This window comes from Seleniivibrio woodruffii (genome assembly GCF_029267515.1).
Classification (GTDB): Bacteria; Chrysiogenota; Deferribacteres; order Deferribacterales; family Geovibrionaceae; genus Seleniivibrio; species Seleniivibrio woodruffii_A.
Map to the genome: position 1 here is coordinate 114886 of NZ_JAJUIS010000006.1, position 56981 is coordinate 171866.

General features: G+C 46.0%; 59 protein-coding genes and 2 tRNA genes (1 of these 61 running past the window's edge). 27 read left to right on the top strand and 34 right to left on the bottom strand.

The features are described from left to right. Window positions 1–143, top strand: partial view of a metallophosphoesterase gene (locus Q7P67_RS08195; RefSeq protein WP_303851479.1) — the final stretch only. It extends 1159 nt beyond the left edge of the window; 143 of the gene's 1302 nt are visible here — the last part of the coding sequence; its start codon lies off the left edge, out of view; it ends in the stop codon at window positions 141–143. Between the two features lie 50 nt (window positions 144–193). Here Q7P67_RS08195 and Q7P67_RS08200 read toward each other — a convergent pair whose 3' ends face one another. From Q7P67_RS08200 to Q7P67_RS08215, 4 genes are all read right to left on the bottom strand, one after another. Continuing rightward, window positions 194–646: a MarR family winged helix-turn-helix transcriptional regulator gene (locus tag Q7P67_RS08200; RefSeq protein WP_303851480.1), complete on the bottom strand. Its 453-nt coding sequence runs from the start codon at window positions 644–646 to the stop codon at window positions 194–196. A 117-nt stretch (window positions 647–763) separates the two neighbouring features. Next, the gene (locus tag Q7P67_RS08205; RefSeq protein ID WP_303851481.1) at window positions 764–1174 is read right to left on the bottom strand and encodes a Fur family transcriptional regulator; all 411 of its coding nucleotides are present in this window, start codon (window positions 1172–1174) and stop codon (window positions 764–766) included. A 51-nt stretch (window positions 1175–1225) separates the two neighbouring features. Beyond that, window positions 1226–2170 (bottom strand): TAXI family TRAP transporter solute-binding subunit, encoded by a 945-nt coding sequence (locus Q7P67_RS08210; protein WP_303851482.1) that lies wholly within the window; start codon window positions 2168–2170, stop codon window positions 1226–1228. 46 nt (window positions 2171–2216) lie between these two features. Further along, window positions 2217–2960, bottom strand: coding sequence for an RNA pseudouridine synthase (locus Q7P67_RS08215; protein ID WP_303851483.1), 744 nt, complete (start codon window positions 2958–2960; stop codon window positions 2217–2219). A gap of 55 nt (window positions 2961–3015) precedes the next feature. Between Q7P67_RS08215 and Q7P67_RS08220 the strand changes: the two genes are divergently transcribed. From Q7P67_RS08220 to Q7P67_RS08235, 4 genes are read left to right on the top strand one after another with little or no spacing between them, the layout of a single operon-like run. Further along, entirely contained in the window at window positions 3016–3795 is a 780-nt protein-coding gene (locus Q7P67_RS08220) for a 50S ribosomal protein L11 methyltransferase (protein ID WP_303851484.1), read from the top strand. After that, window positions 3777–4547 carry a metallophosphoesterase family protein gene (locus tag Q7P67_RS08225; RefSeq protein WP_303851485.1) on the top strand — a complete coding sequence of 257 codons (771 nt, stop codon included), beginning with the start codon at window positions 3777–3779 and terminating at the stop codon, window positions 4545–4547. The genes Q7P67_RS08220 and Q7P67_RS08225 overlap by 19 nt, the downstream gene beginning before the upstream one ends. After that, complete coding sequence (locus tag Q7P67_RS08230) at window positions 4544–5230, top strand: 16S rRNA (uracil(1498)-N(3))-methyltransferase (protein WP_303851486.1); 687 nt, start codon at window positions 4544–4546, stop codon at window positions 5228–5230. The genes Q7P67_RS08225 and Q7P67_RS08230 overlap by 4 nt, the downstream gene beginning before the upstream one ends. Then, on the top strand, window positions 5227–5694 hold the full coding sequence (locus tag Q7P67_RS08235) for a nucleoside deaminase (RefSeq protein ID WP_303851487.1): 468 nt from the start codon (window positions 5227–5229) through the stop codon (window positions 5692–5694). Before Q7P67_RS08230 ends, Q7P67_RS08235 begins: the two co-directional genes overlap by 4 nt. On the opposite strand, the gene Q7P67_RS08240 is transcribed toward Q7P67_RS08235, so the two are convergent. The 9 genes from Q7P67_RS08240 to Q7P67_RS08280 form a co-directional block, all read right to left on the bottom strand. Further along, window positions 5678–6043, bottom strand: a complete 366-nt coding sequence (locus Q7P67_RS08240; protein ID WP_303851488.1) for a PAS domain S-box protein — start codon at window positions 6041–6043, stop codon at window positions 5678–5680. The two genes, Q7P67_RS08235 and Q7P67_RS08240, sit on opposite strands and share 17 nt — an antisense overlap. A gap of 70 nt (window positions 6044–6113) precedes the next feature. Next, window positions 6114–8060, bottom strand: a complete 1947-nt coding sequence (priA, locus tag Q7P67_RS08245; protein ID WP_303851489.1) for a primosomal protein N' — start codon at window positions 8058–8060, stop codon at window positions 6114–6116. Then, on the bottom strand, window positions 8057–9592 hold the full coding sequence (locus Q7P67_RS08250) for a long-chain-fatty-acid--CoA ligase (protein ID WP_303851490.1): 1536 nt from the start codon (window positions 9590–9592) through the stop codon (window positions 8057–8059). Before Q7P67_RS08250 ends, priA begins: the two co-directional genes overlap by 4 nt. Further along, complete coding sequence (locus Q7P67_RS08255; RefSeq protein ID WP_303851491.1) at window positions 9582–10175, bottom strand: nucleoside triphosphate pyrophosphatase; 594 nt, start codon at window positions 10173–10175, stop codon at window positions 9582–9584. The genes Q7P67_RS08250 and Q7P67_RS08255 overlap by 11 nt, the downstream gene beginning before the upstream one ends. Further along, the gene (locus Q7P67_RS08260) at window positions 10160–10696 is read right to left on the bottom strand and encodes a Gx transporter family protein (RefSeq protein WP_303851492.1); all 537 of its coding nucleotides are present in this window, start codon (window positions 10694–10696) and stop codon (window positions 10160–10162) included. The genes Q7P67_RS08255 and Q7P67_RS08260 overlap by 16 nt, the downstream gene beginning before the upstream one ends. Beyond that, the gene (locus tag Q7P67_RS08265) at window positions 10677–11021 is read right to left on the bottom strand and encodes a NusG domain II-containing protein (RefSeq protein ID WP_303851493.1); all 345 of its coding nucleotides are present in this window, start codon (window positions 11019–11021) and stop codon (window positions 10677–10679) included. The genes Q7P67_RS08260 and Q7P67_RS08265 overlap by 20 nt, the downstream gene beginning before the upstream one ends. Beyond that, window positions 11008–11916, bottom strand: coding sequence for an FAD:protein FMN transferase (locus Q7P67_RS08270; RefSeq protein WP_303851494.1), 909 nt, complete (start codon window positions 11914–11916; stop codon window positions 11008–11010). The genes Q7P67_RS08265 and Q7P67_RS08270 overlap by 14 nt, the downstream gene beginning before the upstream one ends. After that, window positions 11877–12854 carry an AmmeMemoRadiSam system radical SAM enzyme gene (gene amrS / locus Q7P67_RS08275; RefSeq protein WP_303851495.1) on the bottom strand — a complete coding sequence of 326 codons (978 nt, stop codon included), beginning with the start codon at window positions 12852–12854 and terminating at the stop codon, window positions 11877–11879. Before amrS ends, Q7P67_RS08270 begins: the two co-directional genes overlap by 40 nt. 2 nt (window positions 12855–12856) lie before the next feature. Continuing rightward, window positions 12857–13831 carry a polyprenyl synthetase family protein gene (locus Q7P67_RS08280; protein ID WP_303851496.1) on the bottom strand — a complete coding sequence of 325 codons (975 nt, stop codon included), beginning with the start codon at window positions 13829–13831 and terminating at the stop codon, window positions 12857–12859. Window positions 13832–13952: 121 nt separating this feature from the next. Between Q7P67_RS08280 and Q7P67_RS08285 the strand changes: the two genes are divergently transcribed. From Q7P67_RS08285 to Q7P67_RS08295, 3 genes are read left to right on the top strand one after another with little or no spacing between them, the layout of a single operon-like run. After that, complete coding sequence (locus Q7P67_RS08285) at window positions 13953–14627, top strand: hypothetical protein (protein ID WP_303851497.1); 675 nt, start codon at window positions 13953–13955, stop codon at window positions 14625–14627. Continuing rightward, entirely contained in the window at window positions 14624–15001 is a 378-nt protein-coding gene (locus Q7P67_RS08290; RefSeq protein ID WP_303851498.1) for a RidA family protein, read from the top strand. Before Q7P67_RS08285 ends, Q7P67_RS08290 begins: the two co-directional genes overlap by 4 nt. Before the next feature lie 54 nt (window positions 15002–15055). Beyond that, the gene (locus Q7P67_RS08295) at window positions 15056–15997 is read left to right on the top strand and encodes an AEC family transporter (RefSeq protein WP_303851499.1); all 942 of its coding nucleotides are present in this window, start codon (window positions 15056–15058) and stop codon (window positions 15995–15997) included. Here the strand turns inward: Q7P67_RS08295 and Q7P67_RS08300 are convergent. Next, window positions 15994–16761 carry an NlpC/P60 family protein gene (locus Q7P67_RS08300; RefSeq protein ID WP_303851500.1) on the bottom strand — a complete coding sequence of 256 codons (768 nt, stop codon included), beginning with the start codon at window positions 16759–16761 and terminating at the stop codon, window positions 15994–15996. The two genes, Q7P67_RS08295 and Q7P67_RS08300, sit on opposite strands and share 4 nt — an antisense overlap. Before the next feature lie 115 nt (window positions 16762–16876). Here Q7P67_RS08300 and Q7P67_RS08305 point away from each other — a divergent pair, with 115 nt between their 5' ends. Together Q7P67_RS08305 and Q7P67_RS08310 are read left to right on the top strand one after the other, a co-directional pair. Then, window positions 16877–17551: a DUF2231 domain-containing protein gene (locus Q7P67_RS08305; RefSeq protein ID WP_303851501.1), complete on the top strand. Its 675-nt coding sequence runs from the start codon at window positions 16877–16879 to the stop codon at window positions 17549–17551. 49 nt (window positions 17552–17600) lie between these two features. Continuing rightward, window positions 17601–17672, top strand: a tRNA-Val gene (locus Q7P67_RS08310). A gap of 43 nt (window positions 17673–17715) precedes the next feature. On the opposite strand, the gene argS is transcribed toward Q7P67_RS08310, so the two are convergent. The 3 genes from argS to Q7P67_RS08325 form a co-directional block, all read right to left on the bottom strand. After that, window positions 17716–19473 carry an arginine--tRNA ligase gene (argS, locus tag Q7P67_RS08315; RefSeq protein ID WP_303851502.1) on the bottom strand — a complete coding sequence of 586 codons (1758 nt, stop codon included), beginning with the start codon at window positions 19471–19473 and terminating at the stop codon, window positions 17716–17718. A 123-nt stretch (window positions 19474–19596) separates the two neighbouring features. Next, on the bottom strand, window positions 19597–20445 hold the full coding sequence (locus Q7P67_RS08320) for a hypothetical protein (protein ID WP_303851503.1): 849 nt from the start codon (window positions 20443–20445) through the stop codon (window positions 19597–19599). Window positions 20446–20487: 42 nt separating this feature from the next. After that, window positions 20488–20910 carry a MarR family winged helix-turn-helix transcriptional regulator gene (locus tag Q7P67_RS08325; protein WP_303851504.1) on the bottom strand — a complete coding sequence of 141 codons (423 nt, stop codon included), beginning with the start codon at window positions 20908–20910 and terminating at the stop codon, window positions 20488–20490. Window positions 20911–21012: 102 nt separating this feature from the next. Here Q7P67_RS08325 and Q7P67_RS08330 point away from each other — a divergent pair, with 102 nt between their 5' ends. Continuing rightward, window positions 21013–23007, top strand: coding sequence for an acyltransferase family protein (locus Q7P67_RS08330; RefSeq protein ID WP_303851505.1), 1995 nt, complete (start codon window positions 21013–21015; stop codon window positions 23005–23007). 29 nt (window positions 23008–23036) lie between these two features. Here Q7P67_RS08330 and Q7P67_RS08335 read toward each other — a convergent pair whose 3' ends face one another. From Q7P67_RS08335 to Q7P67_RS08390, 12 genes are all read right to left on the bottom strand, one after another. Further along, window positions 23037–23498, bottom strand: coding sequence for a hypothetical protein (locus tag Q7P67_RS08335; protein WP_303851506.1), 462 nt, complete (start codon window positions 23496–23498; stop codon window positions 23037–23039). 40 nt (window positions 23499–23538) lie between these two features. Next, on the bottom strand, window positions 23539–24864 hold the full coding sequence (locus Q7P67_RS08340; protein WP_303851507.1) for a hypothetical protein: 1326 nt from the start codon (window positions 24862–24864) through the stop codon (window positions 23539–23541). Next, a complete protein-coding gene (locus Q7P67_RS08345; RefSeq protein ID WP_303851508.1) occupies window positions 24864–26114 on the bottom strand; it encodes an acetyl-CoA carboxylase biotin carboxylase subunit family protein in 1251 nt (416 codons plus the stop codon). Before Q7P67_RS08345 ends, Q7P67_RS08340 begins: the two co-directional genes overlap by 1 nt. Beyond that, window positions 26083–27024, bottom strand: coding sequence for a GNAT family N-acetyltransferase (locus tag Q7P67_RS08350; RefSeq protein ID WP_303851509.1), 942 nt, complete (start codon window positions 27022–27024; stop codon window positions 26083–26085). The genes Q7P67_RS08345 and Q7P67_RS08350 overlap by 32 nt, the downstream gene beginning before the upstream one ends. After that, window positions 27025–27447 carry an S-adenosylmethionine decarboxylase gene (speD, locus tag Q7P67_RS08355; protein ID WP_303851510.1) on the bottom strand — a complete coding sequence of 141 codons (423 nt, stop codon included), beginning with the start codon at window positions 27445–27447 and terminating at the stop codon, window positions 27025–27027. Window positions 27448–27785: 338 nt separating this feature from the next. Beyond that, the gene (locus Q7P67_RS08360; protein WP_303851511.1) at window positions 27786–29360 is read right to left on the bottom strand and encodes a diguanylate cyclase domain-containing protein; all 1575 of its coding nucleotides are present in this window, start codon (window positions 29358–29360) and stop codon (window positions 27786–27788) included. Window positions 29361–29399: 39 nt separating this feature from the next. Then, window positions 29400–30287, bottom strand: a complete 888-nt coding sequence (locus tag Q7P67_RS08365; protein WP_303851512.1) for a DMT family transporter — start codon at window positions 30285–30287, stop codon at window positions 29400–29402. Window positions 30288–30336: 49 nt separating this feature from the next. Next, window positions 30337–32325: a methyl-accepting chemotaxis protein gene (locus Q7P67_RS08370; RefSeq protein ID WP_303851513.1), complete on the bottom strand. Its 1989-nt coding sequence runs from the start codon at window positions 32323–32325 to the stop codon at window positions 30337–30339. A 200-nt stretch (window positions 32326–32525) separates the two neighbouring features. Then, a complete protein-coding gene (pstB, locus tag Q7P67_RS08375) occupies window positions 32526–33290 on the bottom strand; it encodes a phosphate ABC transporter ATP-binding protein PstB (RefSeq protein WP_303851514.1) in 765 nt (254 codons plus the stop codon). 34 nt (window positions 33291–33324) lie between these two features. Then, on the bottom strand, window positions 33325–34488 hold the full coding sequence (gene pstA, locus Q7P67_RS08380; protein ID WP_303851515.1) for a phosphate ABC transporter permease PstA: 1164 nt from the start codon (window positions 34486–34488) through the stop codon (window positions 33325–33327). A 12-nt stretch (window positions 34489–34500) separates the two neighbouring features. Continuing rightward, window positions 34501–35742: a phosphate ABC transporter permease subunit PstC gene (gene pstC, locus Q7P67_RS08385; protein WP_303851516.1), complete on the bottom strand. Its 1242-nt coding sequence runs from the start codon at window positions 35740–35742 to the stop codon at window positions 34501–34503. Window positions 35743–35817: 75 nt separating this feature from the next. Then, on the bottom strand, window positions 35818–36831 hold the full coding sequence (locus Q7P67_RS08390) for a PstS family phosphate ABC transporter substrate-binding protein (protein WP_303851517.1): 1014 nt from the start codon (window positions 36829–36831) through the stop codon (window positions 35818–35820). 291 nt (window positions 36832–37122) lie between these two features. On the opposite strand from Q7P67_RS08390, the gene Q7P67_RS08395 reads away from it, so the two are divergent. From Q7P67_RS08395 to fabF, 3 genes are all read left to right on the top strand, one after another. Beyond that, window positions 37123–37196, top strand: a tRNA-Pro gene (locus Q7P67_RS08395). Between the two features lie 212 nt (window positions 37197–37408). Next, window positions 37409–37834 (top strand): MarR family winged helix-turn-helix transcriptional regulator, encoded by a 426-nt coding sequence (locus Q7P67_RS08400; protein ID WP_303851518.1) that lies wholly within the window; start codon window positions 37409–37411, stop codon window positions 37832–37834. Between the two features lies 1 nt (window position 37835). Then, window positions 37836–39107 (top strand): beta-ketoacyl-ACP synthase II, encoded by a 1272-nt coding sequence (gene fabF / locus Q7P67_RS08405; RefSeq protein ID WP_303851519.1) that lies wholly within the window; start codon window positions 37836–37838, stop codon window positions 39105–39107. A gap of 78 nt (window positions 39108–39185) precedes the next feature. Here the strand turns inward: fabF and Q7P67_RS08410 are convergent, their stop codons facing one another. Beyond that, on the bottom strand, window positions 39186–40400 hold the full coding sequence (locus tag Q7P67_RS08410) for a DUF1566 domain-containing protein (protein WP_303851520.1): 1215 nt from the start codon (window positions 40398–40400) through the stop codon (window positions 39186–39188). A 172-nt stretch (window positions 40401–40572) separates the two neighbouring features. On the opposite strand from Q7P67_RS08410, the gene Q7P67_RS08415 reads away from it, so the two are divergent. From Q7P67_RS08415 to Q7P67_RS08445, 7 genes are all read left to right on the top strand, one after another. Beyond that, on the top strand, window positions 40573–41565 hold the full coding sequence (locus Q7P67_RS08415; protein ID WP_303851521.1) for a hypothetical protein: 993 nt from the start codon (window positions 40573–40575) through the stop codon (window positions 41563–41565). A gap of 10 nt (window positions 41566–41575) precedes the next feature. Next, window positions 41576–41863 carry a DUF1330 domain-containing protein gene (locus Q7P67_RS08420; RefSeq protein WP_303851522.1) on the top strand — a complete coding sequence of 96 codons (288 nt, stop codon included), beginning with the start codon at window positions 41576–41578 and terminating at the stop codon, window positions 41861–41863. A gap of 118 nt (window positions 41864–41981) precedes the next feature. After that, window positions 41982–43427 (top strand): diguanylate cyclase, encoded by a 1446-nt coding sequence (locus tag Q7P67_RS08425; RefSeq protein WP_303851523.1) that lies wholly within the window; start codon window positions 41982–41984, stop codon window positions 43425–43427. Between the two features lie 87 nt (window positions 43428–43514). Next, window positions 43515–44111, top strand: coding sequence for a TetR/AcrR family transcriptional regulator (locus Q7P67_RS08430; protein WP_303851524.1), 597 nt, complete (start codon window positions 43515–43517; stop codon window positions 44109–44111). Window positions 44112–44115: 4 nt separating this feature from the next. After that, on the top strand, window positions 44116–45258 hold the full coding sequence (locus tag Q7P67_RS08435; protein WP_303851525.1) for an efflux RND transporter periplasmic adaptor subunit: 1143 nt from the start codon (window positions 44116–44118) through the stop codon (window positions 45256–45258). Window positions 45259–45267: 9 nt separating this feature from the next. After that, on the top strand, window positions 45268–48366 hold the full coding sequence (locus Q7P67_RS08440) for an efflux RND transporter permease subunit (protein WP_303851526.1): 3099 nt from the start codon (window positions 45268–45270) through the stop codon (window positions 48364–48366). Next, complete coding sequence (locus tag Q7P67_RS08445; RefSeq protein ID WP_303851527.1) at window positions 48363–49646, top strand: TolC family protein; 1284 nt, start codon at window positions 48363–48365, stop codon at window positions 49644–49646. Before Q7P67_RS08440 ends, Q7P67_RS08445 begins: the two co-directional genes overlap by 4 nt. A 26-nt stretch (window positions 49647–49672) precedes the next feature. On the opposite strand, the gene Q7P67_RS08450 is transcribed toward Q7P67_RS08445, so the two are convergent. Together Q7P67_RS08450 and Q7P67_RS08455 are read right to left on the bottom strand one after the other, a co-directional pair. Further along, a complete protein-coding gene (locus Q7P67_RS08450; RefSeq protein ID WP_303851528.1) occupies window positions 49673–50209 on the bottom strand; it encodes a cysteine hydrolase family protein in 537 nt (178 codons plus the stop codon). Then, window positions 50184–52049, bottom strand: a complete 1866-nt coding sequence (locus Q7P67_RS08455) for an ATP-binding protein (RefSeq protein WP_303851529.1) — start codon at window positions 52047–52049, stop codon at window positions 50184–50186. Before Q7P67_RS08455 ends, Q7P67_RS08450 begins: the two co-directional genes overlap by 26 nt. A 216-nt stretch (window positions 52050–52265) precedes the next feature. On the opposite strand from Q7P67_RS08455, the gene Q7P67_RS08460 reads away from it, so the two are divergent. Further along, a complete protein-coding gene (locus Q7P67_RS08460; protein WP_303851530.1) occupies window positions 52266–52649 on the top strand; it encodes a hypothetical protein in 384 nt (127 codons plus the stop codon). 31 nt (window positions 52650–52680) lie between these two features. Here Q7P67_RS08460 and Q7P67_RS08465 read toward each other — a convergent pair whose 3' ends face one another. After that, the gene (locus Q7P67_RS08465; RefSeq protein ID WP_303851531.1) at window positions 52681–53376 is read right to left on the bottom strand and encodes a FecR domain-containing protein; all 696 of its coding nucleotides are present in this window, start codon (window positions 53374–53376) and stop codon (window positions 52681–52683) included. Between the two features lie 163 nt (window positions 53377–53539). Between Q7P67_RS08465 and Q7P67_RS08470 the strand changes: the two genes are divergently transcribed. The 5 genes from Q7P67_RS08470 to Q7P67_RS08490 all read left to right on the top strand — a co-directional run bounded on the left by Q7P67_RS08470 (window position 53540) and on the right by Q7P67_RS08490 (window position 56825). After that, entirely contained in the window at window positions 53540–54109 is a 570-nt protein-coding gene (locus Q7P67_RS08470) for an LPP20 family lipoprotein (RefSeq protein WP_303851532.1), read from the top strand. A 63-nt stretch (window positions 54110–54172) separates the two neighbouring features. Beyond that, window positions 54173–54589, top strand: coding sequence for a hypothetical protein (locus tag Q7P67_RS08475; RefSeq protein ID WP_303851533.1), 417 nt, complete (start codon window positions 54173–54175; stop codon window positions 54587–54589). Next, window positions 54586–55773, top strand: coding sequence for a murein transglycosylase domain-containing protein (locus Q7P67_RS08480; RefSeq protein WP_303851534.1), 1188 nt, complete (start codon window positions 54586–54588; stop codon window positions 55771–55773). The genes Q7P67_RS08475 and Q7P67_RS08480 overlap by 4 nt, the downstream gene beginning before the upstream one ends. A 4-nt stretch (window positions 55774–55777) precedes the next feature. Continuing rightward, window positions 55778–56407: an LPP20 family lipoprotein gene (locus Q7P67_RS08485; protein WP_303851535.1), complete on the top strand. Its 630-nt coding sequence runs from the start codon at window positions 55778–55780 to the stop codon at window positions 56405–56407. 100 nt (window positions 56408–56507) lie between these two features. Then, window positions 56508–56825 (top strand): STAS domain-containing protein, encoded by a 318-nt coding sequence (locus tag Q7P67_RS08490; protein WP_295224891.1) that lies wholly within the window; start codon window positions 56508–56510, stop codon window positions 56823–56825. 57 nt (window positions 56826–56882) lie between these two features. Here the strand turns inward: Q7P67_RS08490 and Q7P67_RS08495 are convergent. Next, the coding region (locus Q7P67_RS08495; RefSeq protein ID WP_303851536.1) for an IS3 family transposase at window positions 56883–56981 on the bottom strand (99 nt) is incomplete at its 5' end.

Here is a 56981-nt window from a genome sequence, read left to right on the forward strand (position 1 = left end):
CATCTCTTTCCACCCAGTCGCAGACTGTGGTTCAGGCTATGGTATCAAGTACGGATGCCGCAACACAGCAGCTTGGCGGTGCGATGTATGATTTTGCGCAGGACAGCACTCCCACAGACAACAACCTTACAATCACTCTTTGATATACAAGCCTCTTAATAAAAAAAGGTCATCCGTGGATGACCTTTTTTTGTTATTCCAGCTCGATCTTTTTAATGTCCGGATCCAGAGAATTGATGATTATATCCAGTGTGTTCAGGATATTCTGGAGATCCGGTGGGGTCAGCTTATTCTTGTCAAAAAAACAATCGTCTTCCATTTGTTTCATGAGCTGACCGGTGTAACTAATACCTTCTTCTGTCGCTTCCAGATAAATAGTTCTTCTGTCTGCGTCTTTTTTAACGCGTTTTACGAAGCCTTTGCTCTCCAGCCTATCAACGATACCGGTGAGAGCGCTGTTGTTGAGATTAACTGATTTTGTCAGCTCTGTCAGATTCATAGAGCTTTTGCTGGTAATCTCGTATAGGCACAGCATCTGAGGAAGCGTAACATGATACTCTTTGTCGAGGTGCTTGGAATATTTGTCCAGAAAGCGTGAAAGTTTCCTTATCTGGACGATGGTTTGCATGCAGGTATTCTTGCTCATATTACCCACCATAAATAATGCAGAATCATAGACGAAAACAAATTATAAATCAATGGTCAGTATTTAAAATAATGAGAATAAGATATAAAAACGGATAAAAAAGGCTTCAAAAAGAAATCACTTGCAGTCAGGGCATTTACCATAAACCGTTATTTTGCATCCGGCGATCTCTCTTCCTGTGAGAGATGCTATTTTGTCTCTGAGTTCGTCGGTTTCAACGTGCAGATCTTCAATCTTCCCGCATTTTTCGCAGATATGGTGAATGTGTGGTTGCAGCTTCAGCTCATAGAGTGTTTTTTTGCCTTCGACACCGAGTTCGGAAACAATTCCGGCTTCCATGAGGGCATGGATATTTTTATATACTGTTGCAAGCGAAAGCGAGACTATCTTTTTTTTCAGGCGCGCATAGAGATTGTCTATGTCTATGTGACCTGCGTCGAGTATCTCTCCGCAGATAAGAAGTCTTTGAGCAGTCGCCCTTAAACCGTTGTTTCTGAGTATATCTTCGACATTATACATTTTTTCCATAGATTAATAATATATAATGAGACCAAAATTGTCAACTATGTCATTGAAAAATTATTTGGTAATTCGTTTTTCACGCCAGAATCGTATTGCTCCCGGATGCGGCGGCACCATCATTTTTTCCATATCCGGATCCATGTGAATTTCCACAGCAGCGGGGTGCTGTGTGCTCATATAGCGTATTGAAGAAGGGTTGTAGATGATATCCATCATTCTGCTTACGTCTTTTTCGGATGTATAAACGTTTGTCAGAAGTACAGCGTCCGCCTCAATAGTGTCTATGCTGTAACTGTTGCCGTAGGTTCCTTTGGGTATTTTTACCGCTCTGTAGTTAGGGCTGACAGCGAGAACTGTCTGCATATCTTTTTGCAGGCTGAGCAGTGCTGCCTTATTATCTGTTAGCATTTCTGATACAGAGTTGTTGGGGATTCCGGCGAAAATCCACACGGCATCCACCATTCCTGATTTAAAAGCACTCTCTGCTTTGCGGTAACCGATGTAATAACGGGAGATGTTCTGCCATACCCCCATGTGCGAAAGTATCTTTTCCGCGCTGGACGCGGCTCCTGTTCCGGCTTCACCCACGGCAACTTTTTTCCCGCGGAGGTCTTTTATGCTTTTAATGCCTGAGTCTTTCTTGATGAGTATGTGTATCTTTCCGGTATAGAGCACGCCTGCACCGAAAATTTTATCGTATTTGGTTGAATCGCCCTTTAAAAGTCCCTTTCTTGCAAGGTCTATATCCGATGCGTATGCGATTGCGAAATTAGCCTGATTGTTTTGAAGAAGCCGTATATTATCAACAGAACCTTTTGTGGGAAAGGCTGTGATTTTCATTCCATATTTTTCGGCAAGTTTCGATATACCGTTGGCAAAATACATAAAAGTACCGCCGGATGGTCCGCCGCCGAAACCGAATTCTTTTGACACTGCCTGAGATGGCAGGCAGAAATAGAACAACGACAGAAGAAAAACGCATAATAAATAATGTTTTTTCATAAATTTAGGCTATCATCAAATTGTCGAAAAGACAATTTGAAAATGTTCACTTAGAAATAAAATCAGAAAAGTTAACGGTTAGACGCGATTCAGCAGTGAAGCCGTTAACGGTGGTCGATTTGCAATGGAGCATTATGCGGGTGTGTTCCGTGCCGCCGTATAGGGTGTCTCCGAGGATGGGGAATCCTATGTGGGAAAGATAGGCTCGCAACTGGTGTCTTGTGGCTTTTTCCATATCAGCCTGCACAAGCGTCAGACCGTTTGAATATATTATGGGAATGAAAATTGTCCTGTTGCCTCCGTGCTCATCACTGACTCTGACCTTTCGGCGTTTGTCAGCGTCTATTATATTGTCAATCGTGATGCTTTCACTCATTTCACCGCATACTACAGCAAGATAAGTCTTGCTTTGCAATATAACTTTTAAGTCTTTGTGCACGGCTGTTATCACACCGTCGGTCATATAGTCCAGACGGGAGATAAGGGTCAGGTCTGCATCGTAATTTTCTGCAATATCCTGAATGGTCGGTTCGTCATCCAATCTGTGACGTTCTGAGTGCATAAAAGCGGGTTTATCGAAAAACACAATGCCGCCGAAATCCGCCAAAAGATACGGTTTCGGGTCAATTTTTAGTTTTTCAGGCAGTTTAAGCAGAAAATTTTCCTCAGGGGTGTCCGTGTCTTTGCGGACGACGGCACCATTGAGAGTTACAAGACCCTCGTGGATATAGTCTTTGGCGCTTCTGACTGAAATTCCGTATTTTACCGACAGTTTTTTTGAAATTTTCATATAAATTTAATCTCACAGGCTTTAACTTTTTTCAAGATATGATATAAGGTTTTCTATGTACGAATACAGATTTAAAAAATTATCGGATGAATCCGTTACAACACTGGAAGATATGGGTATATATCCCATAGAGGAAGACTTCAAAGGACAGGACATCTGCTTTGTGGTCTACTACGGCGAAGGGCTTGAAAACATCATTAAAGACGAGTGGTATCAGAAGGTTGAGATTGACGAAACCGGATGGGATACCAAGTGGAAAGAGTTTATTAAGCCCGGAAACCTCACAGACAGTCTTAGATATATTTTCGACACGGACGCGGAACCGGACAGCGAAACTATCATTATCAATCCGGCGATGGCGTTCGGCACCGGTACTCACCCCACGACACGCTGTGCGGCGAGACTGCTTGAGGATGTTGTGAGCGGAAAAACCGTTGCGGATGCTGGCTGCGGAAGCGGTATACTTGCAATCGCAGCATCTAAAAAAGGCGCGAAAGCCGTTTATGCTTTCGATATCGACCCCGACGCACTCGGCAATACACTTGAGAATATAGAGCTGAACAGAGCAGACAACGTTCAGGCATGGACAGGCGGAATAGAAAGCCTCGGCGTTAAGACCGATGTTGTTGTTGCTAACATAATCACCAGCGTTCTGAAAATGATACATCCCGCCGTTCTCGAAATTAAGCCCGAATACATCGTCTATTCCGGTATACTGGCGGAAGAGTACGAAGAGTTCATGAAAGAAATAGATTTAACAGAATACGAAACAGTCCGGACCGCCAACGAGGCGGAATGGTGCGGGGTTCAGCTTAGATGCCGTACACAGCGGTAATCGGCGATATACACGGCTGCATACGCACTCTCGACAGGCTTATCGACCGCATTGAGGCGCGATATTCGGATGTGAATTATATTTCGTTGGGCGACATTGTGGACAGAGGCGAATACAGCCTTGAGGTTACGCTCATGTTCATGGAGCTGCAAAGGCAGGGACGTTTTCGTATGCTCATGGGCAACCATGAGGATATGATGCTGGATTATGCAGGTTTCTCCGCCATCTATGCCCCTAACGCATGGTTCGGCACAGGCGGCAAGCTGACAATCTCTTCTTTCAGCAAAAGGGCGCTGGACACGAAACTTACCCTCGGAACCATAAAAAATATCGATTTTATGCCTTATCTTGAGCCTTACAGAGATTTTTTCCTTGGCGCTGAGATGTATTTCGGCTACGACTATCCGCGTAACAACTTCATGTTTTCCCATGCCGGGCTGGGACCGTCGAACGGAAAAGCGGGCAGGGTTACAGAGTACAGCAACCGGAAAGATTACCTTTACATCTGGTCGCGGGACACCGACAAAAGCACACAGAAGCATTTCGGATATACGATGGTTCACGGGCACACCCCCGTTAAAAAGATAGACCCTCAGCATAACCCCAGAATGCCTTATGTGAACAGGAACAAGTCAGGGGAACTGGTCTCAGTTAATCTTGATACAGGCTGCGTGTACGGTTATGCACTCAGCGCTATGGTCATTGACGATGCGGGGGATTTTGAGTTTGTCAGCGAGAGGTGCATGGATTGAAACGGATATTTTACGAAGGGCGCATTAACGGCACATTCACCCTTGATGGGGACGTTTTCCATTACCTGAAAAACGTCGTTCGTGCGAAAGAGGGCGATGCGCTGGGTGTTCTCACGCCTTCGCAGTATGCGAAGTGTACCATCGCGGAGATGGGCAAACGTTCTGCGTCCGTGCGTGCGGATATGGTGAGGGATGCGAAGCGCCACGATTACAGGCTAAAAGTTTACCAGTGCCTTCTGAAACGGGAATATATGGATTTTGCCCTTGAGAAATACAGCGAACTTGGAGCGACTGAGATTATTCCGGTGGTGAGCAGCAGAAGCCTTAACGAGCTGAAAGACAAGACCCGTGAAAGGTTCACCGATATAGCTGTAAAGGCGGTTTTACAGTCGGAGAATGAGCAGCTTCCGATCATCGGCGACAGTGTTGATATCTCTGATATAACTCCTGACGGAACAGAGAACGTCGTTTTTTACGAGCGGGCGGAGACTGTCGGTATGCCTGCGGTTTCAAAAGATATGTGCATTGTAATAGGACCGGAGGGCGGGTTCACCGCCGAAGAGGTGGCTATGCTTGCATTGAAGGGATTTAATGTTGTGAAGCCCATTGAGCAGATTCTGAAAGCGGAGACGGCATCCGTGGTGTTTACCGGATACGTCCGCATGATGCAGGATAATATATGACTTTCACTGCTGACGATGAAAAATTTATGCGGCTTGCCATAGAGCAGGCGAGGCTGGCAGAGGCTGAAGGGGAAGTGCCTATCGGCGCGGTTGTCGTATGCAGCGGTGAGGTGATAGGGCGCGGATACAACCGCAAAAATTCCGGTAAATCAGCGCTGAAACACGCGGAAATAGTAGCTATTGAGGACGCATCGAAAGTCATAGGCGATTGGCGTCTGGACGAGTGTTCACTGTACGTCACCCTTGAACCGTGTCTCATGTGTGCGGGAGCCATTATCCATGCCCGTGTGCGCAACGTATTTTTCGGGACGACAGAGCCTAAGTTCGGCGGTGTTGTTTCATTGGCGCACACTTTTGACATAGAGAAGCTGAACCACAAAGTAAACTATGCCGGCGGACTTTTTGCCGAAGAGATATCCGCCATGATGAAAGCCTTTTTCAGAAATATCAGGAACGGGGTGTAACGTCCCTGACAATAGCTGTGAATCCGGCGTTTCTGCCGCCTTCTTCTATAATCTGTATGGAAAATTCAATTATCAGCTTTTCACCGTTCTTTTTGATAGCAGGGACCTTCAGCATTTTGCCGTGGTAGGATGTTTCTCCGGTGTCGAGCACCCTTTCCCATCCTTTCCAGTGTCTTTCCCTGTGTTTTTCGGGAATGATGATATTCAGACTGCCACCCAGCGCTTCGAAATGAGAGAATCCGAAAATACGCCCGCAGCCGTCGTTCCAGTAACGTATTATACCGTTTTCATCAACATACATTATGCCGTCGTCCGCCTTTTCTGCCATTTGTCTGAGAAAATCAGTCATATATCACCTCACATCAATACGATAGTGAGATGCGGTGTAAATTGCAAATTAAGTTTGTTAAGAGAATACTTTACATGAAAAACTGGGGGTCGCGGTCAAACTTGATGCGAAGGGTGGACTTCATGTTCTCCTTTAAGGATTTTGAGGCGATGTTAATGAGTCTGGACATTTCCGTATTTGTCTTTGTTTTTATAACCATTCCATAGCGGTAGCGGTTGGATATTTTGTATACAGGAGCCTGTGCGGGATAAAATATCTCCGCGTCATTTGCGGCACTTTTAAGGATGCCGTAAACGTGCATTGCCGCTTCCTTAACCGTTTCTTCTTTTGCATGTGAAAGGGTTACGCGGCACATCTTTGCGAAAGGGGGATAGCTGAATAGTTTCCGGCGTATAAGTTCCTGTTCGTAAAATCCTGAATCTGAGCAGTTAAGGTGAGTGAACACTTCTGTTTCCGGCGCATAGGTCTGGATTATCACCTTACCCTTTTTTGCCGCGCGTCCGGCACGACCTGCAACCTGAACAAGAAGCTGGTATGCACGCTCCTTAGCCCTGAAGTCCGGCAGACCGAACATGTTGTCTATGTTTATGACACCGGCAAGTGTGACGTTGCCGAAATCAAGCCCTTTTGCCACAAGCTGCGTGCCCGCCATAATGGAGTATACACCCGTTTCAAAATCTTTCAGCATCTTCGAGAGCTGTTTATATGTGGCGGCGTTCTCTGTGTCCAGCCGCAGTATTTTTTTGTCGAACAGATTTTCCAGAGCTTCCGCAACCTTTTCCGTACCAGCTCCATATTCTTTTATGTCGTCACTTCCGCATTTGGAGCATTTCGGTCTGCGTACCTCCTGCGAACAGTAGTTGCACTTGCAAAGCCCCTTGGATTTATAATATGTCAATGCCACGGAGCAGTTTGAGCACATGAGCATTTCGCCGCACGACTGGCAGTAGAGCGTATGTGAATAGCCTTTGCGGTTTATGAGAAGTATCGCCTGCTCGCCCCTTTCAACAGTTTTGTATAGCTCGCTGTAAAGCCTTTCGGAAAGGATTCCGGCGATGGGTTCCACCTTTTTCATGTCGACAATTTCAATGTCGGGCATCTCGGCTTCAGGTCTGCATGGGATGGTATGAAGTTTATATCTGCCGCTTGCGGCGTTCTGCCAGCTTTCGACGGAAGGTGTTGCACTGGAGAGAATTATCGGTATATCAAGTATCTTGGCATAAAGCACAGCCATATCCCGCAGCTGATATGGAGGCATCTCCTCCTGCTTATAGCTGGATTCATGCTCTTCGTCCACTATGATAAGCCCTATATCGTCCGAGGGAAGGAAGAGTGCGCTTCTTGCGCCCAGAAGCATTTGCAGTTCGCCTTTTGCGAACGCCCAGAAAGTGTCCGTGCGTTTTTTAGGAGTCTTTTTGCTGTGATAAGACATAACGTCGAAGCCGATACGCCTTGAGAGCCGCTCCTCCATCTGTGGGGTGAGGGATATTTCAGGCACCAGATACATCACTTTTTTACCCTGCGCAATCACCTCTTTGGCAAGCTCTATGAATATCTCTGTCTTGCCGCTGCCGGTTACGCCGTGGACTAGATGAACTGAAAAGCCTTTGTCCAACTCCGGCAGGATTGATTCATATACGGGTATCTGGTGCTGATTAAGGGTGATGTCTTTGCGGTCGTAAGTTTTGATTTCGGGATTAACCTGAGGGGATTCCAGAACCGCACCGGATATGATTCCGCCAAGCACCGCGCCCGGTTCAGTGCAGTAATACTCTCCTATCATACGCAGAAACCGGAGATATTTTTCACCGAAAAGGGGGGAATCATCAGGGATAGACGTTATGTTTCTGTAGTTTATATCGGGCAGTGGTGTGATGTTCTCACCTGTGACAATCCCGTAAAGCTCTCTTTTTCCCAGCGGGACCTTAACCCTTTGTCCAGCCGGAATTTCAGCTTCACTGGTATAGGTGTATATGCCCCCCGTCGGAACGGGGAGCAGAACATCATAATATTTCATACTCCGAGAACTCTTCTTTTCAGCTCCCTTTTAAGAACTTTGCCTGTGGCTGTCATGGGCATATCGTGGCACTCCTGCACCTGTTTTGGTATTTTGAAATGTGCAAGAAACTGGCGCAGATACGCTTTTATCTCTTTTTCGTTTATGTTCATGCCTGCTTTCGGTTTTATGTATGCAACAGGTATCTCGCCGCTGTTTCTGTCGGGTAGACCGATTACGGCAGCCGCGTCCACACTGGGGTGTTTGTGCAGATGTTCTTCTATTTCGCGGGGATACACGTTTATTCCTTTGACGATTATAAGGTCTTTCTTACGGTCAACTATATAGATGAAACCGTCCTCGTCTATCTTTGCAAGGTCTCCTGTGAAAAGCCAGCCGTTGCGGAGGGTCATATCAGTGAGACCGGGCATGTTCCAATATCCTTTCATAACGTTGGGACCTTTGACGATAAGCTCGCCGACCTCTCCTGCGGGCAGTTCCAGTTCGTTTTCGTTAACTACCTTCACCTCAACTCCGTCCAGAGCGGGACCAACGGACATGGGTTTCTGATAATCCAGCTTGTTCACGCTGACCACCGGTGATGCCTCGGAAAGTCCGTAGCCCTCTATGATGGGGTGCCTGAATTTTTCTCTGAATCTGACCAGAGTATCTTCGGGCAGTGGGGCGCCTCCGCTCACATGGAGCTTTACAGGGTAGAAGAATTTTATGAACCAGCCGGGCATCTTCGCTCTGAGAAGCGCAGTGTATACCTGCGGAACTCCGAGGAAGAAAGTCGGGCGCTGGAACAGCAGTATGTTGCGGAACGATTTCTTTTTAAGGTCGTTCACGCTGCCGAGAATTATTATGGATGAACCCACATATGTGGGGAGAAGTACGCATGTCATGAGTGCATATGAGTGAAAAGAAGGAAGAAAAAGAAGAAAAACGTCGTTGTATGTAACGTGGAAACGCATGAGGCAGGCATAGGCATTCGCCGTCATATTCGCATGGGTGAGCATCGCTCCCTTCGGGTGTCCCGTTGTGCCTGACGAGTATACGAAGACCGCGAGATCTTCATGTGAGATGCTTATTCCACGTTTGGAGTCGGTCATTTTTGTAATGAGCTTAAAGATATTTTCCGACATAAACTTTGTGTCTTCGTATGCCATAACTGTTTTAAGTGTGGGGCACTTTTCTGTTATGCCGTCGGCAACTTCGGCAAAGTCTGCAGAGGTTATGAAAAGTTTCGCTTCGGAATCGTTTATGATGTATGCCACTTCTTCGCGGATGAAAAAGGTGTTTATGGGTATGCAGATGCAGCCCGCTTTCAATATTCCGAAAAAGCTGATGAAAAACTCAGGGCTGTTTTCAAGCATGAGACAGATTCTGTCGCCCTTGTTAAACCCCCTCGTGGTGAGGAGGTTTGCAAATTTCTGTGCCTTTGAATTTATTTCCCTGTAGCTGAATTTCTCTTTGCCGTAAATAAGATATTTCTTTCCGCCCCGTTCGGCGGCTTGTGTTTCAAGGGTTTCGTGTACCAGATTAATAGGCATTCAGTCCTCCGGGTCTGACGCCGAATTTGATAAGCCTTTCGAAAAGCTCGGAAACGGGCAGCCCCACAACATTATCGTAACAGCCGTCAATCTTTTCAACCATGAGGCATCCCTTGCCCTGAACAGCGTATGAACCCGCTTTGTCCAGCGGCTCTTCTGTTGCGATGTACCATTTGATAAAGCTGTCGCTGTAATTTTTGAAATAAACGTCGGTGGTGCGGTGAAATCTTTCACAGACTCCCGCACGCTTGTTTATGATGGCAACTCCGGTTGTCACCTGATGTTTTTTGCCTCTGAGAAAACGCAGAGCGTCGTATATGTCCTCTTCGCTTTTGGGCTTGCCGAAGATGCGTCCTTCGCAGGAAACTATTGTGTCCGCGGCAATGATGAACGCTTCATCGTATATGTTTGCCACATCGTATCCCTTCATGGCTGCGTTTTTAATAGTGAGGTCACCCGCAGGTATTTCGGGGTTCATATCCTCTTTCGCTGTGGATGTAACATATTGGAAGTTGATGCCGAGTCTTGTCATAAGTTCCCTGCGTCTGGGGGAACCGCTTGCGAGTATTACTTTCTGAAACATGAGATGCACCTTTCGTCCTCTCTTATATTGTTTATTATGACCCGCGTGATGTATCCGGTGAGCACACCTGTCAGCACGGAGAAAAAGCAAAAATAGGGTAATAGGTTATAAATCGCATCGGCCTTGATGTAAAGATTTTTTACCACGAAGAACTGTGTACATATATGCGCAACCGCTCCCAGAGCGCCTATGGAGAGTGGTGTTGTGAACCTGCGCATAAGAAAAAATGAAAGCCCCATAACCACTGTCGCCGCCAGTGTTGAGGGCAGGGCGATGGACATTTTTACGATGAGGTTCCCTGTCAGAAGCGGCACAAGGATGGCTTTTGTAACAGCCACATACATCGCCGCAGGAAAGTCTATCAGATAGAGACAGAGCATTATTCCGACGTTTGAAAGCCCGATGCGCACACCAGGCACAGGAAGTGCGATAAACGATTCCAAAACGCCAAGTGCGACTGTAAGAGCCGCAAAAAGCCCCGTCATGGCAAGTCTGTTGTGATTATTGGGAGATGGCGTCATAGTCCTGTTCTTTGCACTCCATCACAATGGCGAGGTGTTTTGGAACGCAAACGGCAGTGTCGCCGCAGTTTTTCACCCAACCCTGTTTGATACATATCCTGTTTGGGCAGTCCGATTCCAGAAACCGTGCGCCCTCTGTGGTAACCTGAATAACGACGTGTCCGTTGTCAAGGATTATGTCCCTGTCTTCCAGTTTGACTTCTGTTTTCGTATCTTTGTCGATAAGGTAAAGGCGCTTTTCTCCCGATGAGACGTTAAGCATGAAAAAGACCGACGCTGCGGTCAGCGCTGCGATTATGAGTATATCGAATTTACTTTTTCTCAAATTTTTCCCATCCGCAGAGTTTCATAATGCTGCCGTTCACAGTGTAAAGGAGCACAGGTGTTTTCAGCTTTTTGCATTTCGCCCGCACCTCTGCCGGATTTATTAGGAAAAATGCTGTGGACAGCCCGTCCGCTTCTTCCGCTGTGGATGCAATAACGCTTACGCTATGATAATATTCAGGGTTTTGTCCTGTGGTTGCGTCGAATATGTGAAAAATGGTTCTTCCGTCCTGCGCTTTGAAAAACCTTTCATAGTCGCCGCTGGTGGCAACCGCCATGTTCTCAAGGTTTACAATGGATATATAGTCCCTGTTGTTTTTCGGATCCTGAATGGCGATGCGCCAGTCCCTGTCGGGACGTTTGCCAAGTGCATAAAGGTCGCCGCCGGCGTTAACCATGGCTGTTTTTACACCTGAAGCCTTGATTTCGGCTATAGCCTCGTCAACGATCCACCCTTTCGCATATGCGCCAAGGTCGAGGCTGACGTTTGTTCCGCGGCTGATGTTGTCAAGTGCAGTGTCTATCTCGCTCTGATCCGGTACTCTGTATGCGCCTTCAGGAAACCCGTACAGCTTTGACACAGTTGCCGAGTATATGCTGAATCTGCCGTCGGTGATAAGCTCGTATGCCTTGCCGCGGCTTATCAGCTCGCTTATGGCGAGTCTTGGTTTGTATCTTGGGTTTTTGTTGAATTTCTCAGTGTCTTCTTTAACAGCCGCTTCAAGGGAAGTGATTCTGCTGCGGGTATTTACGATAATATCCGAGTTTTTTTCCGGAACCGTAACTGAAACGAAAGTGCCCATGGCGTAAAACTGCTCGGTTTTATAGGATTCCTTGCATCCGTACAGCGTGACTATCAGAAAACAGCATAAAATCCTTGCGAACAGTTTGGGCATGTGTTTTTTTCCGTGAGACAACGGGTTTTGAAGCCGCTGCGCTCGATGAGTACCTGCCCGCATTCGGGACATAGAGTATTCGTGAATCCGCATCCGGCTCTGTTGCCTATATATATGTGGTTAAGATAATTTTTAGCCTTTTTTGCGAAATCGGTCAATGTATTGTTTGGCGTTGGCGGAAAGTCGTATTTATACTGCGGAAAATAGCCTGATATGTGGAGAGGGATATCGGGACTCATGTCCGCTATAAATCTGCACATTCTTTCAAAATCCTGCTCGTTTCCGTTTTTTTCAGGGATCAGAAGGTTTGTAAGCTCGATGTGTACTCCGGCTCTGAAAAGCGTTTCTATGGTGTGTTTAACGGTGTTCAGCAGCCCGCCGTGCTCTTTATAATATTCCTCTGTGAAACCTTTCAGGTCTATGTTCGCCGCGTCAAGATATGGTATTATTTCTTTCAGCGGTTCCGGGTTTATCATTCCGTTCGATACAATGACGTTTTTTAAACCGGACTCCCGAAATTCTTTCGCGCAGTCCATGACAAATTCGAAATTGGTAAGCGGTTCGTTGTAGGTGTAGGCGATGCCGATGCTGAACGCTTTTCTCGCAGTGTGGAGCAGTTCCATCGGGGATGTGTCCTGTGTGGGTGTTTCCTGCGTGCTTATCTGCCAGTTCTGACAGAAGAGGCACGACATGTTGCATCCGTTAAACCCTATTGAAAGGATGTTCGAACCGGGATGAAAATGATAAAGAGGTTTCTTTTCGATTGGGTCAACAGCCATTGAGGATATCTTGCCGTATCCTGTAGCTTGGAGAACGCCGCCGATATTTTTTCTGATCAGGCATTTGCCGTGTCCGCCATTAAAAATCAGACAGGCATGTGGACAGAGGACGCATCTGACACACTGATTATCTCCAGCACGCCAATATTTTGCGTCCATGATTATTTTTCTCTTGCGACCATATAGTCAGCAAGGAAATCAAGTGCGTCGCGATAGGGCGATTCGGGGAAAAGTTTCAGGTTTTCCTTCGCAGCCTCTATATATTCGTCAACCACCGCCTCGGAACGTTTTTTCACGTCGTAGTGTTTCATAAGCCCAAGGATGTAGTTCAGGTTCTCATCAGTCGCCTTTTCATCCACGATTATTTCGCGGATGCGCTTTTGTTCCGCTTCTGTTGCTGATTCCAGAAGTTTGAGAACCGGCAGGGTTATCTTGCCTTCGTTGAGGTCTGTACCGGGTTTTTTTCCTGTTTTTTCAGGGTCGCCAAGATAGTCGAGGATATCGTCAGCCATCTGGAAGGCAATGCCCAGCTTCGTTCCATAGTCTTTCATGGCAGCCTGCTTTTCATCCGTCTGTTTGCCGAGAATGGCTCCGGTTTCGCAACATGCGGAGAAGAGAACTGCTGTTTTTGAATTTATTATCTTGAGATAGTCTTCAAATTTGATTTTTACGTCGGCAGTTTTGACAAGCTGAAAAACCTCGCCTTCGCTCATTGTTCTTGCAGCAACTGCAAGGAGCATCTGGATTCGGCTGTCTCCGTCTTTAACAAGGTTCATGAACGCCCGCGAATAAAGAAAGTCACCGCAGAGAACCGCTATGTCGTTTCCGAAGATGCGGTTTACGCTTTCTTTTCCCCGACGGTATTTCGCACCGTCGATAACGTCGTCATGGAGAAGTGTTGCAGTGTGGATGTATTCAACGACTCCCGAAAGCGTTGCGGTTCTTTGTCCCTTGTATCCGCACATCATTGCGGACAGGATCAGAAATACCGGACGAAGTCTTTTGCCCCCGCTTTCAAAGACATAAGCGGCAACTTCGTTCACCATCTTAACGTCTGAGTCAAGATTGGCTATCAGTTCCTTTTCAACAGCGTCCCTTTCATTTGCCACAAGAGCCAGTACATCATTAATATTCATCCGAAGAATCCCCGTAAAATATGAGTTGTCGATTTTAAAAATCAGAGTATATTGTTAGCCACACGCAAACACTTATAACAATATACGATAATCAGAAGCATGTAAATAAAAAGGTAATAAATTGAATAGAAGACAGACGGAAGATTTACAGATTATCTACTATAAACTCCTCGACGGACTGTCGCTTAAATCAGGCGGAAAAGTCTGCGAATCATCTTTCAATAACTACATAACGGCGAAATACCTTCTCGATAAAAACATTTACGACACTGTGTATGCCTTGACATACGATATGTCCGGTGTGCCGGAGAATATTATTCCGCTCAAGGTTGATATGTCTGTTGCTCAGACAATGCGCCGTATGAGGGCGGACACTCATATATCACTGGGTGGAACGTTTATGTTCCAGCCTATACACGACGTTGTTTATGCACTCCACGGATCCCTGAATGTCGGGGGGAGGCTTGTGCTTTCAACCTACCCTAAAGTGTATGATTCGCAGGGCAGGGACGTTCTCGCCATGCTTTCAGACGCCGCGCAGATGCCGGTTCGTGATAAACTTACAAGATGGGCTTTAACGGTGAGCAATTCCGTGCATAACCTGTTCATGAACATAAAGACTGAAGAGCTGATATGCGATGCCTCTGTCAGCGAGGTACAGTCCCTTTTCGGCAGCGAAACGTTCAACCGCTACCTTTTCAAAAATGAGACCGAACACGAGATGTTCTTCGAACCTTTGAGCGAGGAACAGAAATATTATATGTCATGGACCATCATAAGGGGGCTTAGAATATGAATATTCCTTTTCAGACAGACAGAGCGCCGTCCGCAATCGGACCCTACAGCCAGGCGATAATTTCCGGAAACATGCTTTTCGTTTCGGGGCAGATACCGCTTGATCCTGAAACAATGAAGGTTGTTGAAGGCGGAATCAAAGAACAGGCGAAAAGAGCTATAGAAAGCCTTATTTCAGTTGTCGAAGACGCTGAATTCGGCAAAAAAAGCATAGCTAAGGTCACTGTTTTTATAAAGAATATGGACGATTTTGCTGCTATAAACGAAATATACGCTGATTTCATGGGAGACCACAGACCTGCGAGAGCTGTTGTTGAGGTGGCGCGGCTTCCAAAGGATGTTCTCATCGAGGTGGAGTGCATCTGCGTAAGATAAAGACACTGATAAGGCTCTCCTGACGGAGGGCTTTTTTTATCACAGGGATATACAATGACCTATTCAGGTATTTTTGCGGTTCTGCTGCCGTATATGGCGTTCGCTTTTCTTGGGGGTGCGGCAAACCGCATAGGACTTACCCGCGGAAAGCCGGAAAAGATAATCCTTAAAATTTATATCAACTTTCTGGTTCCGGTGCTGATAGTCAACTATGTTGTCGGCAACGAAGTGCTGAACGATATAGGAAACGTTATTTCCGCGCCTCTGCTTGGTTTTTACGGCATCGTTATCGGTTATATTGTTTCAATGCTGACTGCAAAGTATTTCGGTGTTGAGGGCAGGGACTCGAAAGCGTCGTTCGCTTTTACCGTCGGCATCTACAATTACGGATTCATTTCCATTCCTCTTACGGAGTTTTTGCTGGGCAAAAGCGCAGTGGGGCTTCTGCTGGTGCATAACATCGGCATAGATACGGCTTATTGGTCTGTCGGGATAGGGATGCTAACCGGATTTTCCATAAAGAATATGAAGGCTCTGCTGAAAAACCCGCCACTGATAGCTATATTTGCTTCATTAGCAGTGAATTTTATATTCGGAGCATCCGTTATGCCTGCGTGGTTGAAAACGGCAATACATCCCATTGTTGTTTCGGCAATACCTATCGGTATATTTGTCAGCGGCGCGACACTGGCTGAGACGGCTTCGGCGCTTGTTAAAAAGGGCGGTTGGAAGGTCTCCCTTGGTGCTGTTCTTCTTCGGATGTTCATCATTCCTGCACTTATGGTGTCAACAGTCATGATTCTTCCGGTTTCCCAAGAGCTTAAAATGATAACTGCAGTTCAGGCATCTATGCCGGCGGGAATGCTTAGTATCGTTATTGTAAAATATTTCGGCGGCGACGTTGAGACTGCTGCTCAGACGATATTCACCACGACGCTTGTAAGTGTCGTGACGATCCCTCTCTGGATAGCGTTCTTTATGAAGCTGCTGGCTTAGAAATAGCTTCTGCCGCCTCTGTAGGATCTCACGAAATAGTCGAGGTCCAGATTTTCTACACGGACATGTTTTCCGCGGCTTGGTGCGTGTACGAACTTACCGTTGCCAATGTATATGCCCACGTGTGAAACCCTGCCGAGCCTTCTTGTGTCGAAGAAAACAAGGTCGCCGGGCTGTAATTCGTCTTTGCTGACATAGCTTCCCTCTTCAAACTGCTCGTGGGAAACTCTGGGAAGGTCTAGTCCGTTCAATCTGTAAACAGCCATTGTGAGACCGCTGCAGTCAAATCCTGCGTCTGATACGCCGCCCCACTCGTAGGGCACCCCGATGTATCGCATAGCAGTTTCAACTATGGCTTTTCGCAAACCGGACACGTCACCAAGATATTCAGGCTTTGCCGCCTCGTATTCGTCGGGAGCCACAACATAGAACACGTCAATATAACCGCTCCTTTGCAGACGTTTTGCTGTTGCGACCGCTTCTGTGCGTCCAGCAAAGTTGCCGAAACGAACCTTATAAAGTCCGTCTTTATCAAGGAAGTGGTATGAATCCAGACCGTTGGCATCCAGCTTTGCTTCAAGCCGCTTTGCGTTGTTAACATCTCCGAAAGCGCCTGCCTGAATCGTGTACTGCATTGCCTTGAGTCTTCTGTTCATCTGATTTAAGTTGATTGTTTCCGGTGTATCTGTGAAGCTGGGGGCAGCTATTGAACATGCGTACATGAGAAATATAGTTAATATAAAGGTTATTCTTATTTTTATCATACACTTACCGTTTTTTAGTCAATTTAGCAATAAAAAACACCGTCCAGTAAAGACTTGAAAGTGTTTATCATGTATACTAGATTCAGATATTAACCAAATTTTTCCGGAGATGAAAGTGAAAAAAGAGGAACTGCAGAATTTTGACGGAAAAGAGGGACGAAAGAGCTACGTATCAAATGAAGGAAAAATCTATGATGTGACAGAGAGCAAGCTCTGGAAGAACGGAAAACACGCCGGAAAGCACTTCGCGGGAATGGATCTGACAGAAGCGCTTAAATCGGCACCGCACGGGGTTGATGTTCTGGAAAGATTCGCACATGTAGAGGATGTCGAAAGCATACGCGAAACGAAGGAAATGCCCGCACAGGAAAAAACGATAAAAGACACTGTAAGGGGTCTTTACAGGATATTCCACCCGCACCCGATGTTTATCCATTTTCCGATGGGACTTATAAATTTCGCTGTTATTATGCAGCTTATCTATTATTTTACTGGATACCCATCGTTTTCGACCGCCGGTTTTTATGCTCTGGCAACGGCGGCTGTGTTTCTTGTGCCCACGATTGTTTCAGGTTTCGTGAGTTGGTGGGTTAACTATAACCTTACGCGCAATAAAATTTTTATTACGAAGATAACCTTCTCATTTCTGCTTCTTTTCATGTGTGCGGCAGAGGTTCTTACGGTATTTAAAGGCTATGACGACAGTCTGTTTTATAATGTTATGATATTTCTTAACGTCCCTGTTCTGGGCGTTATAGGTTTTAACGGCGGAAAACTCAGCTGGGGTTAAAAAAGTTGTTGAAAAAGTTTTTGTGAGTATGTATTATCTCACTTCCAACAGGCACGTAGCTCAGTGGGAGAGCATCGCCTTGACGTGGCGAGGGTCGCTGGTTCAATCCCTGCCGTGCCTATAAAATGAAAGGGCTCAGGAGAAATCCTGAGCCCTTTTTTTATCTACATCCTTTCGGGAGCCTTTATTCCAAGAAGGTCGAGTACAGCCTCTATCACCCGCAGGTAAGCCTTTACGAGTGCCAGCATAGCCTTTTTCCTTTCAGTATCTGTTTCTCTTATGATATTTGTTTTTGCGTACATCGAGGAGAAAGACGCGGCAATGTTGTATCCGTATTCGCACAGCACCATGGGTTCCCTGTTGCGGAACGACATTTCGCAAGCCTCCGGAAACGCCTGAAGCGCCAGCATAAGGTTGAACTCCTCCGTCGACGCGGGTTCTTTCAGGTCTGTGGCGGTAATATCGTCAGCACCAGCCTTTGCTAGTATGGATTTTGCACGGACAGCGGAATAGAGCAGATAGGGTCCTGTTTTTCCTTCAAATTCAAGAAATCTGTCCAGTTCGAATATGTAATCGCGGGCGCAGGTGTTGCTGAGGTCGCCGAATTTCAGAGCTGCGATTCCCACACACTCCGCAACGTATCGTTTTTCATCATCGCTGAGCGAAGCGCCGTAGCCTCCGTCAACAAGTTTGGAAAACGCTTTTTCCGTAACGGTGGTTATCAGTTCTTTCAGCTTCAGAGTGCCGCCCTCACGTGTTTTAAAGGGCTTGCCGTCCGTGCCGTTCATGGTACCGAACGGGATATGCCGGAGCACAACATCGTCCCTTACCAGCTTGGTTTTCCTTACGCAGCGGAATACCTGTTCAAAGTGGAGGGACTGTCTTTTATCAACAACGTACAGTATTATTGACGGGTCGTAATCTTTCACGCGCTCATATATCGTCGCTATGTCTGTCGCGTGGTAAAGCGCCGCGCCGTCACTTTTTCTGAGGATAACCGGGGGGACGTTGTGGTTGTCGGTTTCTTCCGCAACCTCAACTATAAGCGCGCCGTCGCTCTCTTTGGCATAACCCTCTTTTATGAATCTGTCGATGAGCATGTCGAGGTACTGGTGTGCGTCGCTTTCGCCAAGCCAGAGGTCAAAATTAACCAGCAGGCGTGAGTAGTCCGATTTCAGATCGGCAACGGAAACGTTGACAACGTGCCGCCACAGTGCTCTGTATCCTTTTCGTCCGGCGTGCAGTTCCGTTGTGGCTTTGCGGCAGGCGTTGAGATAATCTTCGTCCTCTTTGGATTTTTTGCTGGCAGTGGGGTAGAGCGTCTCAAGATCTTCGATGTTGACGGGTGCTTCCGCTGGGAAGGTGTCAGCACTTTCATCGAAATACGCCCATTCAGGATGTCTGAGCGACAGCTCATGGATTATCATACCCATCTGCAATCCCCAGTCTCCGAGGTGCACGTCGCCCACGACGTCGTGTCCGCGAAATTTCGCAACGCGGCGGAGACATTCGCCTATGATCGCCGCGCGCAGGTGTCCGACGTGGAGCGGTTTTGCCACGTTCGCGCCGCCGTAGTCCACGATTATCATCTCTTTTTTGCCATCGGTGCAGGCGAGGTTTGCGGAATCAAGCATCTCTTTAAGGCTGTCCGCAAGAAAAGTGCCCGTAACTTTCATATTTATATATCCGGGACCGTCAATTCTGATGTTTTCGAAAAGAGGGTTGCCTTCAAGTTTGTTTACAATCTCCTGTGCAATCTCTCTGGGCGGTTTTTTGAACTGCTTTGCGGCGGGCAGTGCGCCCACGGATGAGAAATCGCCGAGTTCCGGCAGTTTGCAGTTGATAACTTCTGAGAAATTTCCTTCATAGCCGCACTCAGAGAAAGCGGCACCGATTATCTGATTGATTTTTTTACGGAGCATTATTTAACCTTATATTGATTTTGAGAGACAAACTATAGGCTATTAAGCCGCCTAATTCAAGGTATTTCAAACGCCTTCCTGTTCAGAGTTGTTTTTCCTGTTTAGAGACCTGTAAGATTGAATTCATGAACCTGTTCGCTTCGTGGGGTTGCGGAATTCACACGGAACTTTCGTCTGACAAAGTCCGCATCCGCTCCCCGTTTTTTCTATCCCGCCGACCTCTGCCGCAAATTTTTTCGATTCTTCGCCGTAAACAAAAGTTAAACATTTCATTTTGTCGTGTCCGTTTTTATCAATGGCGTTAACAGGGCATCTTTTTATGCAGACTCCGCAAAGCCCTTTCGACATAAACAGACAGTTTGCGGTATGACTCTGCTCTTTTCTGATGTCCGCCTCCAGAACCATATCCGTCACAATAGAGATTATCCTTATGCAGGTTCCTTTTTCTGTTATGAATCCGTCGCTCAGTCCGAAAGTTCCCGCTCCTGCGGCATATGCCATGTGGCGTTCCGACCAGTTAGATGTCAGCGTGTTTGTCCGTATAACCCTGAATTTGTCGGAAAGCCATGGTGCAACGGCTCCATAACCCATGCCATGGATATGCCCGACTATCTCACTGAGTCTGTTCTTGTAAAACATCTCATCGCCATGACCTCTGTTCAATGCCCATTCCTTAGAAGCAGTGTCTTTGCAGGTTCTGTTGCTTGTGCGTATATCTTCCTCTATCGGGGAGATGGTAACTATAACGGAACCGCTTTTAAAGGTATTTGCACCGTATGTAAGCTCGAACACCTCCTTAGGCACCATATGTTCAGGTGAAACAACATCTTTAAAAGTGTCGAATATAGGATCCGATGCATCCGCGATGAATATGTCAGGCTCATCGTAATATCTTTTTCCTGTGGACGGATGGACGTTTTCAGAGTGGTTGTAAATATGATCTTTGATATGCTGAATAAGTTGTTCTTTCATCTTACCCTCTATATAGTGTATATACACGTTTATTGTAAAAAATTAATCAGTCAGTGATTCGATTTCAGAAAGCAGGGAAGTGAATTCTTTCAGAGTGTCAGTTCCAAGGTTGTCTTCCAGATATTTCTGTGCCTGCTCCCAGAGCGGAACTGCCTTTTCAAGAGCTTTCTCTCCGGTTGGTGTCAGGGCGAGGCTTCTGCTTCTGGTTCCTTTTTCAGAAGCGTCAATGATGTATCCTTCATTCTCCAGTGCTTTCAATCCACGGACAAGGGTTGTTCTGTCCAAACGCATCTTTTCCGCCAGCCTGCTCACGTTCACGGGGGACATGGCATTAATATGATTAAGCATCGAAAACTGACCGATCTTGAGTCCGCTTTCCGAAAGATATCTGTCGTATATTTCGGTTACTGATTGTGCTGCTCTGCGTATGTTTACGCAGTTGCATACAGAGCTTTCTTTTTTCATAATAGTGTATATACACTATATTTTCTCTGATGCAACCCTTTTCTTGTGTTTCGTTGTGTTTGATAATATAATCCACTCTCATTTATATCTGGTGGTGCAATATTGCAGTACAGAAGAGACGTTGACGGACTGAGGGCGGTTGCCGTTCTTCCGGTTATTCTTTACCACGCGGGGATTTCCGCGTTTTCCGGCGGCTACGTCGGTGTGGATATCTTTTTCGTGATATCCGGCTATCTGATAACGGGGATAATATCCGCTGAAATATCTGAAGGAACCTTCACCGTATCAAACTTTTATGTGCGGCGCATCAAAAGAATCTTTCCCGCTCTGTATTTCATGATGCTTGTCACAATAATCCTGTCGGGCTTTCTGCTTCTGCCTGAGCATTTCAGGAATTTCGGAAAGAGCGTTGCCGCGACGGTATTTTTCAGTTCTAACTTCTTTTTCTGGAAGCAGAGCGGCTATTTTGACGCTGCCGCAGAGACAAAACCCCTGCTTCATACGTGGTCACTGGGTGTAGAGGAACAGTTTTACATAATTTTCCCTCTGTTTCTGCTCTGGCTGTATAAAAACCGTAAAAATACCAAACTTGCAGTGGTTGTGGTTTTTGCCGTATCTCTGGCTCTCAGCATATTTCTGACATACAGGAAACCGGAGATGTCGTTTTATCTTCTGCCCACCCGCGCGTGGGAACTGATGCTCGGCGCGATGCTCTCCCTCGGTTTGTTCAAACGCGTTGAGAACAGATACGCCTCCGATGCTCTTTCTCTGCTGGGTGCCGCCATGATAGCCGCTTCCGTAGCTCTTTTTAACACCGCAACGCCTTTTCCAGGCTATAATGCGCTTCTGCCTTGTGCAGGTGCCGCTATGGTGATATACGCAGGTGAAAAAAGCGTTTTCGGTCGCATCCTCTCTTTTCGTCCTCTCGTTTTTACAGGTCTGCTGTCTTATGCCCTTTACCTGTGGCACTGGTCTTTCATTGCTTTCCGTAATTATTATAAAAATATAGCTGGCGATGCCTTTTTTATGAGTAACTGGTTTATAATAGCCGTCACTTTCCTTTTCGCCTTAATCTCATATTATTTTGTGGAACATCCCGTACGCAGAAAGAAATTTCCCGTACCATCCCGGCTTTTTAAGATATCGGCAGCTGTCATGCTTCTTTTCACAGTTATCGGTACCGTGATATACAAAACGGACGGTATGCCTTTCAGGATGCCGGAATCCGTGAACGTTGTGACTGACGTTAAAGAGAGCAGATACAGAAGCACAGACTGCTACTACCGTGACCCCATGAAAGCGGATATAGATAACCTCTGCCGCATGGGGGACAAAAAGAACAAGCCGACGTTCATTGTGTGGGGCGATTCCCATGCGCTTTCACTTACGGACGGTATGGATAAATATGCACATGAAAACGGAGTTACAGGTGTTTTTGCCGGAAAATCCGCATGTCCGCCGCTGCGTCTTGTACGGATACTCATTAACGACGTTCCCACTAACTGCCGCCAGTTCAACGATATAATTTTCAAAGACGTTGCCGCCGACAAGGAGATGAAGAACGTGTTTCTGGTGGGCAGATGGGAGGTTTACTCCGGCAAACCCACTCTGGGCAACGATGCGGGGTCGGAAATGACCCTCGACGACGGGATAACCAAAAACGTAATTGAGCATGACAATCTGAAGGTATTCGAAGAGAGCCTTGTGCGCACCATCGGTTCCCTTGAGCGTGCGGGAAAGAACGTATATTTCGTTATGGACGTGCCGGAGGTACCCTATGACGTACCTTCCGAGATGGGCAAGATAGAATACTTTAAGCACGTTTTTCCGGTGCTGACATCTTTCGTAACGTCTGCTCTGCCTTACAGCCACTATCAGGAGCGCAACGAGCTCGTGTTCAAGGTTCTTGAGAAGGTTAAAAGCAAGACCAATGTTAAGGTAGTGGATATTCAGGATATTCTCTGCAAAGACGGTGAATGTAAGTTGACCGAGGGCGGAAAATCACTTTATGCCGACGACGACCACCTGTCTGTGTTCGGTTCGGAGTATGTGATAGGGCAGACCGGCACATTTCTTGACGAAATACTGAAAAAATAAAGCCGCAGTTTTTTAACTGCGGCTCTGATTTACTTGTCCTTTTTATGTCCCTTGCCGTTTCCTTTTTCTTGTTGTTCGTTTTTGTCGCGGCTATGTTCTTTTTTCATCTGTCCCTGCGGTACTTTTTTATATTTCCACGGTTTACCGTTCCATTTTCCTGCTTTGTAGTTCTGTTTCCAGTGAGGGTTTACCTTGGAGTAAAACTCAGGAGCCTTATTGTACGGCTGCCATCCGCCGTTGCTGTTTTCCGATTTAAACCATTTGCCCTGCCAGCTTCGCCACCACATACCGTTCCAAAAGAAGATATCTTCGCTGGAATCCGCAACGAAATAAACGTCCGGAGTGTCGGGGATCAGTACAACGGATGCGTTGTCAGATATACTGACATCAGGTATTCCGTTCAGGTTGATATTGATGTTGACGTCTGCTTCCGCGATTGCAGCAGTTGATACGCAGGCTGCAAAAACCATAGATGCAATTATCTTTTTCATATTTCCTCCGCTGAGTGATGCGGGGATTTTAACATTGCTGTCAAAGAAAAGAAGTGCAATTTACCCTTGATACAGTTTTACCGTCGAAAACAACACTTTCTGGGATGTTTTTTATGAAATTCTGCCGCAGGCTGTAGGTATAGGCTCCCTGATCCGGCACCACCAGCAGATCGCCGACGGATATTCCATTGCCGTGATATGCAAAACCCCATACGTCGTGGGGGGTGCAGAGGGAACCCAGAACCATCATCGGGTGCTCTGTTTCGGACATCTGAGAGATGTTCACCACCGGAAAATAGTCCATTTCGTATCTTTCCCAGCCGAGCATATTGGTTGCTCCGTCTGTTATGGCGATGTCCGGCTGTTTGATGTCTTCTACAGTTAGAAGCATATGAATGGCGCTGTGGGCGACGAAACGCCCCGGTTCCGCGAATATGCGGCATTTAATGTGAGGGAAAATATGTTTTTCCGCTGCTGCTGCCAGTGCACAGGCGTAGGTTTCTATGTCTGTCGAAGGCAGGTACCTGTGATCCAGCGGGTCGCAGGGGTGGTTCAAAAGCTGTTTGTTCAGCTTCATCTCCTCTGCTGTGTCAGCCAGCATCCATTCCCCTTCACCAACCCAGTAACCCCCGCCGAGGTCTATGAACTCTATCTGCTTTTTATGCTGTTCGGGCAGGTTTTTTATGGTTTCGCCGAGTTTCCGTATCAGCTCAACGTGGTTTTCCGGATTAAGGTTCCAGCTTGAATGGAACTGTAACCCGCAGAAACGCACACAGGTGTTTTCCGTCATGTTTATAAATTCTTCAAGCTCGTGGTGCCCTATGCCGAATTTGCGCCACAGAGGGTTATTTTCCGTGGTCAGGCGCACGCCGATATTTATGCGTTTTCCGATGGACAGCAGCTTTTTAAGCTCGGTGAAGCTGTCGCAGAGGATAATTGTTCTTTCTGCATGGTTTACGGCAAGTTCAAGTTCCGCCATGGTCTTTGCAGGACCGCTGAAAACAATCTTTTTTGCGTCGCAGTTAAGCGCTGTCTGGAGTTCTGCACCGCTTGAGACATCTATCCCGAAGTTGTTCCCCGCAAGAGTAGAGATTACCTGCGGGTGATTACAGCTTTTCATTGCAAAATATGGTGTGAAATCGCTGAAAACAGCCGTAAATGCGTTACTGAACCGTTCTGCGCGTTCAAGCAGCGCCGGAATATCCAGAAAATAGAGCGGAGAACCGAATTTTCCCCGTGTTTCCATGAATAGATCAGCTTTTGAGTGGGTTTTGCGGACGCATTTGATAATCAGTTCAGAGGGCAGGGCGGGTGTCCGCTTTTTCAGAAGTTTTCGCACCGCCTCGTCATGTTCGTATGTATACATCAGGCGTATTCCACCGATATCTTAGCCCTTATTTCGTCTATCTGTTTCCGTATATCCGTTCCTTCGTCCGGTCGGAAAACGACGTGACCCAGCAGACGGGAGAAGTAATTTTCAGGCGGAAGAATGATTCGGTGTCCCTCTTCGCGTTCGATATTTACGGAAATTATTCTGTGGTCGTGCATTACGGACGCTTTTCTGAGTGTTCCGGCTCTTTCGGCGATGATGCGCACGGAAACAGCGGGCAGCCAGAAATCAGGGATACATATCTCCCCTGTGACAGCGTAGTCCAGAGCCGCACGGAAGATATCAAACCCTGCGGACGCCATAACAGTGTCGGGCAGGCTGTCTCCGCCGAATCTTGGGGTCATTTCTATCAGATATACCCGATCGTCCTGTATTATGAAGTCGGTCATTGCCACCATGCTTTCAAACCCCAGAGCTTTTGCTCCTTTGACGAGTATTTCTTTCAGCTTATCAGTATTAACCGGTTTAGAAGGCGGTACAATATATGCTGACGCAGTGCCGAATGAAAGCTCGTCCCTGCGAACCTTTTCGGCTATGCGGATTATTTCGGCTTTACCTTCGTGCATAACCCAGTCGCAACTGAATTCATCTCCATCTATGAACTGTTCCAGCGTACAGCCGCAAATGGGATACATGCGCTGATTGGGGTGAGTTGCTATCCTGTCAATGATGTATAAGTATTTTTCAGCGGTCTGCTCAGGGTTGTCAACGCGGAAAACAAGTTCGCTCCCGCTGCCTGTTGCAGGCTTGATAACACATGGGTAGATGGCTTTCTGAGCGGTTTTTTCAAGGTCTTCCGGTGAAAACAGCCTGACGGTTGCGGGGCAGGGTACTCCGTTTTTCTGCCAGAGCAGGTGAGAACCAGCCTTTGAACGGGCGTTTTCTATGGCGGACAAAGTGGAAAAATGCAGGTTCAGCCTCTCTGCCGCCTTTGCAGCAAGTGGCAGCGCTTCGCAGTCGAAGCAGGTTATTCCGTTTATGCTTATTTCATGCGCTTTCGCATGAGCAAGTATCGCCTCAATTGCGCCTTCGTGGTTGGAGAGATCAAAAAGGCACTCATCTTTTTTCGGCGGTTTGAATCCTGTCCATTCAGCGCTCTGGCTTTTATCTGTCAGAAAAAGGGTTTCACCGCCGTATTTGGTGTAGATTATCTCGTTGTAATCGGGCGTTGAGCCGACCACCAGAACGCGGGTGTTAAGCATGGCATACCTCAAAAACGGATTCATCAGTGTTTGATATTTTATAAAGAGGGCGCGGTTCAAGGTGAAACATGGATTTCCATGAGAAATTGCCGCAGAGAAAGTCTGCGTGGTCGAATTTCATTGTGCAGGTGTATTCCAGATGCAGAGTGTTAATAAACTTCGCAATACCCGGAAATTTTGCATTTGTCCCGCCTGCAAGCAGAGTGTATGCGTTGTTGAAGATGCTTCCGGCATCAATAGCTGCATATTCTCCATCAACAAGAACCGATGTCATGCGGAGCATGTTGTTTACGTGTAGGTATTTAATGAGGTTTCTGAAACCGTTGGCAAACCTTTCGTCTGAAAAATATGAATCGCCGCCGAATCTGTCAGTGTTCATCTTTATAAGCACTTCAAAATCCTCTGTCCTGTCATAAACAACTTCAACGGAGTTTTCATAAACTGAGGCTTCTTTTTTCATCTTTTTGGCGTTTCTGCCGGAAAAAGAGGCGTAATACCCTTCCATGCTGTATCCGTATGCTGAAGGTGTGAACAGATATCCTGTTTCGTCCTCCGTGTCGGTGCCAAGCTGTGCGTCGGGCACAAGGTAGCGTATGTGGTATTTCAGCCCTGTGTGCTTAACTGCGCAGGTTATCATTGCGTTGAGAGTTTCCTGAGAGTCCGCAAAGAGGCGGTTCTGTTCAAGCCATGTTTTGCCGTGCCATGATTCGCCCGGGAAGAAGCCAAGTGTTCCCGTTTCGGGAATTTCGCACAAAGGCAGAAAACCTTTTATTCCGTCCTTTGTTTCCGCCGTAATAAAGCATAGCCTGCGGCTGAAAGTCCTGTGAAAGGATTCTCTCACGTCCCAAAGGTCAAATACCACCCTGCGCGGAATGAACATTTCCCACAGTCTGCGGCAGGCGGCAGTATCTGTATGGATTTTGCAGGTGAGCATCTAATACCTGAGATTCACGTTAACGTTGCAGCGGTCGCCGCCGAAGAATTTCATAGCGAAACTTTCAACAAGAGCAGGGTCGTATGGTTTGCAGCTGAAAACATCCAGATATACTGTGTTTGTGAGGTTGGCGAAATGCGCCGAAATAAGGGAGGTTTCAATAAGCTGGGTCATGGAAAATCCGGCGACTTTTTCGTCTTCGCCGAAGTGAACAACAACAGTTTCACCGAAGCGCTTCATTTCGATAAGGTCGCAAAGCTCCTTAACGAAAGTTTTGATAGCTTCAGCATCCCTGATTGTGTCCGGATTACAGTTGTAAATGTCGAAGCTGGAGGCGATTCCCCAGACTTTTTCCTGTTTAGCTTTTTCCGTTAAAGCAGTCCATCGGGAAGGCTCTGCGGAAATAGTAGTTTGCTCTGCCATGAATAGGCTCCCTGACCCGATGCAGACAGCTTTTTTGTTTGTCTGCGGTATCATATATGAATTTTGACTGTTATTATTCTGAATGGTTCTGTTAGTCAATAAAAAAAATAGGAAAAATCCAAAAAAGTTAAAATATGTTCTTGTTACATGTAAAAATATAATATGAATGTATTATTCATGATGTAATTAAACTTCTAAGTAACTGGTTTATAGTGTGAAATATAAAAATGGTTTTTGCGGCTGTTTCTACCATAGAGGGCAAATTTCATAGCTGTTATATTGACTGAACGTGTTTTTATAATAAAAACTTTTTTAAATCAGGGTAAAAAGGAACTATTTTACCTTTTTTGTATATTTTTTTGGCTGTCAGACATGTTTTTCACGGCGAAACTGAACATATCCGTGAACCTGTATGCCTCTTCAGGATATATGCAGGTTCCTGAAGAAAATTCCGTGTCAATGTCAGAATACTCACTTTTCATTTCAGAGGATATTTCATTCAGAATGTTTGAGGCAAGCTCTGTAAGAATCTGTTTGCTTTCAATATTTTTCACTATGATTCCAATGGAATTGCCGCATGTATAGCCGACGAAACAGTTTTTATTTTCAAAACCGACGGCAGCATCCGCTGCACTGCCCAGTATACGGTCGGTAATCTCAATTCCCTGCTGCTGCATGATATTCTGCCAGTTTGAAAGCTCTATTAGAATTAATCCACAGGATGTGCCGCTTTTGGAAGCGTTTTCTACCGTTTCTCTCAGATTGTCAAAGAAAGACATTTTTCCGGGAAGTTCCGTTCCTATATCGAATCCTTCTCCGATAGTTTTTACATTTTTCATAAGTTTTATTTTAGCGTATTGCTCGGAGATGAGCCACGCCGGAAGTGCAGACAGGAGAATTACAAGCACAGTGAGCAGTGCCGAATCAAATGCCCTGTTTTTTCTGAAAGAGTGTAGTGTTTGCGGGTCAACCCGCTGTATGACATAAATTACGATATCGTTGTTTTTTGTTTTCAGAGAGCTGTCCACGTTATTGATAATGTGTATTGTTTTGAAGGTGAAAAGACCGTTCGCAGTCTCTGTCTGTCCGTCCTGTGTTTTGGTTATTTCCTGCCATTCGTGCGAAAATTCGTCCGGAAAGCGCATACTCTTTCTTTCGTCAAGCATGAACCCCCATTCGTTTTCACCGCTGCCGAGAAGCCAGTAGCCATCGCCGTTTAGAATAACGGGTTTTCCATGAGAGATCTTTGATGCTTTGGTTATCCTTTCAAACAGCCTGTCCAGTGAAAAATTGGCAGCGAATATCCCTTTTTCCATGCCTTTTCCGTTAAAAAGGTTAACGCAGAATCTTATTGTAGGTTTAAGCGGAACATCTATTACGCCGTTTTCAACGTTAAGATCTATCGGAGAGGTGTATAGCACCCCCTGACGTGTGTTTATCGTTTCTTTGAAGAAGTATCTGTCAAACTTTGTCTGGAGATAGAAGTCTGTGACGGAATAAGGTTTTTCAAATTGTCTGTTGACCCGCAGTTTTTCTTTTCCGGTTTCGTCGATATATCGGAGTTTGTAAAAATCGTTCTTAACGGAGGCAAAGCGGATAAGCTCGTCTGCAAAATCGTCCTTTGCTCCGTTGTCTCCGCCGTTGAGATATTCGATAAGATTTTTGTTTTCCGCAAGATGAAGAGTGTCTTCAGATGCCTGTCTGAACGTTCGCCTTATTTCCGTTGCATGTCCTGCGGTGACGGCTTCTTCCTGTTTCTTTATTTCCGCAATTGTGTCTTTATTTTTGTAAGTAATTGCGAAGGATACACAAATTGAAGATATGACGGCGACTGCGATGAATATTAAGAAAGTAATTCTGATTGAACAGGTGTTTATATTGTTTAGCGCAGTTTCATATTGTTTATGCCGCATAAGCTGAATATGCAAATGTTAAAATAAAAAATCAAGGTATTATTTTCTCTTATGAAGCCGCAGATGGGTTCCCGCTTCGGCAGCGACAATGGCAAGTACGATGAGCGCAGCGCCTGCATATTGCTTGAACATAAGAACTTCGCCGCCTATGAAAAAACTGAAAAAAGCGGAGGATATCGGCTCCATAGTGAACATGATAGCCGCTTTTGTGGGTGTGGTATGCTTCTGCATCGCCATCTGAACAAAAAAGCAGAAGACTGTGGCTATGATGGCATTGAAAATGAGCGAATACATAACGAAGGGATGTGTCAGCTCGCTGAAATCCGGGCTTTCAAATGCGGCGGCATATAGCAGAGACATTACGGCGACGACACCCACCTCAACGGTTGTAAGAAGCATCGCGTCATATTTTCTGGAATATTTATCGGTCATTATTATCTGCACGGCTATGAAAAACGAGTTTATCAGAGCAAAAAGCTGACCGGTTGAAAGGCTTATGCTGTCTGTAAGGGTTATCATCAACATTCCTGCCGTGGAAAGCACCACGCCGACCCATGAAAAAATATGCGGATGCTTTTTAAGGAATATTGCCGAGAGAACAGGCACGAAAAGGACATATGTCCCTGTCAGGAAACCGACCTCAGTTGCCTTTGCGTATTTAAGGGCCAGTGTCTGGAAGGTGAATACCAGAAACAGGGTAAAGCCAATCTTGATGCCGTCTTTCAAAAGGGCATATGAGAACAGTTCGCGGCGGAAATAGCAGAATACGAGCATTATCGCGAGCGCGATTGAAAATCTTATCCCGACGAATGTAATGGGTTCGAAAAGTTCAACCGACTGCTTGATGATAATGAACGTGCTGCCCCATATCAACGATATGAACAGCAGAGAGCCGTCCGCAAAATATTCTCTGAATTTGTTCTGCATTGCCAATCCTTAATAAGGTAATCACTGAGGACTGGACTTTACACCTCCGTCAGTTATTATTCAACCTGAATTTTTTTACTGCCTGACCAAGGCTTTCCGCAAGTCCGTTGAGTATGTCCGCCTGTGACGAGTTGGATGCAGCTATTTCCGCGTTCATCTTTGAAAAAGACGCTATGGTTGCTGAGTTTTCGGATATTTCACGGCTGGATCTGTTCTGCTGTTCCATTGCGGCTGAGATGGACTGTATGCTGTCGGAGACACTGATGACTCCGTTAATTATTTCTTCCAGAGCCTGTTTCAGACCGGAGATAAGTTCCTCGCCGCGTTTGGCAAGTCTCGCCCCTTTCTCGAAATCGTTCACCGATGTTTCCACCTGTCTGCGGATATTTTCAGTCATGCCGGATATCTCTTCCGTTGCGCTTCTTGTGCGTTCCGCCAGCTTCCTCACCTCGTCCGCAACAACTGCGAAACCTCTGCCGTGCTCACCTGCTCTGGCTGCCTCAATTGCGGCGTTAAGGGCAAGAAGGTTGGTCTGGTCTGCTATGTCGGTTATCACCTGTAAAATCTCCGTTATGTGGGCGGAGGAACTTCCGAGACTGTCCATGTTATCCGAAGTGCTTACCACAGTCGCCGTGAGAGTGCTTATGCCTGAAACCGTTTCTTCAAGCGTCTTCTGCCCGTCGGCTGCGCTGGTTCGTATCTGCATAACCTCTGTGCTTACCCGTTCTATGTTGTTGGAAATGTTTTCGAACGATACAAGTATTTCCCGTACTGCGCGTTCAACCTTTGCAGTACGATCCGACTGTGACTTTATCGCGTCGCTGAGCTGGCTGCTGGAACTCAGCAGATCATTGGAGTGTTTGCTCACGTCGTTTGCCGCCGTGCTCACCTCTTTCAAAGTGGCGCTGAAATTATCCGCCATGTGGTTGACGTGTTCGCCCATTTCGCCCACTTCGTCCCTGCGGTTAATGTCGTATCTGGCTGTCAGATCTCCGGAAGAGAGTCTCTCAAGGAAACTGCCCAACCTGTTGATAGGGTTGATTATGTTGCTTTTGAAAAGAATGTTCATGAATACCGCAGCGGCTATTATGACTATTACGGCTATTATGGTGAACCGCAGGACAATTCCGCCTATGATTCCTCCCACAAGCTCCGAAGCGGGTGCGCCGCCGGCGAGAATACAGTTGAGCGGTTCTATGTAAGCATAGCTCACCAGCTTGCGCTGACCCTTCCAGTTATATGTCAGAGAACCCTGTCTGTTCTTCAGCATCTCCTTAACAAAACTCTCCTTTGAAAGGTCTTTACCCTTCATAGCCTTGTCCGGGTGCATCAGAACCTTGCCCTTCGTGTCTATCACAAAATAGTATCCAGTTTTTCCTATCTTCTGTGTCTGAACCATGTTTTCAAAGGACTTCTTTGCATAATTGTCAATGTATATGGAACCGGATGAAGCCTCTTTTTCAGGCAGGGAAGCGCAGAGCAGCCATTGGTATTTGTCGCTGAAACTGCATCTTGTGTACAGTGTCTCACCCATGCGCGATTTAAGAAGAGTTATATCATTTTTGCCTTTGAGCTGTCCAAGAAGTGATTCCTCGTTCTCTATCTTCATGTTCGGCATGACAAGCATAAAGCTGTCAGTGTCCAGAGCGAAAGCAAAACCCGATTTGCCGATGCGCTTTTTGTCTATGATGTCCATTATACGGAACTTCACCGACTCAAAATCCTCTCCGGCTATGGTGTAAGCTCCTGAAATCCTTTCGGCAGTGTCGTTTATCGAGGCGAGTTCATTTTCGAGTATCATGTTGACGTCGCCCTTGTTTGACTGCGCAAGTTTTGCGGAAAGTTCGTCAAACCCTTTAAGACGTTCTTTCAGCGAGTTTGCCTGAAAGGCAAGCAATGTCTCTATCTGCCTGAAAAGATGGTTTTCAATGGTGCTTATCACCGAATAACCCGTTATTATAATGCTGAAAAGGATGCAGATTGAGAACAGGATGAGGGTTTTTGTCTTTATCCTCATGTTTTTGACGTTAAAAGTCATATTTTCACCGCCGCAAATTTTTGAACAATAATAATTAAATGTCTGTTTTACGGGATTTTATGATGTGAGCTTAATTCAGTCAATCAATAGATTGTGAATTTATGTAATATTAATAATAGTTTGCAAAAATATGACGAAGTTCTGACATAAAAAAGGCGGTCAGGAAGACCGCCCAAAGGGGTAGTATATGGGAAATGGGATTAACCAAATCGTCCTGTGATGTAGTCCTCTGTCTTTTTGACAGTGGGGTTTGTGAAGATGGTGCTGGTGTCGCCAACCTCAATAAGCTCACCCATGTAAAAGAATGCAGTATAGTCGGAAACTCTCGCCGCCTGCTGCATGTTGTGGGTGACGATTATGACAGTGAGCCTTTCTTTAAGCTCGTATATCAGCTCTTCTATCTTCTGGGTTGCTATGGGGTCAAGAGCCGATGCCGGTTCGTCCATAAGGAGAACTTCCGGTTCCATAGCAAGAGCGCGGGCTATGCAGAGACGCTGCTGCTGACCGCCGGAAAGAGCTGTTGCCTGAGATTTAAGCCTGTCTTTTACCTCTTCCCAGAGACCTGCTTTTTTGAGAGAGTCCTCCACAAGGTCATCCATCTCGCTTCCTTTGGAAACAAGACCGTGTATTCTGGGAGCGTATGCAATGTTTTCATATATAGTTTTAGGGAATGGATTGGGCTTCTGGAAAACCATACCCACACGTCTGCGCAGTTCCACAACATCGAGTTTAGAGTCATGAATTTCCTGATCGTCCAGATAGATTCCGCCTTCAACCCTTATACCTTTAATAAGGTCGTTCATCCTGTTGAAGCATCTGAGGTAGGTAGACTTTCCGCAGCCGGAGGGACCTATCAGCGCCGTTACTTTCCTTTCGGGGAAGGTAAGGTTTATATCCTTTAATGCTTTGAAATTTCCGTAATAGAAGTTCAGGTTGTCGGACTTCATTTTAATGTTGTTTTCCATTATCTTTCAACTCCTGATGCTGTGTGGATGTATATTACCATTTGCGTTCGTATTTATTTCTTAAAATAACCGCCACTGCGTTGAGCAGCAGCAGAACGGACAGGAGCACTATGATGCCCAGTGCCGTTCTTTCCGTATAGGCGCGCAGAGAATCGCCTGACCATGTGTATATCTGTGCGGGAAGCACAGTTGCCGCCTGTGTGACGCCTGACGGAGCTGTAGGGATATAAGCAAGCATACCCACAATGAGCAGGGGAGCGGTTTCACCGATGGCGTGCGCCATACTGATAATAGTACCTGTCATGATTCCCGGCAAGCTCAAAGGCAGAATGTGGTGCCAAACCACCTGCCATGGTGATGCACCGACGCCCTGTGCCGCCTGACGTATAGTATCCGGCACAGAGGACAGAGCCGCCCTTGTGCTGATTATTATAACAGGGAGGGACATAAGCGAAAGGGTCAGACCGCCTGCCAGCGCGGAAGAGCGGGGCACTCCGAAAAGGTTTATGAATATCGCCAGACCCAGAAGACCGAAAATAATTGAAGGAATGGCGGCAAGGTTGTTTATGTTTACCTCTATTATGCGGGTGAACCAGTTGTCCGGAGCGAACTCTTCCAGATAGATAGCCGTCATAACGCCTATCGGCACGGAGAACATCATTGTAAGGATAAGAACGTATACAGTACCTATAACAGCGGAAAGGAGACCAGCCATTTCAGGCAGTTTTGAATCGCCGTTTGTAAAGAACCATTTGTTGAATACCAGCTTGACCTTACCCTCTTTTTTGAGGTTGTCCACGAAGGCTGTTTCCTCTTCGGAGAGCTTGTTGGGTTTTCCTTTCATATACTGGTCAACCTCAGCCTCCGCAAGAACCCACTGTGTCTGGGTAGTATTCATCAGCTTAGGGTTTTCTTCCACTTGCTGGGGTATCAGACGCAGGAAACCCCGGCTTACCAGTTCTCCCATCTCTTCTGAAACCGCAAGCTGCGGTATCTCTACAGTATCAGCGTCATAAGTCAATTCAGTCTGGATGACCGTCTGCTCGAAGGCTGTGTAGCCTGTGCGGATGATATCTGTAAGAAAAAATACCAGAAATGATGCCGCCAGCACTATTGCCGACACCGACAGCACTCTGAAAGTTATTTCGCCTCTGTATCTTCTTTTTATACGTTTAAGTCGTCTTGTTTCTTTGTCCATCTTATTTCCCGGTTATACGTATTGTTTGCGGAACTTTCTGATAACTATGCTGGAAACCACGTTGAGAACCAGTGTGATAAGCAGCAGCACAAAACCCAGACCGAAAGCCGAAAGCGTTTCAAGGCTATCGAACGACTGGTCGCCTGTAAGTGCATCGACAATCCTTACCGTTACGGTTGTCATACCGTCCAGAGGGTTCCACGAGAGTTTGGGCTGAAGACCTGCCGCCATAACGACGATCATGGTTTCGCCTATTGCGCGGGACAGTGCGAGCAACACGGCAGACACTATACCGGGCATTGCCGCGGGAAGAAGCACATGCTTCATTGTTTCAGAACGGGTCATGCCGAGAGCCAGTGAGCCTTCGCGCATGTTCTGAGGAATTGCGTTTATAACGTCGTCAGAGAGCGATGATACAAACGGGATAATCATGATGCCCATAACGATGCCGGGGCTGAGTGCGTTTGTATAATCAGCCTGAAAACCGATGCTCTCCGCGAGTTTGACCACCAGAGGGCTTACCGTTATCGCCGCGAAGAAGCCGTATACAACTGTTGGGATACCGGCAAGTATTTCAAGGATTGGCTTTACCCATCCGCGGATTCTGTTTGATGCGTATTCACTCATGAAAATGGCGGAGAAGAGTCCGACGGGCACAGCCACAAGAAGGGCTATAAGGGTTATCATAAATGTGCCTGCAAATATCGGCACAGAACCGAATTTTGCCTGTGCTGCGTTTGACGCGTCTCTTCCTGCGCCTTCAAGGAAGGCTGTGTCGGGATCCCATTCCGTACCTGTTATGAAGCTGAAAAAGTTGACATGCGAAAAGAACTTCATGGATTCAAACAGGATTGAGAACACAATTCCCACTGTTGTTAATATTGAAACAAGGGAAGCTGTTATGAGCATCACCTTGATTGTCTTCTCAATGAAATTCCTTGCTTTGAGACCTTTGGTTATCTTTTTCTGGGCATACCAGAGACCAAACGCCGCAATGAGCAGGATTGTTGTAATGTGCATTGTGAAAGGGACTTGAAATATTTTGGATGAACCGAGTATTGTGAAGATGAAGGAAACGGCAAGAGAGGGCACAGCCATCCATATTACACTGTACCAGCCGTAGTGTCCGGGTCTGGAGTGAAATCTTTCTCCGGATTCAAGCTCGCCGGTTCTTGCTTTTTTACGTCCTATGTAGAATGCGGCATAGCAGAGGGGCAGAACACCGATGAGAAAGTATAAAAGAACTTTGAGCATCTGAAACTCCAAACAGTTTTTAAAAGGGGTCTGCCGTCCATTGACGGCAGACCGTGTATTTACAAAGAACCGTGATTATTTGAGGTCGTCGAGTTTAAGGGGAACTCTTTTTGCCCATTTTGCTCTCTGAGAGTCTCTTTGAGCCTTGGGAAGCGGGATAAGACCGATTCTTTTCAGAAGACCTTTGTCGCCGATCATTTTCTCGCTGAGGAAGAGGTCAACGTATTCTGTGATTCCGGGTACTTTGCCGATGTGTTCCTGTTTTACATAGAAGTAAAGTGAACGGGAGATCGGGTATTTGCCGGAAGATATGTTAGCAGGTGTGGGTGCATAACCGTCGACAGTTGCGCCTTGTAGTTTGTCAGTGTTCTCTTCAAGGAAAGAGTAACCGAAGATACCCATTGCTTCGGGATCTTTTGCAAGTTTCTGTACGATAAGGTTGTCGTTTTCACCGGCGGGGATGTATGCTCCGTCCTGACGAATTTTTGTGTAGGCTTTTTTGCCGTACTCAGCCATTTTATCAGAAGTTTCACCCATTACCATTTCCTCAAATGCGTCTCTTGTACCGGAAGAGGTGGGGGGACCGTAGATTACGATCTTTTTGTTGGGCAGAGAAGCGTTAACGTCTCTCCATGTTTTGTAGGGGTTTGCAACAAGTTTGCCGTCAACGGGAACTTCTGCTGCAACAGCAAGAAAGAGGTCTTTCTTTGATACTGACATAGCGGGGTTCTTTTTGTTGAAAGCAATTGCGATACCGTCGAAACCTATCGTAACTTCAGAGATAAGTTTGTTGCCGACTTCCATGTTCTTGTTGAACTCGCTGTCTTTCATTCTTCTGGAAGAGTTTGTAATGTCGGGTGTGTTGAGGTCTGTGCCTGCGGAGAAAAGTTTGTGACCGCCGCCTGAACCTGTAGACTCGATGATGGGAGTCTGAAATTTGCTGGTTGCGCCGAACTCTTCAGCAACATAAGAAGAGAAGGGGTAAACCGTACTTGAACCAACGATTCTGATTTGCTCTCTGGCGTGAGCAGTAACGGTGAGACCTGCGAGTGCTATAAGAGAGAGCACAAGCGTGAACAGTTTTTTCATTTTATCCTCCTGTTATTTTGGATAATCACATTCTGCTGGGGTTAGATTTACTATGAAGATGTAAAATATTTGTTAAGCAGATGTCAGAGTATAATCAAAAGTGAGTCTGAGGATAAAAACAGGCAAAAAAAGACGTTAAAAACGCATGTTAAAGTGGTTTGTGACCTGTGTGGCATGTTCTCTTAAACACCTTTGGGAGAGTGAATTTTTCTTTTTAATCAATGTAAGAAAATTGTTGACTTACCTTTAAGCGTTTGGTATAAACTGAACTCCCGATAAAACGGGTACTTACGGGATGTAGCGCAGACTGGTAGCGTACACCCTTGGGGTGGGTGTGGTCGCAGGTTCAAATCCTGTCATCCCGATATTAATAAAGGCATCGTCCAAAGTGGCGATGCCTTTTTTAATTTATTTAATGGCAGGATTGCCAGAACTTGTTTCGGGCTCAATCATAGTAAATTTGCCTGTATATTTCTGATATTTTTCTCTTAATATCTTAATAATCAAGAAAATTTCCTTTTTTACATTGACTTTTAGTTTAGTAACTTATATGTTGCATATACAACACGGAGACGAAATGGACCAGATAGCTATAGATATTGCGAAGCAATGTCTCGCCGGACAAATTAAAATAATAAGCAGAGTAGTCGTGGGGATATACGACCGTGAGCTGAAAAGCAGCGGACTTAAAATAACCCAGGCATCTATACTTGTGCATCTGCTGGCATATGGAAGCCGCAGCGGGAGCGCTCTGGGCAGGTCTTTGCAGATGGATAAGTCAACCGTCAGCAGAAACATCGACCGCATGGAGAGAAACGGCTGGGTGAAAAAAACAGATGCAGAAAATGTTGAAATAACTGAAACCGGAAGAGAACTTATCCTTAGCGCGCGCCCTCAATGGGAAAAGGCTCAGAAAACTGTATGCAATATATTCGGCAGCGACGGCGTGGAAGCTGTGAAGATGCTTACAGATAAAGTAAAGAACAGAAATAAGAGGAAATGACATGGCAAAACAGAAAACTTTAACATTGAAAAGAGTGGTTGTTACAGGTCTTGGAGCCATCACTCCGCTGGGCAATAACGTTGCTGATACATGGAGAAATCTGATTGACGGGGTCAGCGGTGCCGGACCTATAACAAAGTTCGATGCGTCGGGATTCAAAACACGCTTTGCATGTGAAGTCAAAGGGTTTGAGCCGCTGAAATATTTTGACGCGAAGGAGGCCCGCAGACTTGATCTGTTTGCTCAATACAGCATCGCTGCATCTGATGAGGCTTTCAGAGACGCAGGTCTTGACACGGCGGAGTTTGACAGAAACCGTGCAGGTGTTATCTGGTCGTCTGCAGTGGGCGGTATGCCTACTATGGACGAACAACTGCTCGATTATGCCGAGCACAGGGACAAACCTCGTTTTTCGCCTTTTCTCGTTCCTAAAATAATCACGGACATTGCTGCCGGACATATATCCATCCGCTTCGGACTTCATGGTATAAATTTCTGTCCGGTATCGGCGTGCGCATCTTCCACTAACGCTATTGCGGATGCGTTCAACTATATCAGGCTGGGCATGGCTGATATAATTGTTGCAGGCGGCGCAGAGGGCGCTATATGTGAATCATCCGTGGGCGGTTTCAGCGCAATGAAGGCTCTTTCCGAAAGGAACGATGAACCTGAAAAGGCTTCACGTCCTTTTGACAGGGACAGAGACGGTTTTGTAATGGGCGAAGGCGCGGCAGGACTCATTCTCGAAGAATACGAACACGCCAAAGCAAGGGGCGCAAAAATATATGCAGAGATGATAGGCGCAGGTTTCGGTGCGGACGCATATCACCTGACAGCCACACATCCCGAAGGTTTAGGCGCATACCTCGCGATGAAAACCGCGCTGGATGATGCCGGAATTACCGCCGAACAGGTCGATTATATTAATATGCACGCAACATCAACCCCTGTCGGTGACGACAGTGAGATAAAGTCTATTGTCCGTCTTTTCGGAGAAGATCCGAAGCACCTTTCCGTCAGTGCCACCAAATCAATGACAGGACACCTTCTTGGTGCTGCAGGCGCAATTGAATCGCTTATATGCGTTATGGCTGTTAAAGAGGATATGATTCCGCCTACCATAAACACAGAGAACGTCGGAGACGAGATTCATAAAGGAATTGATCTTACACTTGGCAGGGCGAAAAAGAAGACTGTGAACGTAGCGATGAGCAATACTTTCGGTTTCGGCGGACATTGCGCCATTGCGGCGTTTGAAAAATATAAGGGCTGAACAGACGAAACAGCCGCAGTATTATAACACTGCGGCTGTTTCTCCTACAGGTCTATGGATCGATGTGGAGGTGTCGTTTTATTCTCCGCCCCTGACGCATTTTAAATAATTTGCTCCTGTCTTGGTTGCTGTCATACCCTTTCCTGTTGTGAAATCCACTCCCCATGCGGATGTTTTGGTTATCTGATACGTTGTTGAAGACCAGAAAAAGCTGTTGGCTGGATACTGGAACACAGAGCTTAACGCAGGTGCATAGTTTGTTCTGTACGCTATGGAGTTCAGTTCTTTTATATTCGGTAGTCTCCAGTCGGAATACCCGCCGTATGTGAGGCTGTTGCAATATGCCAGAGCCTCTGTCCACGTTTTTGAAACCAGTGACTGATCTGCCCATTCCAGACCGGTTCTTTCATCATAAACTATGCCGTTGGAGGAGTCGCGGGTATAGGTTCCCAGTGTGGGGGTGCTGCCGCTGACGCATCTGTAATAATTGGAATTATCCTGAATGTCGGTGTTCTGAACAGCAGTAGCGAAGTTGAGTACCCAGAAATATATGCTTCCTGTTCCGTATGATTCTCTGGATGTCCAGTATGAACCCGAAGCGTAATTTGTGAAGTAGTCATAAAGATAGGGAGCCGAAGATTTGCCGTAATTCACAGTCATTTCAAGTTCGCTGATATCCGGAAGCCTCCATGTGCTGCTTGCCAGTGTCGAGTTTTCACAAAGATTGTTCGCAGTTGAATAGGGTTGTGTTGTCGGCGAGGCTTCATTGTGCCAGAGCAGTCCGTTGACATTATCGGTAACTGTATTATCCGATGTATTCGTGGTGAAGTCTGCATCCGCACCTGTCTGTGTTTCGCCGTCCTGAGCTGTGTCAGAACATGTGACCGAAGTGCCTGCCGAGTTCCAGCATCCTGTTTGTCCTGTTTTAAGAAGAAGCAGTTCCGCTGCCGCTATTTCAAAGGTGTCCAGTGACGTTGTGTCGTAACCGTCTGAGACGGATATCTTTATATTTCTGTAAAATCCTTTTGTCGGTGTGCCTGCCAGCGTGCCTGTGGCAGTATCAAAAGTTGCCCAGTCTGGCTGATTCTCAATACTGAAGACAAGCTCGTCCCCGTCCGCGTCGGAAGCCGCAGGAGTGAAGCTATATGACTGACCCGCTTTAAGAAATTGTATCGGTGCGCCTGATATTTCGGGCGCATTGTTTGAAACTTTGTCCGAATCTTTTGAACCGGAGCCGCCTCCGCAGCCTGCTGCGAGCAAAACCACAAACAATGATAATATAAAATGTTTCATGAACAAAACCCTCCGCTTGATGCCGAATGATACTTTATAAACAGTGTGGAATGTGTTGAGATTATTGTGTTAAAGATGAGTGCTAATTGTGTTGATGGGCGTGCCTCCATTTTTGTATTGTGGATAATCATAAACCGTATATTATTTTATTATTAAACTTTTATGGTGGCTTATGTTATACGGACTGCTGGAAAAGCGCGTAAGTATACTGAATAAACTCGGCGGCATATCAAGAGCAGCAACCCACAAAGCTGAATGGGGAGCTATCCTTACAGATGAGGCACGAAATTCTATAATGTCGGAGGGACTTTACATCCAGATTAAAGAGGCGGAAGCCGCTCTTATACATAAAGAACCGCCGCGCTCACCCAATGCTTTGAAAATCCTTTCTTACCATAAAGCCTCTATTGTTTATTATGACAGGGCATATGCAGACAAGGTTAAGGGGACGTTTTCATTCGCTTTCGAGGATTTCAGAAAGCTGAACGGTCTTCTGCTGGCTGATGACAAGCTGTATCCGGGGATGCGCAGAGCGAATTTCATTTTTTCTGACGGAACAAACACTCCTGACTTCGTGGACATTCCATTGTTTCTGGATATGTATGCTGACTACGTGCGTGAAAAGGTCGAAAACTACCGTAATGGGTTACTTAATATAAAGGATTTTTTGACGTTCATTGCCAACCAGATATGTTATTTTGAGTCGGTCTGCCCTATGGAAGAGGGGAACAGCCGTGTGGGGCGCATACTGACCAATTATATTTTGATTGCGTGCGGTCTTCCTGCGGTTTCAATCAAAGGTGAGGAGGACGATATCATGGCGTTTTCCGCCGCAGTTAAGGAGTTTAGAGAACAGATGGGGTTCACTTTGTCTATACCTCAGTCTTATCACAATATTCCCGCAAAGCTGCATGATATAAAAACGGAAAAGATGTCCGGCATGTTTGCCGAGCTGCTTTCAGACAGTCTGGATATGTATATCAGCGCCATTCTGGTTAAAGATAACGGATACGTTCTGAGACCTCTGTCCGACATAAAGACAGGGCTTTCGATACTGAATCTGAAAAAACTTGCGGAGCGCGGCAATTTTATAGCTGTGAAAAAGGGCAGGGAATGGTATACCCACGAAGATTTTGACCTGAGAACAGACAAACTCAGGATATAGGAGTATTTATATGCCTTATTACATCATTTTTATTAAAGAAAGAGTGAAAGATGAAACAGAGATTGAGCAGTATAAAAAACTTGTTCCTGCCGCTGCTGCCGGAAGAAACATGAAAAAACTGGCTGCCTACGGTGAGATAGAGACGCTGGAAGGTGCAGAGGCGCTTGGTACTGTTCTTCTTGAGTTTCCAACAAGACAGGAAGCGCTCGCTTGGTATAACAGCGACGAATACAGAAAAGCCCGTGCGCATAGATTTCTTGGCGCGGATTACAGGGTTATTATGTTTGAAGGGGCGTAAGAGCACCTCATTTTATAATTGATTAAATTTGTATCTTTACCTGTTGTTTTTATAATTTTAATGTACAATAATTAAACCGATACTTATACTTATTATTGCGGAAAGCCCGGAGAAAATAATGACAGGAAAGAAACTTATGAACAGGTTTTATCTGTTCGTATTTATCAGCGTGCTGCTGTTTTCTGGTTATTTCATAACGAACATCGTAAGCTATCAGGCTGCAAAGGATTCACTGCGCAGCAGCATTATAAACACGTCTCTACCGCTTACCCGTGATAATATCTATTCCGAGATACAGCGGGACCTCATGCGTCCAATTTTCATATCTTCTCTGATGGCTAACGACACTTTTGTCAAGGACTGGGCGATAAGCGGAGAAAAGAATACCGCGCAGATAGAGAAATATCTCACCCATATAAAACATAAATACGATTTCTTCACCTCCTTTTTTGTGTCAGAAACAACCGGAAATTATTACTATTATGACGGTGTGCTCAAAAAAATAGAAAAAGATAACCCTCGCGATCAGTGGTATTACAACTTCACATCAAAACACGAACCTTATGAGCTGACTGTGGACACCAACCAGGCGGAACGCAACATAATGACCATTTTCATAAACCACAGGGTGCACGATTATGACCATAAACTTTTGGGCGTCACAGGTGTTGGGCTGGAACTTGAACGCATTAAAAACCTGCTGTCCGAATATCAGGTCAGATATGACAGAGATATCTACCTTGTCGATCAGAACGGGGTTATTCAGGTAAGCGCCAGAAATACTGAGATATCACAGCCGAACATAAGAAAAGCGCCGGGTATAGGCGAAATAGCGCCGCAGATATTACAGGTGTCTTATGTCTCTGGTAATTTCGAATATGATGGAAAGAATGGGCATATGCTTCTTACTTCAAGGTATATTCCTGAACTGAACTGGTTTCTTCTGGTCGTTCAGAACCAGAACTCCGCTCTTAAAACCATATGGCAGAACTTTATTAAAAACACCATGATAGGGTTCATTCTGACTCTTCTGATTCTCGGGGTAATCATCACCGTTATCAACTACTACCACAGCAGACTCGAAGGTGAAACATTCGGCGATTCGCTTATGGGGTGTTTCAATAGACAGGAATTTATTCGGAAATTTAATATACACTTAGCCCGATCCAAGGATTTTTCTCTGATACTTTTCGATGTTGACGATTTTAAAGGCGTAAACGACAGATACGGTCATATCTGTGCAGATATGATACTTGAACGTACACTGGCACTGATTAAAGAAGAGGTCGGAACTGAAAGCACAGTTGTAAGATGGAACGGCGACGAATTTATGGTTATTGTCAACGTTGATGCCGGAGAGGCGAATCGAATAGCTTTGAAGGTGCAGGAGGCTGTTAACACAGATGCAAGACTTTTGAAACTCGCTGAAAACGAAACCATACAGGTCTGTGCCGGAATCTCTTTCCATTCGGAATATGAAACAGAGGCGGGTATGACCTTCCGAGCAGAAAACGCTTTGGCAGAAGCGAAAAGCTGCGGTTCAAATACAATCAGAACAGCCTGATTCCTGATCATAATTTACACATAAATTATACGCTTGACTTATACCTGATTTTAATGTTTACCTATCGGTAGGTAAATAGGTGAGCATATGGAAATACCAAAGGACGATGCAAGGAACAGGCTGCTGAAGGCTGCTTTGAATCTTTTTGTGTCAAAAGGCTACGAAGCAACTTCCGTCAGCATGATAGTGCAGGAGGCGAATGTAACGAAGCCTATGCTCTACTATTATTTCAAAAATAAAGAGGGTATCTACACTGAAATCATGAATGAGGCGTTTACTGAGTTTGAAGAGGTAATTCAACGTTATCCTCTGAAAGATGTATCGGCAAAGGATACTATTATTATTATGTTCAAAGAACTTATGGAAATTCAGGAACAGAATATGGAGTATGTTCGTCTGATACATGCAATGGTTTACGGTCCACCGCAGGGTGCTCCGCATATTGATTTTGAGGAATTCCATACCCGTATGGCTAATAAGATAGAGGTGATGCTGCAAACAGGCATAGATAATGGTGAACTTGAGGACATGGGGATTAAGGATTTTACGACAATCATTTTGTCCATACTGTTTTTCTGCTTTGATACCAGAGTGATAGAGTGCTCAATAAAAATGTCGGTGGATGACATGCAGAGACTGATTGATAAAATTTTTGATAAAATATTGATAAAAAAAGAGGTTTGAGTTTATGAGGAGAAAGCTGATTTATATTGCCGTGGCTGTTCTCGCCGTGGCTGTTATTGCCGTTTTATCCGGCAGAAAGCAGGATAAAACTCAGGAAGTTAAGACCGACGGCGGAATTTCAGTGGAAACGTCTGCTGTTAAGGCTCAGGTGGTTGAAAGCTATGTCGATGCCACAGGAAACCTCACCGCAAAATACAGTGCCGAGGTACGGTCCGAGGTCTCCGGCAAGGTTCGTGAGGTCTATGTTAAAGACTGGGTGAAAGTTAATAAGGGCGAACTTCTGGCGAGGATAGACTCAGACGAGATAGCCGCTTCTGCGGCGCGGGCAAAGGCTTCGGCAGAAAACGCTAAGGCGGCATCTCTGGAAGCTCAGACTTATCTTAACCGTGCGGACAGAGAGCTTATTAGGATGCAGAATTTAAAACAATCCGGTCTTGCCACCCAGCAGCAGCTTGATGATGCAAGCACGGATATGGCGGCGGCAAGAGCACGCGTTGCTTCCGCACAGGCACAGACTGCTGCTGCACAGGAAGACTACAGACAGGCTGCCATCCGTCTCGGCAAGGCTGAGATAACAGCGCCTATTTCCGGAACCATAGCTGTAAGAAACGCCAACGTCGGAGACATGGCCGGCGGAGATAACAGTGCTGCGCTTTTCAGTATTATAGATGAAAGTATTTATGATCTTAACGTCAGCATTCCCACTGTGGACATAGCCGGAGTTGGTGTTGGGAGCCGCGTTGAGTTTACCGTTGATGCTTTTCCGGAAAAGGTTTTCGAAGGCAAGGTTGCGCATGTTAACCCTCAGGTTGATACGGCGGACAGATCCATAAAAGTGAATATAGAGGTAAGAAACGACGAAAATCTTCTTAAATCTGGATTTTTTGTTAAAGCCAAAATATATACTGGCGAAAAACGAAGTGTTTTCCTTCTCCCCCAGTCGGCAATACTCGGTAACGACAGCGTTGCGCGCAAAGCGAAAGTTTACGTTGTTCAAAGCGGTATAGCCCGTTTGAAGGATGTTGCAGTGGGGCATGTTTACAACGGAATGGTGGAAATCACAGGCGGGCTTAAAGACGGCGATAATGTTGTTACCCGCGGAGGATTTACAATTAAAGACGGGGATGTAGTCTCCGTAGGGAAATAGGGTGAACTGATGTTTCTCTCCGATCTTTCGATAAAACGTCCCGTATTCGCCACGGTCATAATGCTGACTCTGGTGGTTTTGGGCGTATTTTCATACAACAGACTGTCTGTTGAGGAATTTCCGAACGTGGATATTCCCGTTATTTCGGTTGTCACAAAATACGAAGGCGCATCCGCTCAGACAGTTGAAACAGAGGTCAGCAAGAAGATAGAAGAGGCTGTTAACCCTGTTGCAGGCGTTAAAAAGATATACTCCTATTCTTCGGAAGGCGTTTCGACTGTAGTTGTGGAGTTTGAGCTTGAGGTGGACATTGATGCCGTAAACCCTGAAGTACGCGCAAAAATAGGCGCTATAAGGGGCGATCTGCCGGACGATATAGAGGAACCTATTATACAGAAGATTGACTTTAACGACATGCCTATAGTGTCTGTTGCTGCGGAGTCAAACGTTCTCTCCCAGAGGGAGCTTACGGATATTGTTGACAAGGTTGTCAAAAAACGTCTCGAATCGATTCAGGGCGTGGGCAAGGTAAACCTCATAGGCGCTTCCGAAAAAGAGGTCAATATCATAATCGACCCGCTTAAACTTGAGAGCCTCGGCGTTTCGGTCACATCCGTCGTTAACGGTATAAAACAGGAGAACGTCAACACTCCTCTGGGGCGTATGACGAAAAAAAGCGGTGAATACTCTGTCCGTGTCTCCGGCAAAAGCGAATATGTGGACGAACTGAACAACATGACGGTGACGGCTCTGGACGGCAGACCTGTGCGGCTTTCAGAAGTTGCAACTATTGTTGACGGCATAGAGGAGAAGCGCACTGCTTCACTTTATAACGGTCGTCCGGCGGTATCGGTGGACGTTATCAAGCAGTCCGGCGCAAACGTTGTCCAGGTGGTTGACGATGTTCTCGACCGTGTTAAAAAAATAGAGAAGGATCTGCCGGCAGACGTTAAGCTCACCATCGTGCGCGATGCCTCACAGCAGATACGCGATTCTCTGACGGACGTTCAGCACACTATCATTATAGGCGGTATACTCACCGTACTGATAGTTTTTCTTTTTATAAACTCTTGGCGTTCAACTGTCATTACAGGTCTTACGCTCCCCATTTCGGTTATCTCCTCGTTCATAGCTATCTATGCTCTGGGGATGAGTCTTAACGTTATGACCCTTATGGCACTGTCGCTTGCGATAGGTATGCTTATCGATGACGCTATTGTTGTGCGGGAGAATATCGTCCGGCACGTTGAGATGGGCAAAGACCATATGACGGCGGCAAAAGAGGGCACGGCTGAGATAGGGCTTGCTGTTATGGCAACAACCCTTTCGGTTATGGCGGTTTTCGTTCCAGTAGCCTTCATGAAGGGTATCGTCGGTAAGTTCTTCTTCTCGTTCGGAATGACGGTGGCGTTCGCTGTTGCGGTCTCTCTGCTGGTTTCGTTCACTCTTGACCCCATGATGTCCTCTCGCTGGCACGACCCTGCCATTGAAAACCCGCAGGGAACTTGGCTGGGCAGACAGGTACATAAATTCAATAAATTCTTCGACCGGATAGCCGACAGCTATAAAGGCGTAGTGGGCTGGGCTTTGCGGCACAGGATAACTATTGCTCTCGTAACAACGGCGGCATTTTTCCTCGGTCTGTTCCTTTTCGGCACATTGCAGGCGGCATTCATGACGGAAGAGGACAAGGGCGAGTTTCAGATAAGTTTCACCACTGCCCCCGACGCTTCGATATACGAAAGCGAGAACAGGCTTAACGCCATTCTGGCTTCTGTGAAGGATGTTTCCGAGGTTGACCATACATACGGAACCATCGGCGCGGGCGACAACGGAGTTGTGCGCAAAGGGGTTCTCTATGTGAAGCTGGTGGCTAAAAAAGACAGAGAGAGAAGTCAGAAAGAGATTGAACAGGATTTCAGGAAAAGACTTTCAACTGTTGCCGGAGTCCGTACATCAATAGAAGAGGCAGGCGGTCTCGGCAGTTCGAATAAACCTCTTGTTGTCACCATACAGGGTAGCGATATTGACCTTTTGAAACAATATGCTGCCGAGATGAAAGAGAAAATGAGCAAAATCAAGGGTATTGTGGATATAGATACTTCCCTTGAGGACGATACGCCGGAATACAGGATCAAGGTTGACAGGGACAAAGCGGCTGCAATAGGGCTTAATTCTCAGGATATTGTCAACACCGTAAGTACCCTTTTCGGCGGAAGCGTTGCTTCCACTTATGAGGAACAGGACGGAGACGCTATTGACATCAGAGTGAGACTCGCGGAGCAGTACAGGCAGAATCCCGACCAACTGATGAACCTGAAACTTGCCTTGCAGAACAAAGACGGCGTCAATACGCTTGTTACACTGAGAAACATAGCATCATACGAGATAGATACCACTCCAAGCCAGATAAACAGGCAGAACCTTGAAAGGAAGGTGGACGTTATGGCGAACCTTGACGACCTTCCCATCGGTACCGCTGTCAATCTGGTTAAGGCTGATGTAATTCCGACAATAAAAACCGAATCGGGTTATGAGTTCTCCTTTGCGGGGGAGGGCGAAGATATGGCGGAATCGTTCGGATATATGGCGGAGGCACTTATTCTGGCTGTTCTGATGGTGTATCTGGTGCTTGCGGCACAGTTTGAATCGTTTATTGAGCCTTTTGCGATTATGTTTTCCCTGCCGCTTTCAATTCTTGGTATGGCAGGGATGCTGCATCTCACAGGCGATACAATAAACATCATGTCGCTAATAGGTCTCATCATGCTGATGGGATTGGTGACGAAGAACGCCATATTACTGATAGATTATGCGAAACATCTGCGCGCATCGGGTATGGAACGGACAGAGGCGCTTGTTCAGGCAGGGCGCACAAGGTTCCGTCCCATCATGATGACAACGCTTGCCATGATATTCGGTATGCTCCCTCTGGCGCTTGCTATCGGAGCTGGTGCGGAAATGAGGGCACCAATGGCAAGGGCAGTGGTGGGCGGTCTGATAACATCCACCATACTTACACTTGTAGTGGTTCCGGTGGTCTACGCCATTATGGATGATTTTGCACTGAAACTTAAAAAGTTCTTCGGATTTGGAGGACGTGCATGAGAAAAATACTTACGGCACTGATGATAATTATGCCTCTGGCGGTGTTTGCGCAGGACGTAAAGGTGCTTACGCTGAAAGAGGCGATAGATATTGCCATGGAAAAGAACAAAAGCGTTGAGCAGGCGAAGGAATATATGACGTACCTTGAGGGTGTGTATATCGAGGAACGCTCTGCCGCACTGCCTGCAGCGACGCTTAACGGCGGCGTAACGCGCACTAAGGATGCTTCCACCGGTTCGGCTGTGAATTCGGACACTTTCAATCAGTACAACGCCGGAATTTCCGTTAAACAGGCGCTTTTTACATGGGGACAGGTCGGTGCAGCCATTCGCGCGGCAAAGATAGGTCTTCGAACCGGCGACGAACAGTTAAGGCTGTACAAACAGGCTGCTGTGCGTGACGTTACTGTTGCGTTCACGGACATACTGCTGACAAGGCAGCTTCTTTTCATTGCTCAGGAGAACGTCAAACAGCGGGAGAGACACCTTGCCGAAGCCGAAAAGAAATATAAGCTGGGAACGGCAACGGACTATGACGTTCTGTCCGCAAGGGTGGCGCTTAAAAACGCTCAGCCGGATGTCATTACATACAGCAACAATCTAAATGTTAATAAAGATAACCTTAAATATATTCTGGGTATCAACTATGACATAGATGTTCAGGGGGAGCTTAAACCTGCTGAAATAGCGGCGTTTGACTATGAAGATGTACTGAAATCTGCGCTGTCTAACCGTCCTGAAGTTCTGGATAAAAGGCTGATGGTTGATTTCAACAAGGAACTGGTACAGGTCAGCCGTGCCGGAGACAAACCCAGACTCGACCTTGAAGGCTCATACAACCGTATAAAGCTGGACGGCGAGGATGAAAAGAGCCTCACAACGTGGGATGCAGGAATCAAGATGTCGTTTCCTTTTTTCGACGGTTTCGAAACGAAAGGAAAGGTGATTCAGGCGCAGAGCGACCTGCGCAAAATCAAACTCCAGCAGCTTCAGGCGGAGGATTCCGTTTCCCTTGATGTTCGTCAGGCGGTTAGCCGGGTTAAAGAGGCTGCCGAAGTTATAGATGCCGCAGGAGGCACGGTTGACGAGGCGGCAAAACTTCTGGATATGGCTGAAAAAGGCTACAGATTCGGTGTCAAAACAAAGCTGGACGTGGACGATGCGGAATATAATCTCCGCAGCGCGCAGGTTAGACTTGCGCAGGCATGGAGAGATTACCGTGTACAGTACGCAAACCTGCTCTGGTCTGCGGGGGTAATAGGCGAGAAAGACAGTATATAGATTAAAGGCTCCGCAAGGAGCCTTTCTTATATCATGTCAGAGGTCTTTACCGTACTGTAGAAATAGTTGAGCGCTGCCAGAAAAGATTTCTGTATCTCCTCCGATTTGACAGGTGCTCCGTCTATGACAAGATCGCGGGTTGCGCAGGCATCTCCTACAACTGTCGTATTGTACCCAAGGTCTTTTGCGGCGCGCGTGGTGGCATCTATGCACATGTGGGTCATCATTCCGACAATCGTGAGGTCGGTTATCTTTATTGATTCAAGATGGGTTTTCAGCTCTGTTTCTATGAAACTGTTAGGGAAATGCTTTATTATGACTTTTTCGCTTTCGAGTGGTTTTACCCGGTGGTTTATCTCCGCACCCGGAGTGTCAGGAAGAAAAAAACCAGCTTCCGGTCTTGAAGCTATGTGCTTAATAAAAATCACCGGAAGTTTTCGCTCTCTGAATTTTTTTATCACATCTGCTGCTCTGTCTGCCGCCGCTTCCGCGCCGGAAAGTTCCATTGGACCGCCCCTGAAATAATCGTTTTGAATGTCAATGACCAACAGTGCCTGTTTCATTTGTCCTCCCGTCGCCCTTAATTGATGGCAATATAATTTCAAAAACGGCTCCGTTTGCAGAGTTACTGACGTTCATGTCGCCGTTGTGCTTCTGCATTATCTTTTTGCACATGTAAAGCCCAAGCCCTGAGCCGTCTTTTTTCTTTTTTGTGGTGAAGTATGGAGTAAACATCTTTTCCATGACTTCAGGATTAATGCCGCCGCCGTTGTCTGAAATCCGCATTATACATAAGCCGCCGTTCTCTTCGATTTCAATATTTATTTTTCCCACGAACATCTTGTCTTTTTCCTTAATGTCCATGATGGCGTCTTTGGCGTTATTCAGAATATTCACCAGAACGTGTTTGAATTCATTCGGATTTGCTGAGGCGAAGACGCTTTTTCTGCCTTTGGAGTCTATGGTTATATCAATTTTCTTTTTGGACATTGCGGGATTAAGCAGTTTCAGCATTTCTTCCGCAGTGCGCACCATATCCATTTTCATATCAACGCTGCCGGATGGCAGTATGAAATCCATAAAGTCATTGATGGTCTCGCTCATGAAAGTTATCTGAGCCATACATTTATCAACGATATCCTCTCTTCGTTTACGCTCTTCCTCTTCCATATCATCGTCAAGCATATTCTGGACGTACATGGCAAGGATATTAAGCGGCTGTTTCCACTGGTGGGCAAGAGAACTGAACATTTCGCCGAGAGTCGCCAGCTTGGATTGCTGAAAAAGCATCTGTTCTTTGATATAAAGCTGGTTTTCGTTCTCTTTCAGTTTTTCATCCAGAACGGCGTTAAGCATAGCGGTTTTGTGGCTGTTCAGAAGCGCAAGGAACACCACCCCGAATACAAGGAATATGGTTATGGAACCGCCAAGCAGCGCAGCTTTGTATATATTAATGATATGTCTGTATTTGTTGTCGCGCTCCATCTTTATGAAATATGCGACCTGCTGGTCAAGAATATTGGATATGGGCAGGAATGAAGCGGTTATCTCTTTTCCGTTTATCACTGCGTGTGCTGAAAACGCTTCGCCAAGGTTCATCCTTTCTTTTACTTCAGGTTTAAATATCTCGCAGGCAAAAAGGTATTCTTCAATACTGCCGAACACCGCTGCATTTTCCTGAAGGTATTCGTAACTGATATTTTCTCGGAGATAGTTATCGGAGAGTTCTGATTGTGCATAATTGTATTGCTCCGACGGAAAAACCGTTGAACTTACGACTGATTTTCTTATGAGAAAATCGTGTATTCCGGCGGCTGTTGTGTTCATTGTGTCGGCAAGATAAACGGAGGATATGCTGATCTCCACACTGCCAAGGTGCACAGAGTTGTATATGAGAGGGAAAACGAAGCGGAATCCGTTAAATATTCTTCCCTCTTCAAAACCTTCCGTATATCGTACGAGTCTGTTTGCGGTATCAACTGTGTGTCTGACGCCAGTCAGAGAATCGCCGTATTCGTCCGGTTTATGCATTCTGAGAAAGCTGACGGAGTCTCTTGTGTGGAAATGAAGCTGTTTCAGCCCCAGCTTGACCTGCTGTTCATATATTACGCGAAGTTTATCGTACATCTCTTTGCGTATTTCGTTCTGCCTTTGCGGACTTGCCTTTTCAGCTTCCGCAAAAAGCCTCAGTATATCCGTGTTACCGTTTATCATCACATTGTAGAAAGCGTTTGCTATGTTGCGTGCATTGGAAATGCCTGCGTTATATGAAGAGCGGAGGGCTTCTGTTTCGTTTTTAAGGTGTTCCTGAATAAAAATATCTTTAATCTTGCCTGCGCTGAAGAAAAAAATGAGCTCGCAAACGAATAAAGTAATTAGAATGATTGTTGTTTTTGTTTTCATCTGCACAGCCTGATCATTTAATATTTATTCCAGATACTACCATAATATTCAAGATTTATTTGTGCAAAATCTTCTCACACGTGTGCATCGCCGTTACACACTAAAATTCAGTAATATTTGATATGTTTAATATTATCAGTAAAATATCGGTTTTCATCATTTTGGCACGCAAGTTGGTATTACTAAAGCATCTAAACACATCAGGAGGAAAATAAGATGAGACGTACTTTATTGGTAACATTTGCAGTAGTTCTTGCAGCAGGAATGGCATTTGCATACGGCGGTATGGGAAGAGGATACGGCATGATGGGCGGCGGATATGGACCCGGCGGATGCGGTCCTTGCCCCCAGTTTAACGGACAGGGTGCCCAGCAGGGCAACCAGCAGCTTCCCAAAGCGCTGACAAAAGAAGAAGCACAGAAAAAAGTGGACGAGTTCATCGCCGCCAACCTGAAAGGATATAAAATCGAGAAAACACAAGAGTTTCAGGGCGGCAGATTTATGATGTATAACTTCTTTGTGAAGGATGCGTCAGGCAACAGGTTTATCCTCAGAGTCAACCCCTGGGGTAATGTTGTGGGACCCTTTATTGCACAATAACTAAAATGAGCGGGGTGAAAGCCCCGCTTCTTTACATGTTAAGAAGGTCGAACTCTCTCATTGCACCGGAATCAAAATCAACCGTTTCAACATCGTTTCCGTCTATGCTGACAGCCTGACCGGCCTTCATTGTGAATGATTTAACGTATTCCGTGTACTGTTTCTGAAGCTCGGCTACATAGCTGTCATATTCGCCCATCATTTTTTTAACATAGGCTTCGTATTCGTCCATAACCACTTTGCCGTGCTTTATAAATTCACCTTCAATAGCGTCAACGGTGATCTCGCCCTCTTTAAGATAAACTTTGCATTTTCCGTCCTGAGACATATCAACGAGAAACTGCGTGCCCTTAACGCCTATTACGGCCGTTTTAAGCCCCACAGCCACGGCACCTGTCACTGAACCGCGTTTTTTTATACTGAAAACAACCTTTCCCGACTCAGGGTTAATTTTATTTGTGGAGGAGAAAGTTGCCATCGAATTTTCAGACAGAGCAACCTTGTCGCCGGAATCAAGCTCTATAACAGCGGCTGACGCACGTTTTGTTGCGACCTTATTTTTCAGGGTAATTTCCGTATCTGGTTTGGAAACCATGGCTGGTCTCGGCGAAACGCCATCGTAAAGCTCCACGCTTCCCGTATATCTTTTGATACTTCCGATGCTGTCCTGCGCAGATGCTGCAAACGGAAGAAGTGAACATATGATCAGAATAAGTATGTTTTTCATGTGCTGCTCCTTTTGCATAATAGCGCATTTCCCTTTCATAGATAAGTGAAAAATACCCTATCAATATTAGTATTATATACTATTTTATTTAAAATAGTATGGAAACATGAACCTTCATGTGTTAAATTCTATCAAAGGAATGTACGATTACCGGAGGTAGTTTATGAAAAAACTGATCCTAATAATTTCCCTTCTTGCATTTGTTCTGGCAGGATGCGGAGGCAAGCAGGAGCAACAGAAAACACTTGCCGATCCTTGCTTTGTGGGAGCACCCGCATGGGTTCTTAACCCCACTGTTGAAGGTGCGCTTGCGGCTGTGGGTTCCGCTGCGAAGTCTGCTGCCGGAATGCAGTTCACAAGGGATGCCGCTATGGCAAACGCCAGAAGTGAACTTGCAAGAATGATAGATGTTAAGGTCAACACAATGATGAAAGACTTTACTCAGGTTACAGGCGTTGGCGATGCGCAGACTGTTGACAAGGTCACTTCCTCTGTTTCCAAACAGATAGCAAGCCAGTCCCTTCAGGGCACATCACAGAAAGAGATATGGATGTCTCCTTGCGGCGAACTCTATGTTCTCGTTGTTCTGAACCCTGCGAAAGTTGCAGACCTGACAAAACAGCAGGTTACATCCAGTCTGAAAAACGATGCGGCTCTGTGGCAGCAGTTTCAGGCACAAAAAGCTCAGGACGAACTTGACGCAGCCATCAGCAAAGAGTTCCCCCAGCAGTAACAGAAAGATTTAAAACATCAATGAAGGGCAGCTAGTCACTGCCCTTTTTTTATAGGTATGTGTATGAAAAAAATTATGACCTCTATTATACTGGCTGTTTTCTGCCTGACTTTTTCCGGATGCTTCGCTGAAAAATCAGACGGAGTTAAACTTATCAACGGGAAACCCGAATGGTTTTACCACCCGTCCGACGGCTCCAAAATAGGCGGGGTTGGTGTCAGCGGCATCCATGTTGACGGAAAGACCGGACAGAAGACACTTGCCATGCAGAGAGCGCTGGAGGAAATAGCCCGCCAGATGGGTGTTAAGGTGCAGAGCTATTCTTCGCTCAAATCTGTTTCAGACTCCTCTGGCTCCGCTGTCAGCGGCGAGAGCAGCTCATTTTTCACCGTTGACGGCAACGAGGTCAAAGCCCGCATAAAAGCTATGTGGGAGGACTCATATTCAGGAGAGCTGTATATCTGGATGGTGACTGAATGAAAAGATTGATGATACTGTTTCTGGCGCTTTCAGCATTTAACGTACATGCTGAGGATTTTGACGACTTTAAAAAGGCGCAGTCCGGCGGTTTTGAAAGCAGCAAAGAGGAATGGTCCTCCTATCGTTCCGATACGCTTAAAAGTTTCGAGACATACAAAGATATCATGGATAAGGAGTTCGCAAAATATAAAAGCGATATCTCAAAGGTATGGGACGATGTTGTTGTATCCGATAACTATAAATGGGTTGAATACCTTAATAACTATAAAATAAGGAAAATAGTTGATTACGACAAAAAGGTCGTGACTGTTGAGGTTGTTTCCGACAAGGCGAGACCGGATTTCACATCTGTCGTTAAAGACCTTATAACTGAAGACACTGCAACTGCCTTCCGAAGAGATCCGGTTACAGCAAACACGGAACAGAAGCTGAAAGAGCAGGTTCCCGGAGTAACTACTGACAAAATAAGAGCAATTCCCATCGTACAGAACCTATATTCCGAAAAGCCAATGACGGAATCTCAGGTCAGCAACCTCGCAAAGCAGCTTGTTTCCGGTGCGGATTATTCCCAGAAAACTTCTGAAAAGACCGGACAGACTGTATATTCAATGACGGTACGTCTGCCCAACGATATCTATCAGAAGGGCGCTGACGATGTTAAACCCCATGTGTTGACGTATTCAAAACAGTTCAATCTCAATCCGGCACTTGTTATGGCGGTCATATACACCGAAAGCAGATTCAACCCTATGGCAAAATCCTACGTTCCTGCATACGGACTTATGCAGATAGTTCCGCAGTCCGCCGGTATGGATGCCACGGAATTTATCGAAGGGACGAAAAGGGTGCTTGCCCCTTCATATCTCTACAACCCCGAAAACAATGTAAAAATAGGCACAGCTTATTTTTACCTTCTGTATTATAAATACTTTAAAGGTGTTACAGACGATACCAGCAGACTTTATTGTTCCATTGCTGCGTACAATACCGGCGCCGGAAATGTCGCCTATGCCTTTAACAAGAATGGCGGAAAGAACAAGTACAATGTTGCGGCGGCGCTGCCGTTTATAAACGCCATGTCCCACGACGCTGTGTACAACCACCTGAAAAATAACCTCAGATATGAAGAAGCCCGCAACTATATTGTCAGGGTGAACGGTAAAATCAAAGACTATACGGAGTAAACACATGAGAACGGTAGCAGTTTTAGTTATAGCCTCTGCTGTCATATTCGGATGCGCAGCAGAGAAGAAACCTGTAGTTAAACAAAACTCTGGAGCGGTTCAGCGGATGCAGGCAGAAGCGGCTCAGCAGGAGATGGAAGAGGATATTCAGAACGGAACTGTTACGCTGCGCGAACCTGTTTTAAATACTCCTCAGAATGTTAAACCTGCGGAAGAGCCGAAACAGCCTCTGCCTGAGAAAAATGTATTAAGCGTAACGTCTCTTAAACCAATAACTAAATATCCGCTTAAAAACGGCTACCCCGAATGGTTTTACTCGCCCACCTACGACGGCTATATCGGTGCCGTGGGCATAGCTCCGAAACAACCCCGCGGAGGAATGGCTCAGCAGAAAAGACTGGCGAAGATTCAGGCGCAAAGCGGGCTTGCAAAACAGATAGAGGTGCTGGTCAATACTGAGCTGAACCTTGAGTCTACCAATGTTGACAGAGCCACTGTGAAGTATTATCAGCAGAAACTGTCCACACTCACTAAGGAGAGTGCGGATCAATATCTGAGCAACTACAAAGTTATGGACGAATGGGTTGACGACAGGACAGGGGAGTATTATCTGTGGCTTGTGCTTCAGAAATAACCATGGATAATAAACATCGTTATTCATATTTCCTTGCTTTTTTCGGCGGAATGAATTTAAATATATAACATACAATCTTAAACAAAACAAAAGGTTGGTTATGAAAATTACGATTGATGACAAAGGCAGTGCAAAAGTTATACGTCCCTACGGCAAGATAGACATTCTGACATCTTCCGAGCTTCGTTCAACCCTAAGCGAGCTTACGAAAAAGAAAGTTATGAAGATTATTGTTGACCTTGCTCAGGTTACGTATCTTGATTCTTCCGGTCTTGCAACCCTCCTTGAATCGCTGAAAAACCTGAAGGAATATGAAGGCAAGATGCAGCTTGCAAATGTTCCGGAAAGGATTCTCAAGGTTCTTTCTCTGATGAAGCTGGATTTGATATTTGATATAATTCAGGACGACACGATATAAAAAAAGCCCGCTTCTTGAACTGTCCCCCATTTTTCGGACAGTAAAAAAAGCCCCGGGCTAAGAATTAAGATGACGTCGGTATGCAGCCGGCGTCATCTTTTTTAATGTCCACTGTGGTCTCTCTTCATTATAATACCGGATATATTCACTAACCAC

Coding starts and splice junctions, on each gene's coding strand:
- Q7P67_RS08200 (WP_303851480.1), bottom strand. CDS start 646: ATGAGCAAGAATACCTGCATGCAAACCATCGTCCAGATAAGGAAACTT.
- Q7P67_RS08205 (WP_303851481.1), bottom strand. CDS start 1,174: ATGGAAAAAATGTATAATGTCGAAGATATACTCAGAAACAACGGTTTA.
- Q7P67_RS08210 (WP_303851482.1), bottom strand. CDS start 2,170: ATGAAAAAACATTATTTATTATGCGTTTTTCTTCTGTCGTTGTTCTAT.
- Q7P67_RS08215 (WP_303851483.1), bottom strand. CDS start 2,960: ATGAAAATTTCAAAAAAACTGTCGGTAAAATACGGAATTTCAGTCAGA.
- Q7P67_RS08220 (WP_303851484.1), top strand. CDS start 3,016: ATGTACGAATACAGATTTAAAAAATTATCGGATGAATCCGTTACAACA.
- Q7P67_RS08225 (WP_303851485.1), top strand. CDS start 3,777: ATGCCGTACACAGCGGTAATCGGCGATATACACGGCTGCATACGCACT.
- Q7P67_RS08235 (WP_303851487.1), top strand. CDS start 5,227: ATGACTTTCACTGCTGACGATGAAAAATTTATGCGGCTTGCCATAGAG.
- Q7P67_RS08240 (WP_303851488.1), bottom strand. CDS start 6,043: ATGACTGATTTTCTCAGACAAATGGCAGAAAAGGCGGACGACGGCATA.
- priA (WP_303851489.1), bottom strand. CDS start 8,060: ATGAAATATTATGATGTTCTGCTCCCCGTTCCGACGGGGGGCATATAC.
- Q7P67_RS08250 (WP_303851490.1), bottom strand. CDS start 9,592: ATGCCTATTAATCTGGTACACGAAACCCTTGAAACACAAGCCGCCGAA.
- Q7P67_RS08255 (WP_303851491.1), bottom strand. CDS start 10,175: ATGTTTCAGAAAGTAATACTCGCAAGCGGTTCCCCCAGACGCAGGGAA.
- Q7P67_RS08260 (WP_303851492.1), bottom strand. CDS start 10,696: ATGACGCCATCTCCCAATAATCACAACAGACTTGCCATGACGGGGCTT.
- Q7P67_RS08270 (WP_303851494.1), bottom strand. CDS start 11,916: ATGCCCAAACTGTTCGCAAGGATTTTATGCTGTTTTCTGATAGTCACG.
- amrS (WP_303851495.1), bottom strand. CDS start 12,854: ATGGACGCAAAATATTGGCGTGCTGGAGATAATCAGTGTGTCAGATGC.
- Q7P67_RS08280 (WP_303851496.1), bottom strand. CDS start 13,831: ATGAATATTAATGATGTACTGGCTCTTGTGGCAAATGAAAGGGACGCT.
- Q7P67_RS08290 (WP_303851498.1), top strand. CDS start 14,624: ATGAATATTCCTTTTCAGACAGACAGAGCGCCGTCCGCAATCGGACCC.
- Q7P67_RS08295 (WP_303851499.1), top strand. CDS start 15,056: ATGACCTATTCAGGTATTTTTGCGGTTCTGCTGCCGTATATGGCGTTC.
- Q7P67_RS08300 (WP_303851500.1), bottom strand. CDS start 16,761: ATGATAAAAATAAGAATAACCTTTATATTAACTATATTTCTCATGTAC.
- argS (WP_303851502.1), bottom strand. CDS start 19,473: ATGCTCCGTAAAAAAATCAATCAGATAATCGGTGCCGCTTTCTCTGAG.
- Q7P67_RS08320 (WP_303851503.1), bottom strand. CDS start 20,445: ATGAAAGAACAACTTATTCAGCATATCAAAGATCATATTTACAACCAC.
- Q7P67_RS08325 (WP_303851504.1), bottom strand. CDS start 20,910: ATGAAAAAAGAAAGCTCTGTATGCAACTGCGTAAACATACGCAGAGCA.
- Q7P67_RS08335 (WP_303851506.1), bottom strand. CDS start 23,498: ATGAAAAAGATAATTGCATCTATGGTTTTTGCAGCCTGCGTATCAACT.
- Q7P67_RS08340 (WP_303851507.1), bottom strand. CDS start 24,864: ATGTATACATACGAACATGACGAGGCGGTGCGAAAACTTCTGAAAAAG.
- Q7P67_RS08345 (WP_303851508.1), bottom strand. CDS start 26,114: ATGAATCCGTTTTTGAGGTATGCCATGCTTAACACCCGCGTTCTGGTG.
- Q7P67_RS08350 (WP_303851509.1), bottom strand. CDS start 27,024: ATGCTCACCTGCAAAATCCATACAGATACTGCCGCCTGCCGCAGACTG.
- speD (WP_303851510.1), bottom strand. CDS start 27,447: ATGGCAGAGCAAACTACTATTTCCGCAGAGCCTTCCCGATGGACTGCT.
- Q7P67_RS08360 (WP_303851511.1), bottom strand. CDS start 29,360: ATGCGGCATAAACAATATGAAACTGCGCTAAACAATATAAACACCTGT.
- Q7P67_RS08365 (WP_303851512.1), bottom strand. CDS start 30,287: ATGCAGAACAAATTCAGAGAATATTTTGCGGACGGCTCTCTGCTGTTC.
- Q7P67_RS08370 (WP_303851513.1), bottom strand. CDS start 32,325: ATGACTTTTAACGTCAAAAACATGAGGATAAAGACAAAAACCCTCATC.
- pstB (WP_303851514.1), bottom strand. CDS start 33,290: ATGGAAAACAACATTAAAATGAAGTCCGACAACCTGAACTTCTATTAC.
- pstA (WP_303851515.1), bottom strand. CDS start 34,488: ATGGACAAAGAAACAAGACGACTTAAACGTATAAAAAGAAGATACAGA.
- pstC (WP_303851516.1), bottom strand. CDS start 35,742: ATGCTCAAAGTTCTTTTATACTTTCTCATCGGTGTTCTGCCCCTCTGC.
- Q7P67_RS08390 (WP_303851517.1), bottom strand. CDS start 36,831: ATGAAAAAACTGTTCACGCTTGTGCTCTCTCTTATAGCACTCGCAGGT.
- Q7P67_RS08400 (WP_303851518.1), top strand. CDS start 37,409: ATGGACCAGATAGCTATAGATATTGCGAAGCAATGTCTCGCCGGACAA.
- fabF (WP_303851519.1), top strand. CDS start 37,836: ATGGCAAAACAGAAAACTTTAACATTGAAAAGAGTGGTTGTTACAGGT.
- Q7P67_RS08410 (WP_303851520.1), bottom strand. CDS start 40,400: ATGAAACATTTTATATTATCATTGTTTGTGGTTTTGCTCGCAGCAGGC.
- Q7P67_RS08415 (WP_303851521.1), top strand. CDS start 40,573: ATGTTATACGGACTGCTGGAAAAGCGCGTAAGTATACTGAATAAACTC.
- Q7P67_RS08420 (WP_303851522.1), top strand. CDS start 41,576: ATGCCTTATTACATCATTTTTATTAAAGAAAGAGTGAAAGATGAAACA.
- Q7P67_RS08425 (WP_303851523.1), top strand. CDS start 41,982: ATGACAGGAAAGAAACTTATGAACAGGTTTTATCTGTTCGTATTTATC.
- Q7P67_RS08430 (WP_303851524.1), top strand. CDS start 43,515: ATGGAAATACCAAAGGACGATGCAAGGAACAGGCTGCTGAAGGCTGCT.
- Q7P67_RS08435 (WP_303851525.1), top strand. CDS start 44,116: ATGAGGAGAAAGCTGATTTATATTGCCGTGGCTGTTCTCGCCGTGGCT.
- Q7P67_RS08440 (WP_303851526.1), top strand. CDS start 45,268: ATGTTTCTCTCCGATCTTTCGATAAAACGTCCCGTATTCGCCACGGTC.
- Q7P67_RS08445 (WP_303851527.1), top strand. CDS start 48,363: ATGAGAAAAATACTTACGGCACTGATGATAATTATGCCTCTGGCGGTG.
- Q7P67_RS08450 (WP_303851528.1), bottom strand. CDS start 50,209: ATGAAACAGGCACTGTTGGTCATTGACATTCAAAACGATTATTTCAGG.
- Q7P67_RS08455 (WP_303851529.1), bottom strand. CDS start 52,049: ATGAAAACAAAAACAACAATCATTCTAATTACTTTATTCGTTTGCGAG.
- Q7P67_RS08460 (WP_303851530.1), top strand. CDS start 52,266: ATGAGACGTACTTTATTGGTAACATTTGCAGTAGTTCTTGCAGCAGGA.
- Q7P67_RS08465 (WP_303851531.1), bottom strand. CDS start 53,376: ATGAAAAACATACTTATTCTGATCATATGTTCACTTCTTCCGTTTGCA.
- Q7P67_RS08470 (WP_303851532.1), top strand. CDS start 53,540: ATGAAAAAACTGATCCTAATAATTTCCCTTCTTGCATTTGTTCTGGCA.
- Q7P67_RS08475 (WP_303851533.1), top strand. CDS start 54,173: ATGAAAAAAATTATGACCTCTATTATACTGGCTGTTTTCTGCCTGACT.
- Q7P67_RS08480 (WP_303851534.1), top strand. CDS start 54,586: ATGAAAAGATTGATGATACTGTTTCTGGCGCTTTCAGCATTTAACGTA.
- Q7P67_RS08485 (WP_303851535.1), top strand. CDS start 55,778: ATGAGAACGGTAGCAGTTTTAGTTATAGCCTCTGCTGTCATATTCGGA.
- Q7P67_RS08490 (WP_295224891.1), top strand. CDS start 56,508: ATGAAAATTACGATTGATGACAAAGGCAGTGCAAAAGTTATACGTCCC.